Genomic DNA, 43298 nt, shown 5'->3' with positions numbered 1-43298 from the left:
CTTTTTTATTGCCTGTCAGGAGATTTTGCTGCCATGCGCCTGCTGGTCGGCATGATAGGAGGAGCGAACCAGCGGGCCGGATGCCACATTCTTGAAGCCCATCTTTTCGCCTTCCTCGGCAAACCAGGCGAAGGTATCCGGATGAACAAAGCGCTGTACCGGCAAGTGATTACGAGAAGGCTGTAAATACTGGCCCAGGGTCAGCATGTCGATGTCATGCTCGCGCATGCGCTTCATGACTTCAATGACCTCATCGTCTGTCTCGCCAAGCCCCAGCATCAGGCCTGATTTGGTGGGGACGTGTGGTACACGCTGCTTGAACTTCTGCAGCAGGTCCAGCGACCACTCGAAATCGGAGCCCGGACGAGATGACTTGTACAGGCGCGGCACCGTTTCCAGGTTGTGGTTGAAGACATCCGGCGGCTCGGTAGCGGTGATATCCAGCGCGATATCCATACGGCCACGGTAGTCAGGTACCAATGTTTCCAGCTGGATGCCGGGAGACAGCTGGCGGATCTCCCGCAGACAGTCGGCAAAATGCTGAGCGCCGCCGTCTCGCAGGTCATCACGATCTACCGATGTAATGACGACATACTTCAGACGAAGGTCGGCAATCGCGACAGCCAGATTTCGTGGCTCATCGACATCCAGAGGCTTCGGACGGCCATGTCCCACGTCACAGAAGGGGCAACGACGTGTACAGATGTCGCCCATGATCATGAATGTAGCTGTACCGCCAGAGAAGCATTCACCCAGGTTGGGGCAAGAGGCCTCTTCACAGACGCTATGCAGCTTATGCTTGCGAAGCAGCTGCTTGATGCGCTCCACTTCTGGCGTCACTGGAATTCGTACGCGAATCCAGTCAGGTTTACGTGGCAGCTCTTCGGTCGGGATGATTTTGACCGGGATGCGGGCAACCTTTTCTGCACCACGCAGTTTGACGCCCATTTCAACTTTCTTGCGCGCAGGCGCTTCAGCGATGGGCGTCTCGACGTTCACACTGTCTTGCACTGTTGTCATGTCAGCTCTTTTCCAGGGTGATCTGGTCAGCATAGCCAAGCTGTGACACGAGCTGCTCACGCAGCCGCTGGGTCACCTCGGCAAATTCGATCGGCCCGGCATGATCGCGTAGCTGGGTCATGGCCAGGCCGGCATAACCGCAGGGGTTGATTCGACGGAACGGCGCCAAGTCCATGTCGACATTCAAGGCCAGACCATGGAAGGAGCGTCCGTTACGGATACGCAAGCCAAGGGATGCGATCTTTGCACCCTTGACATAAACACCAGGGGCATCAGGCTTTGCATACGACTCGACCCCGTAGCTGGCCAGCACGCCAACCAGGCTTTGCTCGATTCGGGATACAAGCTCACGAACCCCCAACCCCAATCGCCTGACATCCAGAAGCAGATAGGCAATCAGTTGTCCCGGACCATGGTACGTTACTTGGCCGCCTCTATCGACCTGTATGACAGGAATTTCATCGGCATTGAGCAGATGCTCGGCCTTGCCTGCCTGCCCTTGGGTGAATACGGCGGGATGCTGTAGCAACCAGACCTCGTCCAGCGCCGAAGGATTGCGCTCGTCAGTAAAACGCCGCATGGCCTGCCAGGTCGGCTCATAGGAGACCAGGCCCAGCTCTCGGAAGCCGAGCGTCTTATCCATTACAGCACCATATGGACGCGGCCGGTGGTACGCAGGTCCGAATGGATCGACTGCAGCTGCTCGACACCGGTAGCACGGATCAGGACCTGTACTGACAGAAAGCGGCCGTTACGGCTATCACGCGTTACCAGCGTCGTAACGTCCAGATCCGGTGCGTGGCGCTGAATGATTTCAACTACCAGATCAGTAAAACCGTCTCCGGCATCACCGATCACCTTGATCGGATAGTTATCGCAAGGAAATTCAATTTTTGGAGCTTGAGTGTCGGTATCAGTCATGGCATTCGCGGGTCTGGGGCCCGAAGGTAGAGACGCCCGCTAAAGCGGGCGTCTTGAGATCAGTTGAACAGTCCGTAGAAGAATAGACGAATGCTATCCCACAACTTACGGAAGAAACCACCCTCCTCGACCGGCTGCAAGGCTACCAGGTCAGCAGTGTGCATGACCTTGTCATCCAGCTTCACTTCCACCTTGCCGATAGGCTGACCCTTGGCGATCGGTGCAGTGATCTGTGGGTTCATAACAATTTCAGCTTTCAGCTTTTTCAGCTGACCGCGGGGCAGCGTCATGGTCAGGTCGTCTGCCAGACCAGCAGAAACCTCATGCTCGGTGCCTTTCCAGACCGGCGCACGCGCAAGCTCTACACCCTTCTTGTAGAAGGACTGGGTTTCGAAGAAGCGGAAACCATAGGTTAGAAGCTTCTGGGTTTCGGCTGCACGGGCCTGCTCACTGTTCGTACCGAATACCACCGCGATCAAGCGCATACCGTCACGAACAGCAGAGGCGGCCAGGCAATAGCCTGCTTCATCAGTGTGGCCGGTCTTCAGACCGTCAACGGTCTTGTCACGCCATAGCAGCAGATTGCGGTTAGGCTGCTTGATGTTATTCCAGAAGAATTCCTTCTGGGAGTAAATGGCATAGTGAGTCGGCTCTTCATAGATGATTGCACGAGACAGTTTGGCAATGTCATGGGCAGAAGAGTAATGGTCCGGGTTAGGCAGACCCGTAGCATTCATGTAATGGGTATTGCTCATACCCAGACGCTGCGCCGTGGTATTCATCATGTCGGCGAACGCGTCTTCACTGCCAGCAATATGCTCAGACATGGCCACGCTCGCGTCGTTGCCTGACTGGATAATGATGCCGTGGAGCAAATCGCTAACCGAAACCTGATTGCCCACCTGAATGAACATCCGGGAACCACCGGTACGCCAGGCATGCTCGCTCACATTGACCATATCGCTTTCCTTGATACGGCCACGCTGGATCTCCAAAGTCGCGATGTAGGCAGTCATCAACTTGGTCAGACTGGCTGGAGGCAGGCGCTGGTCGGAATTATATTCCGTGATGATCTGGCCACTGCTCGCATCCATGAGAACCCAGGACTTGGCAGCAAGCTGCGGGGGCGAAGGAATCATCGGCTCGGCCGCCCAGGCGGCTGGCGCAGCGATGAGCAGAACGAGCAAAAAGACGCGTTGAGCTAAGGTGGTGATGTTCATCCGACTCTCTAATGGTTAAGCAGACTAATTAAACAAGCCCAGAGGGCATATACACAGAGCGTCCTTGCTCCTAATCCGGACGTACCAGCGAGGCTTGCCCCAGATTGGCAAGACGCACGGTATTTTGCAGCTGACTGGCCTCACCCTGCGTGCCGATCGGCCCGAGTCTCACGCGGTGCAGAGTCTGCTGGTTGCGCACGACCGAGCTGATAAAGACCGGGGCAGCTGTCAGCTCGCTGAGTTTGTCCTTCAGGAGCTCCGCAGCGTCCGGGTTGGCGAAGGCGCCCACCTGGAGATACAGCCCACCGGCTTGTGCAGAAGCGTTTTTTTTTGAGTCGATCTCAAGCGGCACAACCGGCGCGGCATGCTGTTGCGGAGGCGGATTATAGGTTTCAACCGTAGCCACTGTCTGTGGTTTTACAGGTGTCGGAGCGGTAGGCGCACGTTGCGGCTGCGCCAGCACCATTGGCATCGGGCGGCCTTGCTGAGCCCACCATTGTGCCGGATCGATACCCTCGACACGCACATGGGCCGTTCCTGTCTCGGCGTAACCAAGCTTCTTGGCAGCCGCAAAAGACAGGTCAATCACACGATCTGAATAGAACGGACCACGATCATTGACCCGAACGATAACGCTTTTGCCATTATCCAGGTTGGTTACACGAACGTAGCTGGGTAGCGGCAGGGTCTTGTGAGCGGCAGTCATGCCATAGAGGTCATAGGTCTCGCCGTTCGCCGTGGCTTGACCATGAAACTTGGTGCCATACCAGGAGGCAGTCCCGGTGACACGATAGCTCGTAGCATCGTTCAGCGGGAAATAGGTCTTGCCCAGCACCGTGTAGGGGTTGTTCTTGATAGGCCCGTAGTTGGGCATCGGAACGGCATCAGGAATACGTGAAACATCCACATCCCACCAAGGAGCACCGTCCTTATGCGGGCGTGAGTAACTACCAGCACTTGCATTGGACCCATAGGTGGTCGGACTTTTTGGGGATGGGCTTGAGCAACTTGCCACTAGCCCTGCCAGGGCAAGACAGGTTGCGGCGGTCAAACCGCGATTAAAATAACTCATTGCGACGCCCCATGCGTATGACGCTCAGCAATAGCCTCCGCCAGCTGATTTACAGCCATGGCATACATGACGCTACGGTTGTAGCGTGTGATTGCATAGAAATTGGGCAGTCCCATCCAGTATTCAGGACCTGCCTCACCGTCCAGCCGGAATGAGGTGACACGCAGGTCATCCCTTAACGGCTCGGATGGATTCCAGCCCAGCGCACGCAAATCTGCCACGCTTTTAACCGGTTCGATACCCTGAACGACACCCTGTTCCACTTTATCGCCACGTACCTGAGCGCGCACCGCCACGTTGCCACCCGCAGTCCAGCCGTGGCGTTTGAAATAGCTGGCGACGCTGCCAATGGCGTCGGCCTTGTCGTTCCAGATATCGATATGGCCACTGTTATCGAAATCTACAGCGTAGGCACGGAAACTGCCTGGCATGAACTGCGGAAGGCCCATGGCACCGGCATAGGAGCCGGTCAAGCTGAGCGGATCGAACTGTTGCTCACGACTCAAAAGCAGGAATTCACGCAGCTGATCTCTGAAGAATGGCGCTCGCTGAGGGTAATCAAAGGCCAGCGTCGACAGCGCATCCAGCACCCGGTAGTTGCCCTTGTTTCGACCATAGAAGGTTTCGACGCCAATGATGGCAACGATGAATTGAGGCGGAACGCCATATTCCCGCTCAGCCTTCGCCAGCGACTCGGCATTTTCGTTCCAGAACGTGACGCCCTGATCGATGCGCTTGTCGGTTACGAAGATAGGGCGGTACTCGCTCCAGGGCTTTACTCGCTCCGCAGGACGAGAAATGGCATCGAGAATACTCTGCTTGCGCTCGACTTCACCGAACAGCTCCTTTAACTGCTGTCCGGCAAAGCCATAGTTGCGCGTCATCTCGTTGATGAAGCTGGCAACCTGAGGCGAATCATCATAGTCGCCGGCCGTTGCGGCGCCCGTAATCCCTATCGCTCCCAGCAGACCGAAGCACTGAAGGCAGCGGCCCATCCATCCAAACGGTGTCAGCATTGCGTCCTTCACTTAAATCACGATTGGGCGATCCACTTCCGATGTGTGTGGATCGCCATCAAAACTCCAAAACCGCACAGCAACGTCACAACGGACGTACCGCCATAGCTGATAAACGGTAACGGCACCCCAACCACGGGCAGCAAACCGCTGACCATGCCAATATTAACGAAGACATAAACGAAAAACGTCATCGTCACGCTACCAGCCAATAGCTTGCCAAACAATGTTTGCGCCTGGATGGTAATCGTCAGCCCTCGCCCTATCAGCAGCAGATACAAGCACAGCAGCAGACATACGCCGACCATGCCGAACTCTTCTCCGAGGACGGCAATGATAAAGTCCGTATGGCTTTCGGGCAAAAAATCCAGATGAGATTGCGTTCCCAGAAGCCAACCTTTGCCAAATACGCCACCTGATCCAATGGCCGCTTTCGACTGAATGATGTTCCATCCAGACCCTAGGGGGTCCATTTCAGGATCCAGAAACGTTAGTACTCGCCGCTTCTGATAATCGTGCATGACGAAAAACCACATGGCTACCGCAACCGGTGCCGCCGCCGCCACTGCACCGATAAGCCAGCGCCACTGCATACCTCCGACGAACAGGACGAAGCCACCCGAAGCGAGAATGAGCATGGCGGTCCCAAGGTCCGGTTGATCAAGGATCAACACAAAGGGGATGCCGATTGTGATCAGGCTGACAACAATATGCTTGAAGCTGGGGGGAAGGCTGCGCTTGGACAGATACCAGGCCACCATCATGGGCATGAGCAGCTTCATGAATTCGGATGGCTGAAAACGTATGACTCCCGGAATATTGATCCAGCGGGTAGCCCCCATGGCGTTATGGCCCATGACATCCACGACCACCAGTAGTGCCACCCCAATGAGATAACCCAACGGCACCCAGCGAGCCATGAAGCGGGGCTCGAATTGTGCAATCACGATCATGGCCACCAGACCCAGCCCGAACGATGTGCCCTGTTTGATAACCAAGTCCCAGCTTTTACCGCTTGCTGAGTAGAGTACAAACAGGCCGACAGCCCCGAGCATGAGCAATATCAACAGCAATGGGCCATCAATGTGCATCCGCTGCAGCAGGGTGGAGCGGCGGCGCATGACGTCGCCTTCGGGTATCGTCCGGTCGAAGTTAGTATTCATGGCTTGGTTGACTCCGCAACAACCGGTTTGGCGTATTCAGCCTTGAGCTTACCGTTTTCATCCAGCAGCCAGGCATCAGCCACTTCCTTAAGTACGGGAGCAGCAATCCCGCTGCCCGATTCTCCGTTTTCAACCATAACGGAGATGGCTATCTGTGGGTTGTCAGCTGGCGCAAACCCTACGAACAGCGCATGGTCACGGTGGCGTTCCTTGAGCGCGGCGGAGTTGTAACGCTCGTTCTGGCGAATCGCGACCACCTGTGCAGTACCGCTCTTGCCTGCGATTCTATAAGCGGCAGTAGCGCCCATCTTGTGCGCTGTACCACGTGCGGCATGAACTACCGCCTCCATGCCCTGAGTGACGCGCTCCCAGTTCGCAGGGTCCTTGAGCAGGATATCCGGCATCGGGTTTGGATCAACGGGCTTTTGATTCTCAATGGTTTTGGCCAAATGCGGGCGAATCCACTTACCGTGGGTGGCAATGAGGCTGGTGACCTGAGCCAATTGCAAAGGCGTTGTCTGCATATAGCCCTGGCCAATTCCCAGGATCAGTGTCTCACCGGGGAACCACACCTGACGGCGCGTGACACGTTTCCACTCCCGAGAGGGCATCAGGCCCGAAGCCTCTTCGAACATATCCAGCGAGACCCGCTGCCCAACGCCAAAACGGCTCAGGTAATCATGCAGCCGATCTATGCCGATCTTGTGGGCAAGATCATAGAAATAAGTGTCATTGGAACGCATGATGGCGGTTTCCAAATCCACCCATCCATCACCACTGTGGTTCCAGTTGCGATATTTGTGATCGTAATTGGGCAGCTGGTAATAGCCCGGGTCAAATACCCGGGTACTGGGTGTCACCACACCGGCATCCAACCCAGACAGTGCTACAGCAGGCTTGATGGTGGAGCCTGGCGGGTATAAACCGCGCAAGACGCGGTTATACAGTGGACGGTCAATGGAGTCGCGAAGCTCTGCATAATCCTTGAAACTGATGCCGGCCACGAACAGATTGGGGTCATAGCTGGGCTGACTGACCATGGCCAGCACTTCCCCAGTACGTGGCTGGATAGCGACTATAGCTCCACGTCGTCCTCCCAGAGCCTTCTCCGCAGCGGCCTGCAGGTTGGCATCCAGCGTCAAAACGATATCCTTTCCAGGCTTTGGATCGGTACGATTCAGAACACGCAGCACGCGCCCCCGCGCATTGGTTTCGACTTCTTCATACCCTACTTGTCCATGAAGCTCGCTTTCATAGAACCGTTCGATGCCGGTCTTGCCGATATGGTGGGTACCGCTGTAGTTGACCGGGTCCAGCTTTTTCAGCTCTTGCTCGTTGATACGGCCGACGTATCCAACCGAATGCGCAAAGTGCTCACCCAGAGGATAATGCCGTACCAATTGGGCAGCGACATCGACGCCCGGCAATCTGAACTGGTTGACTGCAATACGGGCAATCTGGTCTTCAGTCAGCTCAAACAGGATGGGAACCGGCTCGAAAGGCCGCCGCCCCTGCTTCATTCGCTTTTCGAAAAGCTCCTTGTCCTCGGGTTGCAGCCCCAGCACCTCAACAACCGTGTCGAGGGTCTTCTTCCAGTCACCTGCCCGCTCACGTGTCACGGTCAGGCTAAAGCTGGGTCTGTTATCCGCCAGAATGACCCCGTTTCGGTCATAGATCAGCCCCCGCGTCGGCGGAATCGGCTGAACATGCACGCGGTTGTTTTCAGAAAGCGTAGAGTGATAGTCGTACTGCATAACCTGCAGGTAGTACATACGCGCTACCAGCAGGCACGACAAAAACGCAATCACGGCCATGCCGATGAACACGCGCGAACGGACCTGGCGAGCGTCTTTTTCGTGGTCCTTGAGACGAATCGGTTGCGGCATCGACGAGTGGAAACGAGATTACTTGTGGTAAGGGTGCCCAGCCAAAAGCGTCCAGGCTCGATAAATCTGCTCGCCGACCAGAATACGTACAAGCGGGTGAGGCAAGGTCAAGGGTGACAATGACCAACGCTGCTCACTGCGCGCCATGACCTCCGGCGCGAGCCCTTCCGGGCCACCGACCATGAGATTGACGTTACGGGCATCAAGTCGCCAGCGGGAAAGTGTTTCGGCCAGTTGCTCCGTGCTCCACGGTCGACCGCCCACCTCCAGCGTTACTATACGCTCTCCAGGCTGAACCTTTGCCAACATGGCTTCACCTTCCTGACGGATAAGTCTGGCCACATCAGCATTCTTGCCTCGGGTATTAAGTGGAATTTCCGCCAGTTCCAGAGGCAGTTCAGGCGGGAGACGTTTGACGTACTCTTGCCAGCCTTCTTCGACCCAACGCGGCATGCGCGAGCCGACAGCAATCAATCGCACACGCACGGTATCACTTACTCGCCATGGGCTGCGCGACTTTGCTCTGCACCGCGCCAGAGGCGTTCCAGATCATAGAATTCACGGGTAGCCGGCAACATGACGTGCACCACAACGTCACCCAGATCCAGCAGTGCCCATTCACCTGCTTCCAACCCTTCACTACCCAAGGGCTGGACGCCGTTCTTCTTGACCTTTTCCACAACGTTATCCGCCAGTGATTTCACATGACGGCTCGAGGTGCCGCTGGCGATAACCATGACATCCGTCACGCTGGTCTTGTCGCGCACATCCAGCACGGTAATGTCTTGGGCTTTCATGTCTTCCAGCGCGTCAACCGCGAGCTGAACGAGTTGTTCACTTTGCATAACTACGTATAAACCTCATATTCAAGTCGTAGCACGGTACAGGCCGTGCGTTTCGATATAGTTCATTACCGCGTCCGGCACGAGGAAACGTACCGACTTTCCTGCAGCAAGCAGGCCCCGTATTTGAGTGGCAGATACCGCCAGGGGCGTCTGCCAGATGTAGGTGATCTGCCCCGCTGGGCCAGACAGCGCCTGCGGGTCGGACTGCGTACGCGCAGCGATCAGATCACAGAGTGCCTGGGGTGGCTCGCTGTCCGCATCGGGACGCTGCAGGACCAGAATGTGGCAATGATCCAGGAGTTCAGTCCATCGATGCCATCCTGGCAATCCACAGAAGGCGTCCCAGCCCAACATCAGTAAAAGCTGCACATGTGGCCCCATATCCCGGCGCAGCGCTTCAAGCGTTTCGATCGTATAGGAGGGGCGTTCACGTCGAAACTCAATATCATCCACACGCAAATACTCGACACCTTCAACGGCCAATCTGACCATTTCCAACCGCTGCTGAGCCGAAACCTGCGGAGCGTTACGATGAGGTGGACGCGCCCCGGGAATCAGCCGCAACTCATCGAGCCCTAGCTGTTCGGCCACTTCCAGCGCACTGCGCAAATGGCCGATGTGAATCGGATCGAAAGTGCCGCCGAACAATCCGATACGTGTGACCATCAAGAACGAACTTGCCCGTCACCAAGGACGATATACTTTTCGCTGGTAAGACCTTCCAGCCCTACCGGTCCGCGGGCATGCAGCTTGTCGGTCGAAATTCCGATTTCTGCGCCGAGTCCATATTCAAACCCGTCGGCAAAGCATGTGGGCGCATTGACCATCACGGAACTTGAATCCACTTCCGCCAGGAACTGCCGCGAACGACCCAAGTGCTCCGTTACAATGGAATCGGTGTGATGCGAGCCATAATGGTTGATATGTGTAATAGCCTCTTCGATGTCGGCCACTACCTTGATTGACAGAACAGGAGCCAGATATTCAGTACTCCAGTCCGCATCATGAGCAGGGACGGCATTGATGATATCACGCGTGCGCTCACATCCCCTGAGTTCCACGCCCTTTTCCCGCAACGAGGCAGCCATGTTCGGCAAAAAGGCATTGGCAACTGCGGCTTGCACCAGAAGGGTTTCCATCGCCCCGCAGATACCATAGCGATAGCACTTGGCATTGAGCGCAATGCGATGCGCCTTTTCCAGATCGGCATGCTCGTCCACATAAACGTGGCAGATACCATCCAGGTGCTTGATCACAGGCACCCGAGCATCCTGACTGATTCGCTCAATCAGCCCTTTACCGCCCCGGGGAACGATCACATCTACATATTCGGGCATGGAGATCAGGGCACCAACCGCAGCACGATCCGTTGTTTCGACAACTTGAACCGCTGCTGCTGGCAATCCTGCCGAAGCAAGCCCTTCCTGGATGCACAGCGCAATGGCCCGATTGGAGTGAATGGCTTCGGAGCCACCTCGCAGAATTGTGGCGTTACCGGACTTCAGACACAGGCTGGCCGCATCGATGGTCACATTGGGACGTGACTCGTAAATGATGCCAATGACACCCAACGGGACACGCATCTTACCGATCTGGATACCTGAAGGGCGATAGCTCATATCACGGATAGCACCCACAGGATCCGGCAGAGCTGCGACCTGACGTAATCCAGCGATCATGCCATCGATACGCGCTGGGGTCAGCGCCAGACGATCCAGCAGTGCTGAGTCGAGTCCTGCTACGCGACCTGCAGCCAGATCTCTCTCATTGGCCTCAACCAGTAACGGTCGCGCACGATCCAGCGCATCTGCAACAGATAGAAGCGCCTTGTTCTTCTGTGCAGTCGAAGCTCTGGCCAAAAGGCGCGAAGCTTCACGGGCCGCACGGCCCAAGCGGGTCATATAATCGTGCACGGACTCGGTCATGGCAAAAATGAGTTTGGCTGAAAATTAAACAATTATACCGGGGTAAACCCAAGACGGACAGTCATGACATGCAGCCGTCATAGATTGAAAAGCTTTAACGCTTCAGCCCTGGACCCGAAACGGAAGCGCCTGGGTATTATCGAGACGGCGAACCGGTTCCTATTCCACATAACGCCTACTGAACCGCTCATCGCCAGATTAGTCGAAAACGCGTTATAGCAAAGGACCTACCCTCTCTCTCATGACAGCCTTTCTTGCCGACCTGAATGCCTGGTTAAGTGCGCATCCCCATTGGTTGGGAGCTGCCGTATTCATCACGGCCTTTCTCGAGTGCCTCGCACTGGCAGGCCTACTGGTGCCTGGCACCTTTGCCCTGTTTGGCATCAGCGTACTGGCAGGCAGCGGTGTGCTGGGTCTTAGCGAGACCCTTATCCTGGGCTACCTGGGTGGTCTGCTGGGGGATGCCGCCTCGTATTATCTGGGCAGACGATTCCATCAGAATATCCGGAGCCTTCCCGGGCTGCGCACCCATCCAGAATGGATTTCGTCAGCAGAGACCTTTTTCCAGCGCAACGGCATTACCAGCTTGTTGATAGGCCGCTTCATTGGGCCGCTGAGGCCCATGCTGCCCATGATTGCCGGAATGCTGGACATGCCTGTCATCCGCTTTACGGTCGTCAGCCTCATCGCCGCGGCAGGCTGGTCGATAGTATACCTGCTCCCGGGCTGGATGACCGGTGCGGCCTTTCGCCTTCCTCTGCCGCCTGACTTCTGGCCCCAAGCCGGAGTCATAGCCGGCAGTGCAGCCGTTTTGCTTGTATTCATCATGCATGCCACCTTGCGCGAGCGCAGCGGCTCGACCTTCATGATTGCTGTGCTGACCTTTGTGCTTCTGCTTGCCTTGTTACTGGGCTGGCAGCATTTGCGTTCGCTGGATGAAGGCATCATGACCCTCGTTCAGGAGCACCGGCAGCCCTACCTGAACAGTGTTGCGGTCATCATTACCCGCCTGGGCGACTTCCGAACCCAACTGGTCGTGGCAATCATTCTGATCGTGCTGCTGGGAGCGATGCGCCAGTGGCGCGGTATGTTCTTTTCCCTAGGCTCATTGCTGGGAACGGCGGTAGCTAACGGCACACTGAAAAACCTGCTGGCGCGAGCGCGTCCAGACATCCTGGCCGAACCACTGACAACCTATAGCCTGCCTAGCGGACATAGCTCGGCATCGTTTGCCTTCTTCCTAACCCTGGGTATTCTTGTCTCGCGCGGCCAATCCCCGCGAGTGAGACTGACATGGCTGGCCGTAGCCGCCCTGCCCGCTCTCACGATTGCCACAACGCGTGTCTACCTGGGCGTGCATTGGCCCACCGATGTCCTGGCAGGAGCACTGTTGGCGGGCAGTTTCTGCGCCCTGAGTCTGGCTGTCATGCAACGGCAGGCAAGGCTTCAGCCGCTGACGCTTCGCTTCTGGTGGATATTCATTCCAATCATACTCGCGGTCTTCACCTTTGCAGCCGCCTGGGCCTTACCGGTTGCCATAGAACGCTATATGCCTGCTACGTAATAGCCCACCTCACTCCTGCAGGCTGGACAGCAGTTCATGAAGGCGATCCAGGCGCTCACCTGGATCGTCGAGCGAAAGCAGCTCGTTTTTCTGATCAGGCGTAAAAGGCAGCAGGTATCCTAGCTGGTAACCCAATTCGCGCTGCCCACTGGCCGTCCCATCCAGGTCCAGCGCAGCCACCATAGGATGCTCGGCCAATGCCTGCAACAGGGCAGCCAAGTCATCATGCTGATCGCTCAAAGGGCGCTCGGCCGGCTCGTCCAGCCATTCAACCGTACCCATAGTCAGCTGATCATCCTGAACTTCGGTATCCAACAGTCGAAACCGCCGTACACCCTCGACCCTGACGCCCAGCAACCCATTGGACTGCTGCTGCCAGTCCCTGACCACCGCTTCACAACCGAAGCCTCCAAGACGGGTTGGTGCAGCACCCACTTCCTCTCCTTCAAGGATAGTCACCACACCAAAACCGATGTTCTGCTTGAGACAGCGACTGATCATGTCGAGGTAGCGAGGCTCGAACAGCTGCAGATCCAAGGGGCAGCCTGGAAAAAGCGTGGTCGACAGGGGAAACAAGGGAAGCTTCATAAGGCATCTCGATCTATCGTCAGGATTGCCTATTGACGCCTTTAAGTCCGCCACGTGCAATGGCGGACCCGAAAAACGTCACATTTAGAAGCGATAAACTTCCGCACCCGTACGAATGGGAATGATCTTGGGAAGCTTCGCGGGTGCCTCAACGTCTTGAGCCACTTGTGTCCTGGACTGCCTGGAAGATGACTTGGCGGCCTTCCTGGAAGCCTGCTCAGCCGCAGTGACCGCACCGGCTAGCTGCTTGGCCAGCTGCTGCAACAGAAGGCTCTGGGCTCTGACCTGATCTGCTTCGGTTCCGTTGTGGTTCTCCTCAAGGTGAACCATCCGACTGCCCCTGAGCTTTTCATTACTATCCAGCAGGTGCCAGCGTGCATCAAGGACAGCAGACTGCTTCGGGCCGGAGTCCAGGCGAGAAATCTCCAGTTCAACCATGATCTCAGGTTTGTACCCTTCGGGGGCATCCCCTATCACGACCCTGTTACTGTTGAGACGCCATGCCATCTGACGGAGCAGTACATGCTGCATATCATCAGTGAGAGAGCCTGCCCAGCGCGCCTTGCTGTCCGATAAGGAACCATCGGGGTGCCGCTGCAGCAAGGTGCCGTGCTGCAGATAATTGGCAATGTTCAGGCTGCGAATTTGCACGGCGGTGCCGGCCTTGGTCTTGGGAACCGAAGCCGTCCCGCTGTCCAGCTGATAATAATGAGCCGGATATAGGCTAGCGCAGCCGCCCAGACCCAAGGTCATGGTAGCTGCAAGCAATGCCATCAAACACGTTCGCTTCATTGAGTACCTACTGTCGAGCCACGTCCTGGCTGAAACCGATTACGTCGGACGAAAACAGACGGCGAATCATCCTAGAATTTTACGCCGTCTTCCAGCCAATCCGATCAAATCTCGACATCCAAGGCATCAACACGCTGGAAACCGCGTGGCAGTTTGTTGCCGCGACGCCCGCGCTCACCTCTGTAATGCTCAAGGTCATCGCCCTTGAGGGACAGGGTCCGCTTGCCTGCCTGCAACACCAGCTGACCACCTGGCGGTACGATGGCAAAGCCCACCATGTACTCTTCACGACTGGCAACCTTATCACCGGGAATCCCAATGATCTTGTTGCCTTTACCCTTGGCCAGCTGAGGCAGATCAGACACATTGAAGACCAGCAGGCGCCCTTCAGTCGTAACTGCTGCAAGCAGATCCTGCTCAGCATTGCGAACCACCTTAGGCACCATGACCTGCGCCCCCGCCGGCAAGTTAATCAAGGCCTTGCCCGCCTTGTTCTTGGCCTGCAGATCTTCACCTTTGACAACGAACCCATATCCCGCATCGGATGCCATGACATACAGCTGCCCGTCATCCGGCAGAAGTACCGTTTCGAACGTAGCGCCCGGCGGCGGCGTAAGACGCCCCGTCAAGGGCTCACCTTGTCCCCGCGCAGAAGGCAACGAATGTGCAGCCAGTGAATAGCTTCGCCCCGTGGAGTCGATAAAGACGGCAAACTGATTGGATCGCCCTGGCGCCGCGGCCTTGAATCCATCTCCCGCCTTGTAGGAAAGGCCGGTGGCATCGATGTCGTGCCCTTTGGCGCTGCGAACCCATCCCTTTTCAGACAGGACAACCGTTACCGGCTCAGTAGGCATAAGTTCGGTTTCAGACAACGCGCGCGCTTCCGCACGCTCGACAATCGGCGAACGCCGCTCATCGCCATACGCCTCGGCATCCTGGATCAGCTCATCGCGCACCAGCTTGCGTAGCTTCTTGTCGCTGCCCAATAGCCCTTGAAGTCGCTTTTGCTCTTTGAGGAGTTCGTCCTGCTCGCTCTTGATCTTCATTTCCTCCAGGCGCGCCAGCTGACGCAGCCGGGTATCGAGGATGTAGTCAGCCTGGGTCTCGCTCAACCCGAAACGAGCCATCAGCACAGCCTTGGGCTGCTCCTCGGTACGGATGATATGAATCACTTCGTCCAGATTGAGGAAGGCGATCATCAAACCTTCGAGCAGATGCAAGCGGCGCTCGACCTTGTCCAGACGGAATTGCAGGCGACGGCGTACAGTGCCGATACGGTACGTCAGCCACTCACCCAATACCTGCCGAAGGTTCTTGACCTGCGGCTTGCCATCCAACCCGATCACGTTGAGGTTTACGCGATAGCTGGACTCCAGATCGGTTGTGGCAAACAGATGCTGCATCAGCTCGTCGAGGTCGACCCGATTGGAGCGTGGCACCACAACAATACGGGTCGGATTTTCATGGTCGGATTCGTCACGCAGGTCAGCGACCATCGGCAACTTTTTGGCTTGCATCTGGGCAGCGATCTGCTCCAGCACCTTGGCGCCCGACACCTGATGCGGCAGCGCTGTGATGACAACCTCGCCATCTTCCTTGCGGTATACGGCACGCATGCGTACGGAGCCGCGACCTGTCTCGTAAAGCTTCAGAAGATCCGCACGTGGGGTAACGATCTCTGCCTCGGTCGGAAAATCCGGACCTGGTACATGCTCGGTCAACTGAGTAACCGTTGACTGCGGCTCATCCAGCAGACGGATACACGCGGCGGCGACTTCCCGAAGGTTATGGGGAGGAATATCGGTAGCCATCCCTACGGCGATACCGGTCGTGCCGTTGAGCAACAGATTGGGCAGCCGAGCAGGCAATACCGCGGGCTCATCCATGGTGCCGTCGAAATTGGGCACCCAATCCACAGTACCCTGCCCCAGCTCAGTTAACAGGACTTCGGAATAGCGGGACAGCCGCGCCTCGGTATAACGCATGGCGGCAAACGATTTGGGATCGTCAGGGGCGCCCCAGTTGCCCTGGCCATCAACCAGTGGATACCGGTAGGAGAATGGCTGCGCCATGAGCACCATGGCCTCGTAGCAGGCACTGTCGCCATGCGGATGGTACTTACCCAGCACATCGCCTACGGTACGGGCTGATTTTTTGTGCTTGGCATCGGCGCTCAGGCCAAGCTCGCTCATCGCATAAATGATGCGCCGCTGCACAGGCTTCAAACCGTCGCCGATATGAGGAAGGGCTCGGTCCATGATGACGTACATGGAATAATTCAGGTACGCCTGCTCGGTAAAATCGGCCAGCGAACGGCGTTCTACACCGTCCATACTCAGATCGAGAGAGTCGCTCATGCGGTTTACTCTTGTTTCGTATACTGGCGCAGCAGCAAGGTGCCGCCGCGCTGGGTGAATTCAAGTTGGCGCAGGGCGCTCATACCAAGCAGCACCTGATCACCATCGATATTGGGCGCAACCAGCGCACGTACGTCGTGCAGCACGATATCGCCCAATCGAAGCTCATTGATACGGGTACGCCAGCCTTCGGCCCGACCATTGGCTGTGCTCAACAGAACAGGGCCGCCATGGGGCAGTTTCAGCGTGGCCGCCAGCTCAGCTGACAGGGCAACATCAGTTGCGCCCGTATCGACTACAAAGGTGACGTCCTTGCCATTCAGCGATCCGTTGGCCAGAAAGTGTCCTGCACCATTACCGGCCAGACTAACCTCGATATAGCCATCGCCGTGCTGGGAGACAGGCACCTGATTAGGGTTCTGCCGCTGCAGCTCAAGGCCGCCAAACCAGTGCGCCAAGAGCCATAGCCCTGCCCCCCACGCAAGAAAGAGCATGACGCGTCCGGCACGCTGGCCTGCCGTCTGATGACTCACGGTGCGTCCCAGCCCGCGGCGGGTGCAGCGTAATGCAGAACGTAAGGCCGCTTGTCACCATCCTCGCGCGCCAGATCACCGGTATCCAGGCCAATCCAGGCGCCTCGCTCGTCTATCCATAGCGCCTCGGCCAATCCCCAGTTCTGCCGGTAATGCCGAACAGGGGCCAGCAGTGTTTTAGCGAATGACCAACAGCGTTCGGCAATACCCGACTCAGCGCTACGACGACAGAGTTGATGAGCCGCACGTTCCAGGGTAAAGAGCTTTCCGTGGTAATAGACCATGTCGGAAAAGTCGACAGGTAGCGGGCCGCGTTTACCCAGCGCAGGCGGAATCGGTGTGGTCCCGCCCTCGGCAAACATGACGCAGCTACCATGGCAGACCCACTTATCGCCCTGCTTGAACAGCGTCAGGATTCCGCGGCGCTGCCGCTCTGCTGCCAGCCAGATCTGCTGGCCATCCGGGCTTACAGAGATACCTTCATAAATGGAATTGAAGTGTGTAAGAAGACCATGACGGTTTGCCTGTGACATCAGGTTCCAAGGCAGCTTCAGCCAGGACTGACCACCCTGCACAGGATCGAGCAATACTGCCGCGTATCCTTCGCTGACCAGATAACGGTTACCCGCCTCATCACAGGTGATGCCCTCAAGATCGACCGTCCCGCCTCGCTTGTACTCTGCAAGGCGGACAAACAGGCGAAGGTTCCAAGGCAGCCCTGCTGAAGGCGGAGGGCCTGCCGAAATCGGATGAGCTTCGGCCTTCCAGATCTCGCCGCTCGAGTCCAGACGATAATATTGGTCATCGTCGCGATCCGATACCGTCCAGAATTCACCCTTGCACAGTGCCAGGCCGGACAGATTGCCGCCTCGCATCCCTTCCACAGGATATTCTGCTTCCAGGCGCAGCTCTTCCGCTGCACTGGCCTGCTGCAAACCGAGACCTAGCAGTATTAATAGAGCCCACAGGCGCCAATGCTTACTCAAACAAGCACCTCAGCCAGGTTCCCCTTGCTCTCCAGCCAGCTTTTGCGATCCCCAGAGCGTTTTTTTGCCAACAGCATATCCATGATTTCGAGCGTCCCAGGAGTGTCCTCCAGGGTAAGCTGCACCAGCCGTCGCGTATTGGGATCCATCGTGGTCTCACGCAACTGAAGCGGGTTCATCTCACCCAGCCCCTTGAATCGGGTCACCTGTGGCTTGCCACGCTTCTTCTCGGCCGCAAGGCGATCAAGGATACCGTCTCGCTCGGCCTCATCCAGCGCATAGTAGACCTCCTTACCCAGGTCAATCCGATACAGGGGAGGCATGGCGACATAGACATGCCCGGCCTCCACCAACGGTCGGAAGTGGCGCACAAACAGTGCACACAGCAGCGTGGCGATATGCAGACCGTCAGAGTCGGCATCCGCCAGGATGCAGATTTTGCCGTACCGTAGCTGGGAAAGGTCCGCTGCACCGGGATCCACGCCAATCGCAACCGCGATGTCATGAACCTCCTGGCTACCCAGAACCTCACCACCGTCGACTTCCCAGGTGTTCAGGATCTTACCGCGCAACGGCATGATCGCCTGAAACTCCTTATTGCGAGCCTGCTTGGCGCTACCGCCTGCTGAGTCCCCTTCAACCAGGAACAGCTCACAGCGCAGCGGCTCCTGCCCTACGCAGTCCGCGAGCTTACCGGGCAGTGCGGGGCCTTGAGTGATCTTCTTACGCTCAACCTTCTTGCCAGCCTTCAGGCGACGCCCGGCATTGTTGATGGCCAGCTCAGCGACTTGCAGACCCAGCTCTGGGTTGGCATTAAGCCAAAGGCTGAAGGCATCCTTAACGACGCCCGAGACGAACGCCGAAGCCTCACGCGAGGAGAGACGCTCCTTGGTCTGGCCAGAGAACTGAGGCTCCTGCATCTTCATCGACAGGACGAAGGCGATGCGCTCCCAGATATCCTCGGGCGCAAGCTTGAGACCACGGGGCAAGAGATTGCGAAACTCGCAGAACTCACGAATGGCATCGAGCAACCCCTGACGCAAACCATTGACGTGCGTTCCACCCTGGGCAGTAGGGATTAGGTTGACGTAGCTTTCCTGAACCGACTCACCGCCTTCAGGCAACCACAAGAGCGCCCAGTCGACGGCCTCCTTGTCTGACGCCAGGCTGCCGAAGAACGGAGCCTCCGGCAGGCGTAAGGCGTCACCTACCGCATCAACCAGATAGGAGCGCAGGCCATCTTCATAATGCCACTCGATACGCTCACCGCTGGCCTTGTCCTCGAAACTGACCGCAAGGCCAGGGCAGAGAACGGCCTTTGCCTTGAGAATATGCTTCAACCGGCTGACAGAAAACTTTGGCGAGTCGAAGTATTTGGGGTCAGGCCAGAAATGAACGCTGGTGCCGGTGTTGCGCTTGCCGACACTGCCCACTACGGCCAGCTCACTCGCCTTGAAGCCATCGGCAAATGCCATAGCATACTCGCTGCCATCACGCTTGACCTTGATCTCGACACGGGTGGACAGCGCATTCACTACAGAAATACCCACCCCGTGCAAGCCACCGGAGAACTGGTAGTTCTTGTTGGAAAACTTACCGCCGGCGTGCAGTTTGGTCAGGATCAATTCGACGCCTGAAACGCCTTCTTCCGGATGGATGTCGACCGGCATACCACGGCCGTCATCGAGCACTTCCAGGGAGTTATCCTCATGAAGGATGACCTGCACACTACGGGCATGACCGGCCAGCGCCTCGTCGACACTGTTGTCGATCACTTCCTGCGCCAGGTGATTGGGACGAGTCGTGTCGGTGTACATGCCCGGGCGCTTGCGCACCGGATCCAGTCCGGACAGGACCTCGATAGCTTCTGCGGTATAGGCGTTTTGCTGGGCCATAATCTCTATTTGAAAGTCGAAAAATCGATGCCATGCCACAAGACAGGCGAGAAACCGGCAAAGGACAATAGCGAAGGCAGCTTTTCAGCGAAGTTCTGGAAACCATGGTCTCCACCCGCTTCGATGCGCAATGCACATCCTTGATAAAGCGCCTGGGCGTCGCGATAGTCGAGCGTCTCGTCAGCCGTCTGCAGCCACACCTGGTAGCGGGAAGGATCCTGAGGCGCGCCCACATCGAGCGCCGCCAGCGCGTCAACGTGAGCGTCCGTCAATACCCACTCCTCACCGCTGTAATAGTTTTTCTGCGGCCCCCGATAAGCATCGATCAAACGCCAGGGGCGCACTGCCGGATTAACCAGTAGGGCCTTCAGGCCATAACGCTCGGCAAGAACGGTGGCATAGTAGCCGCCTAATGAACTGCCGACCAGTAAAGGCTGGCCCAAAGCAGCCAGAGATGTCTCAAGCTGAGACATGGCAATGACAGGGTCATAATGAAGATCAGGCACGCGAACGCACCCCTGCAGGCCGAGCCGCTGCATGCAGGCATGGAGCTGGCGGGCTTTGAGGGAAGCCGACGAGCTATTGAAGCCGTGGATATACAGTACAGAAGGCACTGGTTAATCCTGTATAAATAACCAGTGCTATATTAACCTTTTTTTGCCTCCTCTTGAAGGCCTATCGGCTAATAACCACTGCCCTGGAAATCCACATTGAAATCCACACCTTCTACCCGCGAGATGCCGGTTTCAATCGTACCGTCCGGTAATAGCCTGAGCCAGCGGTAGCCCGGGGCTTGCATGCCCACTTTGAAATCAATGCTGTTCGGCTCAAACTGCAGCCCTGTTGACGGTGATGCCAACAGGCGTACGCCGTTACGTATCTGATCGAATTCCTGATGGATATGGCCCCAGAGAATGACGCGCACCTGCGAATACCGATCCAGCACTTCAAAAAGCGCCTCAGGATTGAGAACCCCTAACGGCTCCATCCACTGGCAGCCCACCTGAACAGGGTGGTGATGGAAAGACACCAGCACGTGTCGATCCGGTGCTTCGCTCAGTGCCTTTTCGAGCAGCTCGAGCTGCTCCTGGTCGAACCGCCCGGGCACGGCACCATTAATAGTCGAATCCAGCATGATCAGCCGCCACTGCCCCATATCGAGCACGGGGTCCATGAGGTCTGTTCCGGCACAGAAGGTTTGCATTACCTTGACCTTGTCATGGTTGCCCGGCAACCAGCGGGCAGGCGCATCAAGGCAAGCCGTAAGCTCCTTGAAGGACTGGTAGGCCTCGGGCGTACTTTCCTGTGCCAGGTCTCCGCTGGCCAGTATCAGGTCTATCGTCGGCTGCTCGGCTCGTACGCGCTCTACAACCTGTTCCAGGCTATAGCGGGTATCCAACCCCAACAGGCGCCCCTCGGGAGAGGAAAACAGGTGACTATCGGTAAGCTGGACCACAAGCGGTGCAGCGAGGAAATCTGGCGACGTAGCCAAAGCCATCTCCTTGAATCGCGGCGTCTACAACAAATCAAAGTGTAGAGAGTGCATGTAAGCGCACCTAACAGATGGTGCACAGTTCACACTTGTAACCGATGAACTGTATGCCGACCCCTGTTTGACAAGGTATTACATCACGCAGCGACAAAAGGTCGTTTTACGGCAGCAGGCGACGGTAGCAGCATCAAATTAAATGCTAGCACAAAGCCATTATTTGCGTATCGATCCGTGGCTGGGAGTTTCTATGGCGGCGAGACACGCGCGCCGGAGGACAAAGCGGTAATCAGCGTTGCAGGACAGGTTCGGACTCGTGTCCGCATGCCATGCAGTGGCTCAACCATTCGCCTAGAAACAAATTCAGCTGCGTCTTTTCGTCAGGATGGTTCATCAGCTCGTTCGGATACGGATAGATTGCCTGTAACCGGCGGGTCGGCCCCGCGCTGATGACCTCTGCCATGCGTGCATCATGGTAAACACGCACTTCAAGCCTGGGCACAGGCAACCAGGGAAGCCCAAGCTCCTGGCTGACCTGCAGTGTTGTTGTATATGGACACGCCTCGGTCACTTCCAAGGCCAGTATGCCCAACAGCTTTTCTCCCTGCGAAAGCGCCACACGACGGGAAATCAGTGCCTCGCGCATCTTGGGAAGAAGCTGCATCAGTCGCAGATAGTTGGACTCGCACGTGGCCTGCAGCCCCGGCAAGTCAACTCGGTAGCGATCCCGCCCTTTCAAACCCATAAACCACGTACCTCGGCGCGATTGAGCGCCAGCCATTGCAAGGCAATCATTGCCGCTGCGTTATTGATTTTTCCATTCTTGACGGCGTCCAGCGCATCCTCAAAAGGCATGACGTGAACACGAATATCTTCCCCTTCTTCAGGCAAGCCGTGCACACCGCCAGCCTCGTCGCTGTCCACACGGGCCAGGAAGAGATGCACCAGCTCGTCACTGCCACCTGGAGAGGGGAAGTAAGTGGAGATGGGCCATAGCGATTGCAAGGCCAGACCAGCCTCTTCTTGCGCTTCGCGATGAGCGACCTCTTCGGGCACCTCATGGCTCTTGTCGATCAGCCCGGCTATCGGCTCAAGCAGCCACGGATTATCACTTTTATCGATGGCCCCAACCCTGAACTGCTCTACCAGCACTACCTTATCCCGCTTGGGATCGTAGGGCAGTACGCAGACCGCATCGTGCCGAACAAAAAGCTCCCGATCCAACCGGCGACCCATTTCGCCGGAAAACAACCGATGCCGTAAATATAGACGGTCTACGCGATAAAACCCTTTGAAACACTCTTCGCGGCGCTCAATTTCGAAGTCGCCTGGGGCTGACTTTACGTTTTCGCTCATCTAAGCCTCTCCAGACTTCAGTCGTGACAATCGCGCCATCCTAGCGTGACCGCTTGAAGGATGCAGCCCCTTGGCAGTACCGTCCGGAAGACAGGAAGATATGCGGATGACTGAACGGTTTGATGCCGAACTCATTGCACCGGATGCACTCGAAGCACATCCTGAGCACAGCCCCTCTACCTACCAAGGAGCCCCATGCGACTGTCCAAACTACTCGTTATCGCCAGCGCGGCCGTTTTATTGAGTGCCTGCCAAAGCTTTTTCAAGCCTGACCTGAACGAACCGCTCAAGCCCAAGCGTGTGGCGTGGGAGCACCGTCCGGCGGGCTGCGCCAATGCTGACTGCCCCTTCGTCAATGTCGATACGCTGAAGTTCGACGATGAACACCTTAATGCGATCATCGAGCAAGCCTTGCTTGAGGAAACCCGACCGGAACCGGGAGCCCCGGTAGCACAGTCGCTGGACGCTTACGAGCAGGACTTCCTGCGCAATGCGCAGCCGCGCTGGAGCAGTTACCTGCAGGCCAACATACGCGAGCAGCATGATGGGCTGGTGATTGTCGAGCTGTCATCCTATCTGGACACAGGCGGTGCCCACGGCCAGCCGGGCCGCAGCATCATCAATTATGATCGTCAGCAAAAGAAAGTCCTGACGCTTCAGGACATCCTGGTGCCAGGACAGGAACAGGCTTTCTGGGATGTAGCCAAAACCGCCCACCAGGCATGGCTGATAGCCAACGGACTCAAGGACGACGGTGCCTTCGAGAAAGAATGGCCCTTCGTCAAGACATCCAACATTGCACTGGATTTCGGTGCCGTCACGCTGAAGTATGATGTCACCAGCATTGCGCCCTACTCCATGGGCCATCCGCTTATCAAGATCCCCTATCCCAAGCTGAACGGCATCGTGCGCCCTGAATACTTTCCAGGCCGCCGCGCGCTGTAAGCCTGCTAGCCTGGCGATGCGAATCGCCAGGCTAGCGTTTCCTACCGTGCAATCAGTCTCCCCAGCGCCAACTGAAGTAGACCCGCCAGGATCAGCGCCGGCAGGGTTGCCCCCAGTACGGGCCAGAAAGCAGCAAGCAGATGATAGATCGCTACACCGCAGCCCCAGGCGATGAGGGTGTCCCAGCGCAGCGTCGTCATGGCTACATGATCGGCGTGCTGGGTACGAAGGATAAAATGGTCGACCAGTACCACGCCAAAGAGTGGGGCGAATACCGACCCGATGAGCAGTAGAAAGTGCTCGTATTCAGCCAGGGCAACCTGCCACGCGATGAGTGTACACAGCACGCCGAAAGCCAGTGACAGATGCTCGACCTTGAGCCGAACCAAAATGCCGGAAGACACAGCAGCTGAATGAATAGCCGCAAATGTATTTTCCGACTCATCCAGCAGGATCAGCAGCAGGGGTATGCCTACGCCTGCGCCCGCCAGGGCCAGTAATAGAGCATTGGTCTGGCTTGCATCAGCGAAAGCCAGGGTATAGGCCACGCCCAGTCCCATCAGCCAGAAGTTGCCCAGGCAGTAACCAATGGCCGTGCCGCCAAACACGCCAGCCTGCCCGCGCCCAAACCGAGCATAGTCGGCAATCAGTGGTAACCAGGACAGCGGCATGGCGATAGCAATATCGAATCCGGCTGCAAAATTCAGTGATCCATCACCAGGACGCGCCCACAGCGCAGCCAGATCTGCCTTGGAGAAGAAATTCCAGGTCAGCCAAATGCAGGCGGCCAGGAGCAGCCAAATACCCCAGCGACGCAGAATGCGGCGAACGAAGGTAAGCGGACCGGCGACCGCCAGAGTCGTGACCAGTAAGCCGAATATCAACGTCCAGAAGACCGGATTGGCTAGCCAGCCACCCGCCCCCAGGTAACGATCCGTTAGGAGAAGGGCTGCATCTCTCATAACCACCAGCTCGAAGCTGCCCCATCCTACCAGCTGCAGGATGTTCAGTACGGCAGGAACTACCGCACCGTAGCGCCCAAGGTTCAGCTTGAGCGCCGACATGGCTGAAAGGCCGGTGCGGCTCCCGATGGTCCCAACAACGGCCAGGAGCAGTGAGCCGGCAACCGAACCACATAGAATCGTAAGCCAGCCTTGGGCAAGGCCAAGTCCGGGAGCCAGAAGCGCCCCGGTCTGAACCACCATGAGCCCGACGCTGAGCGAAAACCACAGGGAAAAGAAATCACGTCCGCCTAATACACGGCGTGCGTCAGGCACCACGATGTCGGGTGAATAGGTGCTGGTCGTACTCACGATAAACGATATCTCGGGTAGTCAACGGGACAGGCGCACTTTTTAAGTCGCCCTGAACATAACAAGAAGCCGCGCCCAGGGACGCGGCTTAGCACTACACAACAACCCTCGCGTTAAACCTGCTTGTAAATCACACTGCCCTCTTCCTTGAACCGTGCTGCCTGCTCCTGAAACCCGGCTTCGATGGCTCTTTTCTCATCGGTCAATCCATTCTCCTTGGCGTAATCACGCACTTCCTGAGTGATCTTCATGGAGCAGAACTTGGGCCCGCACATCGAGCAGAAGTGCGCCACCTTGGCAGAGTCCTTGGGCAGGGTCTCGTCGTGGAAAGCACGCGCTGTGTCCGGGTCCAGGCCCAGGTTGAACTGATCTTCCCAGCGAAACTCGAAGCGTGCCTTACTTAGCGCGTTATCGCGGATCTGGGCGCCAGGATGACCCTTGGCGAGGTCAGCGGCGTGGGCAGCGATCTTATAAGTGATGATGCCGGTTTTGACGTCGTCTTTGTTGGGCAAGCCCAGGTGTTCCTTGGGCGTGACATAGCACAGCATGGCACAGCCGAACCAACCGATCATGGCGGCGCCGATACCAGAGGTAATGTGGTCATAGCCGGGGGCGATGTCCGTGGTCAGGGGGCCAAGCGTGTAGAACGGCGCCTCGTCGCAGCATTCGAGCTGCTTGTCCATGTTTTCCTTGATCAGCTGCATCGGCACATGGCCCGGACCTTCGATCATGCACTGGACATCATGCTTCCAGGCCAGCTTGGTCAGCTCTCCCAACGTTTCCAGTTCACCAAACTGGGCGGCATCATTGGCATCCGCAATAGAGCCAGGCCGCAGGCCATCCCCCAGGGAGAAGCTGACGTCATAGGCCTTCATGATTTCGCAGATTTCTTCGAAATGCGTATACAGGAAGTTCTCCTGGTGATGCGCCAGACACCACTTGGCCATGATTGAACCGCCGCGCGAAACGATACCGGTCACGCGCTTGGCCGTCAGCGGCACGTAGCGCAACAGTACCCCCGCGTGAATGGTGAAGTAGTCCACTCCCTGCTCGGCCTGCTCGATAAGCGTGTCGCGGAAGATCTCCCAAGTCAGGTCCTCAGCTACACCACCGACCTTTTCCAGCGCTTGATAGATTGGAACCGTCCCGATCGGAACCGGACTGTTACGCAGGATCCACTCACGCGTCTCGTGAATATGCTTCCCGGTAGACAGGTCCATCACCGTATCAGCGCCCCAGCGGATGCCCCAGGTCAGTTTTTCCACCTCTTCCTCGATTGAGGACCCCAGCGCACTGTTACCGATATTGCCGTTGATCTTCACCAGGAAGTTGCGGCCGATGATCATCGGCTCCAGCTCAATATGGTTGATGTTTGCAGGGATAATGGCGCGGCCACGGGCCACTTCGTCCCGGACGAACTCTGCGGTAATTTCTTTCGGGATGGCAGCACCAAAGCTTTGCCCGCCATGTTGCTGCGTCAAAAGACCCGCCTCCCGAGCCTCCTGAAGCTTCATGTTCTCGCGAATGGCAATGTATTCCATTTCCGGCGTGATGATGCCTTTCCTGGCGTAATGCATCTGACTGACGTTGTGCCCTGCCTTGGCCCGGCGCGGGGTCCGGACATGGGCGAACCGCAGGGCGTCAAGCGCAGGGTCATCCAGGCGAGCACGCCCGAACTCGGAGGAAAGCCCCGGTAGAATCTCGGTATCACCACGCTCATCGATCCAGCGCGAGCGAACATCCGGCAGCCCCTTGCGTAGATCGATGCGTACATCCGGGTCTGTATATGGGCCTGATGTGTCGTAAACAAATACCGGCGCATTCTTCTCGCCGCCGAACGCGGTTGGCGTGTCAGCCAGACGGATCTCACGAACCGGCACGCGGATATCCGGCCGGGAGCCGGTCAGGTAGACCTTTCGGGAGTTGGGAAACGGCTGGGTGGACTGGCGATCGACCTGAGTGAAATCGGTGACATTGTTCTGCTTGTTCATCGAGGCTCTCCTGGTAGGCACGGTGCCGGGGAAGAACCTGATACACAGGAACAGGCGGATGCCTGCAAGGTGGTTTGTTCGAGCGAACAGACCTCTTGTTCCCTACGCGGGTTGGCACGTCGCACGCGACGAGTCTAGCCCGATCAGGTTCAACGGGATCCGGGACTACCCGATCTCAGCGCTTCGTATGACGCACCCCGACAAGAACGTCTGCAGTGTAAACACAGAATGCGTTACCCGCCAGGAAACTTCACAGCATATTTTCTCTCGTATGGCCGATACGGCTACACTCGCCCTACAACATGGAAAGCTATGCCAGGACCTCACATGCTGCGTATCGTTCTCTTTTCAACCCTGAGCTGTGCCTGCAGCCTGGTTATGGCTCAGCCAGCAGAGTCGGCTACTACACAGAACGGACTGGTCGCGGTTTACCAGGAAGCCCTCAACAACAACTCCGATCTGGCAGCCGAGCGTGCCGGCCTTGCCGCGCAGCGGGAAGCCATTCCGCAAGCCCGCGCAGGCCTGCTACCGCAGCTCAGCTTGGGCGCGCAAGTCAATGACACCCATATGAGTCTGGGACTGAAGCAGAACGACACCTTAGGGATTGCGGAGGGGCGATATAAGAGTGATCGCAGCAGTCAGATGATCCAGGCCAACCTCAGCCAGCCGCTGTTCCGGGCAGATCGTTGGTTTCAACTCCAGGCAGCCAAGGCCGGTACGGAACAGGCCGAGTACCAGTTTTCAGCCGCCCAGCAGAACCTGATCCTGCAAACGGCGGAGGGCTATTTTAGCGCCTTGCGTGCCCAGGATGCCTTGGCGACAGCCAGGGCTGAGGAAGCAGCCCTGTTCCGTCAGCTCGACCAGACCCGGGAGCGGTTCAAGGTGGGGCTAACGGACGAGACCGATGTACTCCAGGCCCAGGCCAGTTATGACACAGCCAAGGCCAACAGCTCTCTGGCTTCGCGTAATGTCCAGGATGCCTTTCAGGGGCTGGTCCGTCTGACCAACCGGGAGTACAACGCGCTCGAAGGTATTCGCCACGATCTGCCGATCCTGCCACCCATGCCCAACGATGCCAAGGCCTGGGTCGATCGCGCCGTGGCGCAGAACCTCCAGCTGCTGGCCTCCAACTCAGCCGTAGACACGGCGCAGGAAACCTTGCGCCAGCGCAAGGCCGGACACTTACCCACCGTAGATGCGGTGGCGCGCTACCAGCGCGGCGACAATGACGCTTTCAACCTGCCCAACCCGGGTGTCGATATTTTCGACAGCCCCGTCAGCCAGCGCAGCATAGGCGTGCAGATAAACGTACCTATTTATACCGGCGGACTGACCAGCTCCCAGGTACGCGAAGCCTATCAGCGGCTGGACCAGAGCGAGCAGCAGCGCGAGAGCATGCGCCGTGAAGTGGTGCAAAATACGCGCAATTATCATCGTGCAATCAACACCGATGTCGAACAGATCGCGGCACGCAAGCAGAACATTGCGTCCAGCCAGCGCGCTCTCGAAGCGACCCAGATCGCTTATCAAGTAGGCACACGCAGTATCGTTGATGTACTCGACATACAGCGCCAGCTCTATAACGCCGTTCGTGAATACAACAATGCTCGCTATGACTATATCCTGGATAACCTGCGCCTGAAGCAGTCAGCCGGCCTTCTGAGCCCGAACGACCTGCTTGAGCTGTCGCGCTATTTGAAACCTGACTACGATCCGGACCGTGACTTCCTGCCTCCGGATCTGGCCAAACCCATCAGTATGACGCAGCGGCCCTCGTTAAGACCCTGACGAATGCCTGATCAACCGATCCAGCCCATCCAGCAGGCGCTGCAAGGCGCCCTGGTTGGCTTTGAGTACAGCCAGTCCGCCCTGCCGCATCTGGTCGGCTACATGCTCATCCATCAGCAGCAGCTGGAGCGCCTCAGCAATATCCTCGGCGCTCCTTACATCACGTAAGGCCTGCGCATCGCGCAGTTGCGCCGCGATGTCCAGAAAGTTAAATACATGCGGTCCGGAAAGAACCGGCTTACCCAGGGCTGCCGGCTCCAGAAGATTATGCCCGCCCCGCTCGATCAGGCTACCTCCTACAAAAGCGACATCCGCTGCGGCATATAAGAAGAGCAACTCGCCCATCGTATCGCCTAGGTAAACGGCCGTGTCGTGAGCAACCGGCTCGTCCTTCGAGCGGCGCGCAGTGCTCAACTGGCTTTGCTGACAATGCTTGTAAACATCATCGAAACGCTCAGGATGACGCGGCACCAGTATCATCAGCGCGTCAGGCAAGTGCTGGCGTAACCGCGTATGGGCCGCCAGAAGAATCTCGTCCTCGCCGGCATGGGTACTGGCTGCAATCCAGACAGGGCGATCTCCCCAGGCTTCTCGCAACACCTCTGCACGACTAATCAGCGCCGGATCGATACTCAGGTCGAATTTGATGGATCCTGTCACAGTGACACACTCAGGCCGGGCCCCAAGCGAGATAAACCGCTCGGCCTCCGCCGGTGTCTGGACCGCGATCCAGTCCATGGATGACAGCATGGGGCGCGTGACACCCTCCAGACGACCATATCCTTTTGCCGATCGTGCAGACAGGCGGGCATTGGCCAGTGCTACCGGAATCCCTCGACAGGAGCACTGATGGATATAGTTGGGCCAGAGCTCGGTCTCCATGATGACAGCTAGCGTCGGTCGTACATGATCCAGAAATCGTGCGACTGCACAGGGCACATCATAAGGTAGATAACAATGCTGGACCTGGTCACCAAACAGCGCCCGAATTCGCTCTGAACCGGTAGGCGTCATACAAGTTACCGTGACGGGCAAATCGGGATGCCGTTCGATCAGAGCCCGTACCATTGGCGCAGCGGCAATACTTTCTCCCACTGAAACCGCATGTATCCAAAGACCACCAGGCCGCATGGGCGGAAGGCCAAGGGAAAACCGCTCCCCCATGCGCTGACGATAGAGCGGCGCCTTACGCGAGCGGAGCACTAAGCGCACGGCAATGAAAGGAAGGGCAATATAGAAAAGCAGGCTATAGAGAATTCTGTTCATAGCGGCGGAGCTTAGCCCGCTTTGCATGGAAAGGCGATGGCAAAGCCCTCTGTTGATCCTAGGACGGCCTTAACCAATGGCTTGCAGCTGCTCGGCAAAGTGCTCACCCAACCAGCGCGCCGCAGGCCCCTGGGGCTCGTCACGCCGCCAGACCAGCTCAACTACCAGCGGAGGTGGCGTCCAGTCACTGGCCAGCTCCACCAAGTGATTCAAGTAAGTAGGATAGCGGGCCACATGACGAGGCAGCCAGGCCCAACCAATGTCACGCATGACCAGTTCTGCTGTCACATAGAAACTGTCGGCTCGCCAGACGTGTGGACTGATCGGCTCGCCGCCCGGGTAACCGCTCTGATAAGGCGCAATGAGAATCTGCCGGTGCTGAGCCAGTTGCTGACGCGTGATGCGAGCATAGTGAGCTAAGGGATGACCTGCCCCACACACCGTAACCATCTCCACCAGACTAAGCCGCCTGCGCTCCAGGGCATCGGGCATGTGCTCGTGATGGAACATGAGTCCAAGGTCAGCTCGGCGATCAAGCAGCTTTCGCGCAACCTCTCCCTGGGCGCCACTGGCAAGCTGTACATCCAGAAAAGGATAGGTCGCTGCCAGGGTCTCAAGGCTGTTGACGATAGGCTGATACGGCATCGCTTCATCATGAGCCAAGCGCAAGCGAGTTTCCTCGCCCTGTGTCAGCCCCAGCGCCCGACTTTCGAGGCGTTCACAATGCCTTAGAATTTCCCGCGCCTCATCAAGCAGCGCCCGTCCCGACTCGGTCAGGCGAGGCTGTCGTCCGCTACTGCGCTCGAACAGCAGGACGCCAAGGTCTGCTTCCAGCAAGGCAATTGCGCTACTGATAGCTGACTGGGCGCGCCCCAACCGGCGAGCCGCTGCAGAGAACGAACACGTCTCGGCCACACTCACAAACAGACAGACCTGATCAAGGCTCCACTGCATAACCTATCTCCATTACAGATAGGTAATCACTTTATCCCATCACAAGAAAAACTAGACTGGGCGTTTTCAATCAGGATGCTTCTTATGATCGGCTACATTTATCTGGCTATTGCCATCGCGGCTGAAATCGTTGCGACGACCGCAATGAAGGCTTTGGATGGCTTCAACAAACCGCTCCCGCTGGTGCTGGTTATCGTTGGCTACGCTGTTGCCATTGGGCTTCTTTCTCAGGTAGTCAAGATTATTCCGGTCGGTATTGCCTATGCCATCTGGTCAGGCATGGGAATCGTGTTGGTCAGCATAGCGGCTGCCGTCATCTACAAGCAGACACTTGATCTGGCCGCCATACTGGGCATGGGTCTTATCATCCTGGGAGTTATTGTCATTCAACTGTTTTCAAAGAGTACAGGACATTGACCTAAGACCTACGTCTGCAATCGCCTCACGTTATACTGCACGCCTGTTTTTGAAAGAGTCCTGCACATGAGCCCAGCACTGAGCACCGATATTCTGATCGTCGGCGGAGGCATTGCCGGCCTGTGGCTGAACGCCCGTCTACGCCGAGCGGGTTTTGCCACAATCCTGATCGAGTCGGGCACCCTGGGGGGCGGGCAAAGCATGAAGTCCCAGGGCATTATCCATGGCGGTGCCAAATATGCCTTGCACGGCGCGCTGACAGGTGCCTCGGAGGCCATTGCCGAAATGCCTCGCCGCTGGCGCGACAGCCTGGCCGGGACGGGCGAGCTGGATCTGCAGGGTGTCCGCATCCTTTCGGAAGCACATTATCTCTGGTCTCCCGGCACGCTCGCTGGCAACCTCACCAGCTTTTTTGCAAGCAAGGCCGTTCGCGGTCGAGTCGAGCCCGTCAAGGGATCGGACCTGCCTCCTGCCCTGCAGGATCGTGCCTTCAAGGGCAAGGCCTATCGCTTGGCAGAGGTGGTATTGGATGTGCCGAGCCTCATTGCGCGTCTGGCAGAGCTGGCAGGTGACAGCGTGATGAAAGGACAACGCCTTGACCCCATCCTTGAGGATGGGCAACTGGTGGGGCTGATCGTGGACGGCCAGCCTATCCGCGCTCAGCGAGTAGTACTGAGCTCAGGCGGAGGCACCGAAGCCCTGCTACGTGACCTGGGCCTTGAGCAACCGGCCATGCAGCGCCGCCCATTGCATATGGTGCTGGTCAAGGCGCCTACACTCAAACCACTCTATGCCCACTGCCTGGGCGGCGGTTCGAAGCCCCGTATTACAGTGACCACACACCCCTCAGCTGACGGGCAATGGGTCTGGTACTTGGGAGGTGAACTGGCTGAAGCCGAAGGTGTAGCACGTTCAGAAGACGAGCAGATTGCAGTGGCTCGTCATGAGCTGGAAAAGCTGCTGCCCTGGATAGACCTCTCCCAGGCGCGGTGGGCCACCTTGCGGGTAGACCGTGCAGAGCCGGCGCAATCCAGCATGGCCCGTCCAGATAATGCCTTTGTGGCGGAACACGGCCATCTGCTGGTCGGCTGGCCAACCAAACTGGCCCTGGCGCCCGATTTTTCTGATCGAGTCTTTGCGGCCCTTGAGCGAGAAGGTATTCGCCCCGGTACGCACCCCGCCCTTCCTCCGCACCCTATGCCACCGATGGGTATCCCAGTTTGGGAGACGCTGCTGCCATGAAAACTTTGCATGATTACTACCGTCCCCTGGGCGCCACTGGGCTTATGGTTTCGCCTCTAGGGCTTGGTACCGTAAAGCTGGGCCGTGATCAGGGCGTGAAATATCCCAATGGATTCACGATTCCTGATGACCGTGAAGCCGCTGACCTGCTGGCCCTTGCCCATGAGCTTGGTATCAACCTCATCGATACTGCTCCCGCCTATGGTCATAGCGAAGAGCGCCTAGGCAAGCTGCTCAAGGGGCAGCGCGACAATTGGGTTATCGTCAGCAAAGTGGGAGAAGAGTTCGAGTCCGGCCAATCACGACACGACTTCAGTGCTCAGCACACTCGGTTTTCTGTCGAGCGCAGCCTGAGGCGATTGGGGACCGACTGCATTGACTTGGTACTCGTACACTCCAACGGACACGATCTCGATATTCTGGAGCACTCAGATGTCTACACGACCCTGGAGACGCTCAAGCGCGAGGGCTCCATTCGCGCTTTCGGCCTTTCCGGCAAGACAGTAGAGGGTGGCCTGCTGGCGCTCGACAAAGGCGATTGCGCCATGGTGACGTACAACCTCAACGAGCGGAGCGAGCGGCCGGTCATCGACCATGCGACCGCTATTGGCAAGGCGATTCTCATCAAAAAGGCGCTGGCCAGCGGACATGTCTGTCTTGGGAGTGGCGTGGACCCCGTCCAGGCCAGTTTTAAACTGGTACTTGGTCATCCAGGAGTGGCCAGCGCTATCATCGGAACCATCAATCCGTTGCACCTGTCGCATAATGTCCGTGTCGCTGCTAGCGTGATCGAGTCCAGACGTTAACGCGCACGGGGCATCCATGATAACAATTTCAGGAGTCTGCCATGCCTCAACTCATTGCGCGTCAGAACCCCAAGGCATTCAAGACCCTGCCGCTGCTGGTTGAAGGCAGCCCGGAAAAGCTGGTTTACCAGGCCTTGGGCCAACCCCTGAATTTCAACGAGGTGCTGGAGCGCCGCCGTCCGATTGTCGTCGAAGATGAACAACGCTTTTCACTTGAGCTGGCAAACCTGGGCGTTTCGGTCAGGATCACGCTGAACTGGCAAGGGCATGATCATTGGCTGTTGGTCCGTCAGAAGCGGGTCGATCGTGGCGATACCGTACTGAAACTGATATCTGGTTACGTACCTGCCCATGAGCTTAACCTTCCACTGCTTACGGCCGTTCAAGAAGTGGCTGAAGAGTGCCTGTTTGAAACCTCGGACGGTTGGCTACAGGGCCGTTTTACCGATACCTGGTTGCCTACGCCTTACGAGGGTGCACTGAAGTACCGGGAAAACGGCCATTTCACCCTCACCCCTCGTACTGGGGCCGCACGTCCTGTCCAGTGCGGCAGTTTGGCGCTGATCGAGCGGCCACGCGCTTACGTGCATACGCCTACCGCATCGCTGCAGCTGGTCTATGACATGCAGATGGAGCTACCCAAGGATATCCGCACGCCCAGTCTTTTCCATGTGGATGACAAGGTGGAGGATGGACAGCTCATCGCACGCCTGGACAGGCGCCGCCCGGATATTTATCTGCTGGCAGTGGATCAGGGTCGCCCTACCGGCGAGCTGTTTACCTTGCATGAGGGGCAACGCCAGCCTGTAAGCACCCGAGGCCTATGGCTCTCGGAAAGCTTTGCCGAACAGCGCGGCTGGCTCGTGCATGAAGAACGGGTACGCTGGCAGGATTGGCTGAGCCGCCTGGGCACAGTCAAGGAGAAGGCGTCCTGACGGACGTCGTTTCTATCAGGAGCTTCCGCGAATTCGCTCGACAATTGCGGTAGTTGAACTGTTTTCGACGACGCCCAGTACCTTTACTTCACCACCATAGGCTTGAACCAGGGGTGCTCCTACTACCTCATCGACGCTCTTGTAATCTCCGCCCTTTACCAGTACATCGGGCTTTACCTGCTTGAGCAGCTCCTCGGGAGTGCTTTCGCTGAAAGGAATGACCCAATCCACCGCGCCCAAGCCGGCCAACACCGCCATTCGACGATCGACAGTATTGATAGGCCGGCCCGGCCCCTTCAGGCGGGTTACGGATGCGTCATCGTTCACCGCTACAATCAGGCGATCGCCCAATGCACGTGCCTGCTCAAGATAAGCTACATGACCAGCATGGAGGATATCGAAGCAGCCGTTGGTGAAAACGATCTTCTCGCCATGGGCACGTGCATCCTCAATAGCAACCTGCAACTGCTCCAGAGCCAATACCCCTCGCTCCGAGCCTTCCTCTCGCTGCACCGCACGGCGAAGCTCCGGAGCGCTGATTGCAGCAGTGCCCAGCTTGCCCACTACAATACCTGCAGCAAGGTTCGCCAGAGCAACCGCATTGTGCAGCTCCTCGCCTGCAGCCAGCGCGGCCGCCAGAGTCGAAATAACGGTATCGCCCGCGCCGGTTACATCGAAGACCTCCCGTGCACGAGCGGGCAGATGGAACGGCTGCTGATCAGGCCGCAGCAGCGTCATCCCGTTTTCACCACGAGTTACCAGCAGTGCCCCCAGCTCCAGGTCAGCGATCAGTTTGCAGCCTTTGGCGACCAGATCAGCTTCGTCGGCGCAAGGTCCTACAATCGCCTCGAACTCGCTTAAGTTGGGCGTAATCAGGCTGGCGCCCCGGTAGATCGAAAAATCCTTGCCTTTGGGATCTGCCAGTACCGGAATATTGCGAGCACGGGCCAGCTGGATCAGGTCCTGATGATTTCTGAGCGCGCCTTTGCCGTAGTCGGAAAGGACCAGCACCTTTACACCTGCCAGCATGGAGCGCGTATCTGCTGCTAACGCTTGGGTATCGGTCTTGAATGATTCTTCAAAATCGACACGCAGTAGTTGCTGGTGACGGCTCATGATCCGCAGCTTGACGATGGTCGGCTGTCCGGCAATACGCTGAAAACGTGCCTCGACCTTGGCGGCCTTCAGGCTGTCAGCCAAGGCGTCGGCGGCCTCGTCCTGGCCTGTTACACCGACCAGATAAGCCGGTGCCCCCAAGGCAGCAATATTGAGCGCCACGTTGGCAGCACCACCGGGGCGATCTTCATTCTGATCAACCCGTACGACAGGCACAGGCGCCTCGGGCGAGATTCGCGACGTTGCACCATGCCAATAACGATCGAGCATGACATCGCCGACCACGAGCACGGGGGCTTGATCAAAACGGGGCATGGTCAGCTTCATGGAAAGACTCCAAACGTCAAAACGGCGGCGATGATACCACAGGGTTAAATCAGTCCCCGAGCGGCCCATGCCTCAGATCTTTTACGAAAAACAGCTCATGACGGCGAACGGCTTTGCGGAAGAATTCGTCCTCTCCCGTCACTGGCCATTGACGCCCTGTCAAAACAGACTGAAGCAGTCGGCGCAAACGTTTCTTGAGTGGTGGCGGAACAAGCAGATCATGCTGCATGCCCAGCGCCATGGCCTTATCGAGCTGAGTTTGCGCACTTAACAGTGGGCTCCATACAGGCAGTGCCGGCAAAGGCTCGATAGCCGGCGGCAAGGCGATACCGTTACCTGATGGCCCCATCGGCCAGCGGTCGTTGTCGTGCAGGTGGTTAGCATAAAGCAACGCCGTATCTGGCTTCCAGCTACTGAACTGGATGGCCTCCTCTACCGCCTGGGCTGCCTGAACATGGTCCGCATGAGGGTCCAGCTGGGGATGGGGAAACACCATCACTTCCGGCTGAAAATGTTCGATGAGCGCAACCAGGTCGGCAACCAGGTTATTCCAGGAGGGCTGTCCGTCCGTGTCACCCGGAAGACGCAACGGATTAAAGCGCCGCACCGGACGGATATCCACATCACCAGAATCGCGTGAGCCAAACCCCTGCTCTGGCGCAGCATACATGGCCGGTAGCTGAAGGCAAAAATAGCCCAGCTGAACGCAACGCGTCATGGGTACACCGCCCCATAGCGGTACAGCCAAGCTATCCCATGCCCGCAAGCGTCCTTTGAGCCTGGCTGCTTCAGCAGTACTGAGGCCAAGTCGCTCATAGTACTCGGCCTCGATCTCTCCTTGCGTCAAGGTAACAATCGAAGCTTCGGCGCAACCACTATAGAGGCCGAACGCGGCCAACTCCGCATCGTCCGCATGGGGCGCAATTACCATTACACGTTTGGAGGCATAATCTGGATTGGAAAACCCATGCAGTGTCACAGGACCAACGACCCGGCAAAAACGGCCCCGGACAGATACTCGCCCTTCACGCAAGGCCTCGGAAAAGCCTGACAGGTTAAGGTAGCGGCGACCTTGCACGCCCCGCTCGAAATCCTGACGATCCTCCTGGCTACCAGCGCGAATCACAACATAAGGGTCGAACAAGCGGCCTAAAAAGCCTGCCTTGATTTCGCATTCCAATACCAGGGATTGCAACTCATCTGAAAGCTCATACCCTTTCAACGTCAAGACGTTGTCCGTGATCTCAACCGGCAGGCGTACACTGCTCTCAGGAAAGTCATACCGGTAATCATCATGTGGCGCATAGAACAGATGATCCGCGAACCAGGCCTCATGAACAATCCAGACAGCCACTATCGCAAGAGGTACCAGCCACCAAGGCAGCACCTGTACAAACGCAGCACCGAGCAGAGCAAGCAGAAACAACGCAATGATACCTAGTGCGATCCGCTTATGGCGCCGGTGCCGCTTGAGTAACCTTTGTTTACGCGCACTCATCACGTCACCTCGTGGACCGGCACTCGGTTGCACCAGCGATCCTTGTACTCACGATCCGCACGGCCAAACGAAAAGCGCAGGTCCTTACCTAGTGCACGCGCCTCCTCCCAGGCCGCCTGGGTATTGAGGAAGCTCAGTACACTGCCCGGACTGAAATCCCGGCTCTCCGGCGCCACACCACCATTAACGTATTCAACACTGATCCACCGAGGGGATTCGACACGGTAAAGCACCTGAATGGCAGCTGGAGCATCGTCCAGAAAGATAACGGAACCCATCATGAATTCGCGTAATAAGGAGAAGACGTCAGCCAGATGAGCTTTGGCAGGTACCTCGAAGGCCCAACGGCGCTCGAACAGATCGGCATAGAACGCTGCCAGTTCTGCTGGTGTGAAGTCACTGACAGGCCGAACCTGCCCACCCGCCTCTTCCAGCAGACGCAACTCGCGGCGCTGGTTGTAACGAAACTTCTTTGAAAGCTCCTCCGGCGCACGTGCAATTGCCAGACATTCTTTTTGCTGACGTGCAGTCGAGATATGCGCGGCACTTAGCGAAGATAAATACCGGGCCTTCTGGCGCAGCGGAGCCTGAGCATTCTCCTGAGCTGGCAGAATGATTTCTGCGTTCCCCAGGTCGAAGTAATCACGTCTACCCTTGCGCTTGAGCACATCGCGAGACAGCGCAATGTGCCCATCCCAGCACGCTACCGCCATCTGCAGCTCGCCGCTGGCTGGCCATCCCAGATAGCGGACCGGAAGCCCAACCAGATCAGACAGGCGTGCAACGATCTCTGGATGGGTGGCAACACTGCCTCCCCATGTTTGCCACGCCCGGGCATAGGCTGGCGCATCAATCTCAACCCAGCCCCGCTCACGCCACGCCCTAAACAACCCCATCATGAAACGTGTGTGCCTTCTTCATCGAGTGTCGTTGCGCCTTTTTCAACCTGACTGTTATGCAGGCGGGCATAATAGCCATTCTGCGCCAATAGCTCGGCATGCGTACCACGTTCCACGATACGCCCCTGATCCATGACTAGAATCAGATCGGCCTTTTCAATGGTGCTCAGCCGGTGCGCAATCACCAAGGTGGTTCGGCCAGTCATAACCCTGTCCAGCGCCGCCTGGATATGCCGCTCGGATTCGGTATCCAATGCAGAGGTGGCTTCATCCAGGATCAGCAGGGGCGCATTCTTCAAAAGCGCCCGTGCAATGGCCAGACGCTGACGCTGACCGCCCGAAAGCAGTACACCGTTCTCACCGACCAGTGTTTCATAACCCTCAGGCAAACGCTGGATGAATTCGTCGGCATAGGCGGCCTTGGCAGCTTCGAGCACCTGCTCGAATGGCGCACCAGCCAGATCACCATAAGCAATATTATTGGTGACCGTGTCGTTGAACAGCGTGACCTGCTGTGTCACTAGAGCAATGTGCCGACGCAGATTGGGCAACCGATAACGCTGGATGTCCAGATCATCCAGCAGAATCTGGCCCTGCGTGTGCTGATAGAAACGGGGAATCAAGTTGGCCAGTGTCGACTTTCCGCTGCCCGAGCGTCCTACCAGCGCCACCATCTGTCCAGGTTCCGCCACGAACGAGATATCGTCCAGAACCGGCTTTTCGGTACCGGGATAGGTGAAGTTCAGATTCCTGACTTCCAGACGCCCTTGCGCTCGAGCTCGCTCTTCAGTTCCTTCGTCCACTTCCGAGACTTCATCCAACTGCTCGAAAATGCTTTCAGCACCTGCGACGCCACGCTGGATCGTCGAGCTCACCTCGGATAACTGGCGAATGGGTTTAGGCAACAATCCCGCCATGGTGATGTAGGCGACCAGATCACCGGCCGATGAATCACCACGAAGATAAAGCACCAGGAACATCAAGGCAGCCATAGCGGTATAGATCAGCAGCTGCAACATCGGCGTATAAACCGCACCGGTTCTGTTCATGGTCAGCTGCTTTTGAGTATTGCTTTCGCTGGCCTCGAAGAACCGCTTACGCTCGTACGCCTCACCACCAAAGCTGCGAACCACGCGGTAGCCCTGAATGGCCTCGGAAGTTACATGGGTGACATCTCCCATGGCCGACTGGATTTTCTTGCTCTGCTTGCGAAACTTGCGACTGGCGGATGTCACCATCATGGCAATAATAGGCAGGATAGCCAGCATCACGAGGGTTAATTTCCAGTTCATCCATAGCAGGGATGCGAACAGGAACACTACCGTCATCCCCTCTCGGATCACCACCTTAATCGCATCAGTCGCTGCGCCAGTTACCATGGTGACGTTGAAGGTGATACGAGAGATCAGGTGACCAGAGTTGTTCGCGTCGAAATACCGGTTGGGCAGTATCAACAGATGATTGAACAGTGCTACGCGAAGATCGTGAACCAACCCCAGCGAAACCTTTGCAATAAAATAGTTGCCCAGAAACGAGCCGATGCCCTGCCAGGCAGCAATCAGGATAATGAGAAGCGGAACAGCCTGCAGCAGATGCAGCTCGCCGATAACAGGCCAGCCAGGAAACATCGACGCGTTCGGGTTGTTCAGGCCATCGACGAAATATTTGAGAATTCCGGCCAGCATGGGCTGAGTCGAGGCAAAGATCAGAAAGCCTACGATACTGAGGGCAAACTGTCCGATGTAGGGACGCACATAGCCCAAGAGGCGTAGATAGATTTTGAGACTTGAATGCTCTGCACGCGGGGACGTAGGAGTCGTCTGCATGATTGAAATAACTGTCTTGAGTAAACGGCCGATATTATCACGTCCAACTCTGCATACCAGAAACGAACATGGTAGTACTCCAAATAGGAGCACCGGTACGTAATAAGATCGATAGTATTGGCATGAGATACCAATACCTTACATGACACAGCCTCTTGGACTTCTTGCGATTTCCTTACCTTCATTGCGGCTAGGCATCACTAGAAGATGAGTTAAGATGCACGTCCCAGATTTGACGGAAGCAACATGCAACAGCTTGAAAAAATAGACTACCTGAAACTCCGCGAGGCGGCGCACGTCATAGAAGCGGACCAGTACGGTGACAAGGTGTTGCAATTGACCGATGGCAGCTTCCTTAAGCTATTCAGGCGCAAGCGGTTACTGACTTCAGCTGCGTTTTATCCCTACGCACAACGGTTTGCAGACAATGCCAGCCAGTTGCAGCGACGTCATATTCAAACGCCTACCATTATCGAGGTATATCGCGTCGCCGCGATCGAGCGGGATATCGTTCACTATTCACCATTACCTGGACAAACGATCCGACAGCTATTCAATAATGATGAGCCAGAAAAGCTCAAAACCGAACTGGGTCGCTTTGTAGCCTTGTTACATGAGCAAGGTGTTTATTTCCGCTCGCTCCACCTAGGCAACATTGTTCAGACGCCAGCATATGAATTGGGCCTGATTGATATAGCAGACCTGCGCTGCCAGTCACGCCCATTGTCACAGCGTCTGCGACTACGCAATTTCAATCATCTGTTGCGTTATGAAAACGACAGAATTTGGTTGATGACTGATGATGGCCGAGCCTTTTTCAATGCCTATCTAACTCATTCATCTATCGCCTTTACACGCAAGACCCTCAGACATCAGTTAAACCTGCCCAGAGGGTTCTTTCAGTGACTTCTCATGTATCAGGAACCGTAGCGCCACCACCTCGTACTGAGAAACTTTCTCTCTGGATTGTCCGCTTCGTACTACCCGTGGGCTGGCTAGCACTTTTGACAGGCATGTTCTGGATTGGCGATCGCTCGCTTTATCACAAGTTGTTCTATGTTTTTCTGGCTTTCCCGACATTGGTAGCCGTTTCGTTGACTCCCTCTCAGTTGCGTCAACTATTCCAAAGTCCATTGCTACGGGCGTATGTGCTTTTTGCACTCTATGTGTCGCTCAGTCTGGCTTGGTCTCCCGACAGCGGTGAGCTGTCGTTGATCAAATACCCGCTCTATGTGCTCATGATGCTTCTCGCCACAGCCCTGATGGCAAGGCATTACCCAGACCTTATGATAAAAACCACGTTCCTGGGCGCCGTACTGGCTTCGCTTAGCGCCCTACTGACATTACTTTGGTATGTTAAAGAGGGCGCGCATGGCCGTCTTGAAGGTTATGGAGCGCTTTATAATCCGCTACTGACAACTCACATTTATGGCTTCTACGCAGCCTTCTGGCTGGCCACTTGGTGCTCCAAGATACGCATAAGCTCCTGGATCACGCTGCCCGCCCTTGCAGTGGTACTTTTGTTGATTCTTTGTACGGGCTCGCGGACTCCCTTGTTTGCGCTTGCGATGAGTATGCTCTGGCTCACTTTCGCACATCCCAACCGGCGAACGCTTTTTATCGTCGGCAGCGTCATTATAGGATTTGTTGGACTGATATTGATTGACCCAAGCCTAGTCACCCAGCGCGGAGCCTCTTTCCGGCCCGCCATATGGGCTGATGCCTGGCGGCAAATTCAGCAGGACTTCTGGCTCGGGCACGGCTTCGACGCAACCATGCGTATTGACTTGCCAGAAGTAGGTCATATGTTGGCGGATCCACATAACCTGAGCCTTGGCGTCATGTATCAAACTGGCCTGACCGGCCTTGCGTTGTGGGTGGTGCTTTATCTAACTGCGCTGGTACAAGGCTGGCGTTTACGCCGTGAGCCTGCCGTACTCATCACCGGCACGCTTGTAGTATTTGGCTTGGCGGCAGGTATGACAGAGGGAAGCTCTTTTCTTTCTCGCCCCAAGGAGCACTGGTTTCTAGTATGGATCCCTCTGGCTTTACTTAACGTAGCCGTCATTTATCACCTTACTGCCCGAAAGCCTCAGGCAGTGAATGAAGTCTAGTGAGTGGGAACCATCAGCCGCAAAAGGCCACGCACCGTCTTGCGTGTCCAGGCCTGAATGGGAATGTCTCGTAACAGCGCCCTGGCCAATGGCTTGTTTCGGTTGGATGCCTTGAGAAACATGGAATTCAGGAATCGCGTTTTAACCTGCCCATAAGCAGGATGATCACTGAATCGCTCATAAGTTTTCAGTACATTCTCGACCATGAATGGCAAATTCTTGTATGTATTGCTTTCATGCTTTCGATAAAGCGCAAGCACCTCATCCAGAATATCAATGTAATATCCCGCCTGCGTAATTTTGAGCGTGATATAGAGATCTTCAAGACGGATGCTAGGGTCGAAACAGCCCACTTTCAATAATGCTTCCCGGCGAAACATGAGCGTAGCAGCCATTGGGCCTGGCTTGAGATCCAAAAAAAGGTCTTCGAAATTAAGCCTTCTGAACGGTAAATATCGATGCTTCTGCTGCTTTTCTGGATAGCGTTGCCCCTGCGCGTCAATCAGGTCGATATTAGCGGCACAGATTCCCACCTCGGGCTTATCTTTGATGTACGCAACCTGTCGCTCGATGCGCTGAGGCAGCATGATATCATCTGATCCAAAAGGAACAATCAAGCTACCAGAAGCCCGTTCAATCGCATCGTTTAGCGTACGGCTAAGTCCGATGTTCTGCTGCTGCCTGAAATCGAATCCGTACTCTTTTTGCAGACTCAAGATTCTTTGAACACTATCGTCCGTAGAGCCGTCATCAATCACCAAGAGCTCAATATGAGGATAGCTCTGCTTGAGGACGCTAAGAATACTTGCCTCTATATATGGGGCATGGTTGTAAGATGCGATAATGACTGTCACTAACGGACAGTTTTCCTCTGATAGCCCTTCCTGACTGCTCATAGCTGATAGCTCCGTATTCAAAGCGCCTTGTTTCTTGAGCCTCCCTCAAAGCCAAGAAAGCGCATTGTTTATTTATTCACCCTACTCAGATGCTTTTTGATCTTCGATAGGTTTTTTTCGCCAACAGCCTTGCATAAGGCCGGCTCATCAAGCCACTTCCAAAGCATGTCCTGCGGTACTTCTATTCGAGAGCGCTCACATGCGTTTTCAAATGCCTTTTCCCACCAAGCAGGTCCGCAAGCACGGTCAAATTCATTGGGGTAAGGATAGCAGCCGTAAAGCAATTCACGTGCAAACTGCCGTTGCTCAGGCTTCAGATATGAGGTTCGGATTTTAT

41 protein-coding genes and 1 riboswitch (1 of these 42 cut by a window edge) are annotated in these 43298 nt (G+C 56.6%); of the genes, 9 read left to right on the top strand and 32 right to left on the bottom strand.

Translation table 11 applies throughout. The features are described 5' to 3' along the window. Positions 1-15: 15 nt before the first annotated feature. From lipA to B3729_RS15735, 12 genes are all read right to left on the bottom strand, one after another. Positions 16-948, bottom strand: a complete 933-nt coding sequence (gene lipA / locus B3729_RS15790) for a lipoyl synthase (RefSeq protein ID WP_085985617.1) — start codon at positions 946-948, stop codon at positions 16-18. Positions 949-1021: 73 nt separating this feature from the next. Next, a complete protein-coding gene (gene lipB / locus B3729_RS15785) occupies positions 1022-1663 on the bottom strand; it encodes a lipoyl(octanoyl) transferase LipB (protein WP_286788342.1) in 642 nt (213 codons plus the stop codon). Next, positions 1663-1941 carry a DUF493 domain-containing protein gene (locus B3729_RS15780; protein WP_010797100.1) on the bottom strand — a complete coding sequence of 93 codons (279 nt, stop codon included), beginning with the start codon at positions 1939-1941 and terminating at the stop codon, positions 1663-1665. Before B3729_RS15780 ends, lipB begins: the two co-directional genes overlap by 1 nt. A 59-nt stretch (positions 1942-2000) precedes the next feature. After that, a complete protein-coding gene (locus tag B3729_RS15775; protein WP_010797099.1) occupies positions 2001-3161 on the bottom strand; it encodes a D-alanyl-D-alanine carboxypeptidase family protein in 1161 nt (386 codons plus the stop codon). 70 nt (positions 3162-3231) lie between these two features. Continuing rightward, positions 3232-4233: a septal ring lytic transglycosylase RlpA family protein gene (locus tag B3729_RS15770; RefSeq protein WP_286788341.1), complete on the bottom strand. Its 1002-nt coding sequence runs from the start codon at positions 4231-4233 to the stop codon at positions 3232-3234. Continuing rightward, positions 4230-5249: a lytic murein transglycosylase B gene (gene mltB, locus B3729_RS15765; protein ID WP_409438605.1), complete on the bottom strand. Its 1020-nt coding sequence runs from the start codon at positions 5247-5249 to the stop codon at positions 4230-4232. Before mltB ends, B3729_RS15770 begins: the two co-directional genes overlap by 4 nt. Before the next feature lie 17 nt (positions 5250-5266). Next, complete coding sequence (rodA, locus tag B3729_RS15760; RefSeq protein ID WP_019364043.1) at positions 5267-6370, bottom strand: rod shape-determining protein RodA; 1104 nt, start codon at positions 6368-6370, stop codon at positions 5267-5269. Between the two features lie 38 nt (positions 6371-6408). Next, complete coding sequence (gene mrdA, locus B3729_RS15755; protein ID WP_286788340.1) at positions 6409-8298, bottom strand: penicillin-binding protein 2; 1890 nt, start codon at positions 8296-8298, stop codon at positions 6409-6411. A gap of 18 nt (positions 8299-8316) precedes the next feature. Continuing rightward, entirely contained in the window at positions 8317-8784 is a 468-nt protein-coding gene (gene rlmH / locus B3729_RS15750) for a 23S rRNA (pseudouridine(1915)-N(3))-methyltransferase RlmH (RefSeq protein ID WP_286788339.1), read from the bottom strand. A gap of 8 nt (positions 8785-8792) precedes the next feature. Continuing rightward, on the bottom strand, positions 8793-9143 hold the full coding sequence (gene rsfS / locus B3729_RS15745) for a ribosome silencing factor (RefSeq protein WP_010797093.1): 351 nt from the start codon (positions 9141-9143) through the stop codon (positions 8793-8795). A gap of 21 nt (positions 9144-9164) precedes the next feature. Continuing rightward, the gene (gene nadD, locus B3729_RS15740; protein WP_010797092.1) at positions 9165-9809 is read right to left on the bottom strand and encodes a nicotinate-nucleotide adenylyltransferase; all 645 of its coding nucleotides are present in this window, start codon (positions 9807-9809) and stop codon (positions 9165-9167) included. Beyond that, entirely contained in the window at positions 9809-11068 is a 1260-nt protein-coding gene (locus B3729_RS15735) for a glutamate-5-semialdehyde dehydrogenase (RefSeq protein WP_286788338.1), read from the bottom strand. Before B3729_RS15735 ends, nadD begins: the two co-directional genes overlap by 1 nt. Before the next feature lie 241 nt (positions 11069-11309). Between B3729_RS15735 and B3729_RS15730 the strand changes: the two genes are divergently transcribed. Then, a complete protein-coding gene (locus tag B3729_RS15730) occupies positions 11310-12632 on the top strand; it encodes a bifunctional DedA family/phosphatase PAP2 family protein (protein ID WP_286788337.1) in 1323 nt (440 codons plus the stop codon). A 9-nt stretch (positions 12633-12641) separates the two neighbouring features. On the opposite strand, the gene B3729_RS15725 is transcribed toward B3729_RS15730, so the two are convergent. The 10 genes from B3729_RS15725 to B3729_RS15680 all read right to left on the bottom strand — a co-directional run bounded on the left by B3729_RS15725 (position 12642) and on the right by B3729_RS15680 (position 22628). Continuing rightward, positions 12642-13220 carry an LON peptidase substrate-binding domain-containing protein gene (locus B3729_RS15725; RefSeq protein WP_286788336.1) on the bottom strand — a complete coding sequence of 193 codons (579 nt, stop codon included), beginning with the start codon at positions 13218-13220 and terminating at the stop codon, positions 12642-12644. Between the two features lie 84 nt (positions 13221-13304). After that, a complete protein-coding gene (locus B3729_RS15720) occupies positions 13305-14012 on the bottom strand; it encodes a PqiC family protein (RefSeq protein WP_286788335.1) in 708 nt (235 codons plus the stop codon). 104 nt (positions 14013-14116) lie between these two features. Next, complete coding sequence (gene parC / locus B3729_RS15715) at positions 14117-16369, bottom strand: DNA topoisomerase IV subunit A (protein WP_010797087.1); 2253 nt, start codon at positions 16367-16369, stop codon at positions 14117-14119. 5 nt (positions 16370-16374) lie between these two features. Continuing rightward, the gene (locus B3729_RS15710) at positions 16375-16902 is read right to left on the bottom strand and encodes a retropepsin-like aspartic protease family protein (RefSeq protein ID WP_037030000.1); all 528 of its coding nucleotides are present in this window, start codon (positions 16900-16902) and stop codon (positions 16375-16377) included. After that, positions 16899-17888, bottom strand: coding sequence for an esterase-like activity of phytase family protein (locus B3729_RS15705; protein ID WP_286788334.1), 990 nt, complete (start codon positions 17886-17888; stop codon positions 16899-16901). Before B3729_RS15705 ends, B3729_RS15710 begins: the two co-directional genes overlap by 4 nt. After that, on the bottom strand, positions 17885-19783 hold the full coding sequence (gene parE, locus B3729_RS15700) for a DNA topoisomerase IV subunit B (RefSeq protein ID WP_010797084.1): 1899 nt from the start codon (positions 19781-19783) through the stop codon (positions 17885-17887). The genes B3729_RS15705 and parE overlap by 4 nt, the downstream gene beginning before the upstream one ends. A gap of 5 nt (positions 19784-19788) precedes the next feature. After that, positions 19789-20397, bottom strand: coding sequence for a YqiA/YcfP family alpha/beta fold hydrolase (locus tag B3729_RS15695; protein ID WP_019364033.1), 609 nt, complete (start codon positions 20395-20397; stop codon positions 19789-19791). A 68-nt stretch (positions 20398-20465) separates the two neighbouring features. Continuing rightward, positions 20466-21281: a 3',5'-cyclic-AMP phosphodiesterase gene (cpdA, locus tag B3729_RS15690; protein WP_125887227.1), complete on the bottom strand. Its 816-nt coding sequence runs from the start codon at positions 21279-21281 to the stop codon at positions 20466-20468. 280 nt (positions 21282-21561) lie between these two features. Beyond that, positions 21562-22017, bottom strand: coding sequence for a DUF1249 domain-containing protein (locus B3729_RS15685; RefSeq protein ID WP_010797081.1), 456 nt, complete (start codon positions 22015-22017; stop codon positions 21562-21564). Next, on the bottom strand, positions 22008-22628 hold the full coding sequence (locus B3729_RS15680; RefSeq protein ID WP_010797080.1) for an NUDIX domain-containing protein: 621 nt from the start codon (positions 22626-22628) through the stop codon (positions 22008-22010). The genes B3729_RS15685 and B3729_RS15680 overlap by 10 nt, the downstream gene beginning before the upstream one ends. Before the next feature lie 195 nt (positions 22629-22823). On the opposite strand from B3729_RS15680, the gene B3729_RS15675 reads away from it, so the two are divergent. After that, positions 22824-23573 carry an RsiV family protein gene (locus tag B3729_RS15675; protein WP_026003706.1) on the top strand — a complete coding sequence of 250 codons (750 nt, stop codon included), beginning with the start codon at positions 22824-22826 and terminating at the stop codon, positions 23571-23573. Positions 23574-23614: 41 nt separating this feature from the next. On the opposite strand, the gene cytX is transcribed toward B3729_RS15675, so the two are convergent. Together cytX and thiC are read right to left on the bottom strand one after the other, a co-directional pair. Beyond that, positions 23615-24886, bottom strand: coding sequence for a putative hydroxymethylpyrimidine transporter CytX (gene cytX / locus B3729_RS15670; RefSeq protein ID WP_286788333.1), 1272 nt, complete (start codon positions 24884-24886; stop codon positions 23615-23617). A 113-nt stretch (positions 24887-24999) separates the two neighbouring features. Beyond that, a complete protein-coding gene (gene thiC / locus B3729_RS15665) occupies positions 25000-26877 on the bottom strand; it encodes a phosphomethylpyrimidine synthase ThiC (RefSeq protein ID WP_286788332.1) in 1878 nt (625 codons plus the stop codon). An 82-nt stretch (positions 26878-26959) separates the two neighbouring features. Beyond that, positions 26960-27087: riboswitch (TPP riboswitch) on the bottom strand. Positions 27088-27204: 117 nt separating this feature from the next. On the opposite strand from thiC, the gene B3729_RS15660 reads away from it, so the two are divergent. Further along, complete coding sequence (locus B3729_RS15660; protein ID WP_219650757.1) at positions 27205-28665, top strand: TolC family outer membrane protein; 1461 nt, start codon at positions 27205-27207, stop codon at positions 28663-28665. On the opposite strand, the gene waaA is transcribed toward B3729_RS15660, so the two are convergent. Continuing rightward, the gene (gene waaA / locus B3729_RS15655) at positions 28654-29931 is read right to left on the bottom strand and encodes a lipid IV(A) 3-deoxy-D-manno-octulosonic acid transferase (protein ID WP_286788331.1); all 1278 of its coding nucleotides are present in this window, start codon (positions 29929-29931) and stop codon (positions 28654-28656) included. The genes B3729_RS15660 and waaA overlap by 12 nt on opposite strands. Before the next feature lie 69 nt (positions 29932-30000). Further along, on the bottom strand, positions 30001-30885 hold the full coding sequence (locus B3729_RS15650; protein ID WP_286788330.1) for a LysR family transcriptional regulator: 885 nt from the start codon (positions 30883-30885) through the stop codon (positions 30001-30003). A gap of 84 nt (positions 30886-30969) precedes the next feature. On the opposite strand from B3729_RS15650, the gene B3729_RS15645 reads away from it, so the two are divergent. The 4 genes from B3729_RS15645 to B3729_RS15630 all read left to right on the top strand — a co-directional run bounded on the left by B3729_RS15645 (position 30970) and on the right by B3729_RS15630 (position 34285). Further along, entirely contained in the window at positions 30970-31302 is a 333-nt protein-coding gene (locus B3729_RS15645) for a DMT family transporter (protein ID WP_239381906.1), read from the top strand. A 66-nt stretch (positions 31303-31368) separates the two neighbouring features. After that, positions 31369-32544, top strand: a complete 1176-nt coding sequence (locus tag B3729_RS15640) for an NAD(P)/FAD-dependent oxidoreductase (RefSeq protein ID WP_286788329.1) — start codon at positions 31369-31371, stop codon at positions 32542-32544. Next, positions 32541-33350, top strand: a complete 810-nt coding sequence (locus B3729_RS15635; RefSeq protein ID WP_286788328.1) for an aldo/keto reductase — start codon at positions 32541-32543, stop codon at positions 33348-33350. The genes B3729_RS15640 and B3729_RS15635 overlap by 4 nt, the downstream gene beginning before the upstream one ends. Positions 33351-33391: 41 nt before the next feature. Continuing rightward, entirely contained in the window at positions 33392-34285 is an 894-nt protein-coding gene (locus B3729_RS15630; RefSeq protein ID WP_010797070.1) for a hypothetical protein, read from the top strand. Positions 34286-34300: 15 nt separating this feature from the next. Here the strand turns inward: B3729_RS15630 and hldE are convergent, their stop codons facing one another. From hldE to msbA, 4 genes are read right to left on the bottom strand one after another with little or no spacing between them, the layout of a single operon-like run. Further along, positions 34301-35728 carry a bifunctional D-glycero-beta-D-manno-heptose-7-phosphate kinase/D-glycero-beta-D-manno-heptose 1-phosphate adenylyltransferase HldE gene (hldE, locus tag B3729_RS15625; protein WP_219650766.1) on the bottom strand — a complete coding sequence of 476 codons (1428 nt, stop codon included), beginning with the start codon at positions 35726-35728 and terminating at the stop codon, positions 34301-34303. A gap of 49 nt (positions 35729-35777) precedes the next feature. Then, entirely contained in the window at positions 35778-37226 is a 1449-nt protein-coding gene (locus B3729_RS15620) for a PIG-L deacetylase family protein (RefSeq protein WP_286788327.1), read from the bottom strand. Further along, positions 37226-38125: a GNAT family N-acetyltransferase gene (locus B3729_RS15615; protein WP_286788326.1), complete on the bottom strand. Its 900-nt coding sequence runs from the start codon at positions 38123-38125 to the stop codon at positions 37226-37228. The genes B3729_RS15620 and B3729_RS15615 overlap by 1 nt, the downstream gene beginning before the upstream one ends. After that, positions 38122-39951, bottom strand: a complete 1830-nt coding sequence (msbA, locus tag B3729_RS15610) for a lipid A export permease/ATP-binding protein MsbA (protein WP_286788325.1) — start codon at positions 39949-39951, stop codon at positions 38122-38124. Before msbA ends, B3729_RS15615 begins: the two co-directional genes overlap by 4 nt. Positions 39952-40197: 246 nt before the next feature. Here msbA and B3729_RS15605 point away from each other — a divergent pair, with 246 nt between their 5' ends. Continuing rightward, positions 40198-40857 carry a lipopolysaccharide kinase InaA family protein gene (locus tag B3729_RS15605; protein ID WP_286788324.1) on the top strand — a complete coding sequence of 220 codons (660 nt, stop codon included), beginning with the start codon at positions 40198-40200 and terminating at the stop codon, positions 40855-40857. Then, positions 40854-42065 (top strand): O-antigen ligase family protein, encoded by a 1212-nt coding sequence (locus tag B3729_RS15600; protein ID WP_181123596.1) that lies wholly within the window; start codon positions 40854-40856, stop codon positions 42063-42065. Before B3729_RS15605 ends, B3729_RS15600 begins: the two co-directional genes overlap by 4 nt. Here B3729_RS15600 and B3729_RS15595 read toward each other — a convergent pair. Beyond that, positions 42062-42961: a glycosyltransferase family 2 protein gene (locus B3729_RS15595; RefSeq protein WP_019364017.1), complete on the bottom strand. Its 900-nt coding sequence runs from the start codon at positions 42959-42961 to the stop codon at positions 42062-42064. The genes B3729_RS15600 and B3729_RS15595 overlap by 4 nt on opposite strands. Before the next feature lie 68 nt (positions 42962-43029). Then, positions 43030-43298, bottom strand: partial view of a hypothetical protein gene (locus tag B3729_RS15590; RefSeq protein ID WP_019364016.1) — the final stretch only. The gene runs 811 nt beyond the window's last position; only the last 269 of its 1080 coding nucleotides appear in the window; its start codon lies off the right edge, out of view — the gene reads right to left on this strand; its stop codon occupies positions 43030-43032.

The sequence above is a fragment of the Pseudomonas sp. UBA3149 genome (genome assembly GCF_002364655.1).
Classification (GTDB): domain Bacteria; phylum Pseudomonadota; class Gammaproteobacteria; order Pseudomonadales; family Pseudomonadaceae; genus Chryseomonas; species Chryseomonas luteola.
This window is presented reverse-complemented; position numbering and strand designations above follow the sequence as displayed.

Coding starts and splice junctions, on each gene's coding strand:
- B3729_RS15650 (WP_286788330.1), bottom strand. CDS start 30,885: ATGCAGTGGAGCCTTGATCAGGTCTGTCTGTTTGTGAGTGTGGCCGAG.
- cpdA (WP_125887227.1), bottom strand. CDS start 21,281: ATGGCTTTGGCTACGTCGCCAGATTTCCTCGCTGCACCGCTTGTGGTC.
- waaA (WP_286788331.1), bottom strand. CDS start 29,931: ATGAACAGAATTCTCTATAGCCTGCTTTTCTATATTGCCCTTCCTTTC.
- parE (WP_010797084.1), bottom strand. CDS start 19,783: ATGGCCCAGCAAAACGCCTATACCGCAGAAGCTATCGAGGTCCTGTCC.
- B3729_RS15645 (WP_239381906.1), top strand. CDS start 30,970: ATGATCGGCTACATTTATCTGGCTATTGCCATCGCGGCTGAAATCGTT.
- B3729_RS15730 (WP_286788337.1), top strand. CDS start 11,310: ATGACAGCCTTTCTTGCCGACCTGAATGCCTGGTTAAGTGCGCATCCC.
- B3729_RS15620 (WP_286788327.1), bottom strand. CDS start 37,226: ATGAGTGCGCGTAAACAAAGGTTACTCAAGCGGCACCGGCGCCATAAG.
- thiC (WP_286788332.1), bottom strand. CDS start 26,877: ATGAACAAGCAGAACAATGTCACCGATTTCACTCAGGTCGATCGCCAG.
- B3729_RS15770 (WP_286788341.1), bottom strand. CDS start 4,233: ATGAGTTATTTTAATCGCGGTTTGACCGCCGCAACCTGTCTTGCCCTG.
- B3729_RS15675 (WP_026003706.1), top strand. CDS start 22,824: ATGCGACTGTCCAAACTACTCGTTATCGCCAGCGCGGCCGTTTTATTG.
- hldE (WP_219650766.1), bottom strand. CDS start 35,728: ATGAAGCTGACCATGCCCCGTTTTGATCAAGCCCCCGTGCTCGTGGTC.
- B3729_RS15720 (WP_286788335.1), bottom strand. CDS start 14,012: ATGAAGCGAACGTGTTTGATGGCATTGCTTGCAGCTACCATGACCTTG.
- B3729_RS15685 (WP_010797081.1), bottom strand. CDS start 22,017: ATGGGTTTGAAAGGGCGGGATCGCTACCGAGTTGACTTGCCGGGGCTG.
- B3729_RS15725 (WP_286788336.1), bottom strand. CDS start 13,220: ATGAAGCTTCCCTTGTTTCCCCTGTCGACCACGCTTTTTCCAGGCTGC.
- B3729_RS15630 (WP_010797070.1), top strand. CDS start 33,392: ATGCCTCAACTCATTGCGCGTCAGAACCCCAAGGCATTCAAGACCCTG.
- B3729_RS15680 (WP_010797080.1), bottom strand. CDS start 22,628: ATGAGCGAAAACGTAAAGTCAGCCCCAGGCGACTTCGAAATTGAGCGC.
- parC (WP_010797087.1), bottom strand. CDS start 16,369: ATGAGCGACTCTCTCGATCTGAGTATGGACGGTGTAGAACGCCGTTCG.
- B3729_RS15660 (WP_219650757.1), top strand. CDS start 27,205: ATGCTGCGTATCGTTCTCTTTTCAACCCTGAGCTGTGCCTGCAGCCTG.
- mrdA (WP_286788340.1), bottom strand. CDS start 8,298: ATGCCGCAACCGATTCGTCTCAAGGACCACGAAAAAGACGCTCGCCAG.
- lipA (WP_085985617.1), bottom strand. CDS start 948: ATGGGCGTCAAACTGCGTGGTGCAGAAAAGGTTGCCCGCATCCCGGTC.
- lipB (WP_286788342.1), bottom strand. CDS start 1,663: ATGGATAAGACGCTCGGCTTCCGAGAGCTGGGCCTGGTCTCCTATGAG.
- B3729_RS15780 (WP_010797100.1), bottom strand. CDS start 1,941: ATGACTGATACCGACACTCAAGCTCCAAAAATTGAATTTCCTTGCGAT.
- B3729_RS15595 (WP_019364017.1), bottom strand. CDS start 42,961: ATGAGCAGTCAGGAAGGGCTATCAGAGGAAAACTGTCCGTTAGTGACA.
- B3729_RS15775 (WP_010797099.1), bottom strand. CDS start 3,161: ATGAACATCACCACCTTAGCTCAACGCGTCTTTTTGCTCGTTCTGCTC.
- B3729_RS15615 (WP_286788326.1), bottom strand. CDS start 38,125: ATGATGGGGTTGTTTAGGGCGTGGCGTGAGCGGGGCTGGGTTGAGATT.
- B3729_RS15640 (WP_286788329.1), top strand. CDS start 31,369: ATGAGCCCAGCACTGAGCACCGATATTCTGATCGTCGGCGGAGGCATT.
- nadD (WP_010797092.1), bottom strand. CDS start 9,809: ATGGTCACACGTATCGGATTGTTCGGCGGCACTTTCGATCCGATTCAC.
- rodA (WP_019364043.1), bottom strand. CDS start 6,370: ATGCGCCGCCGCTCCACCCTGCTGCAGCGGATGCACATTGATGGCCCA.
- msbA (WP_286788325.1), bottom strand. CDS start 39,951: ATGCAGACGACTCCTACGTCCCCGCGTGCAGAGCATTCAAGTCTCAAA.
- B3729_RS15635 (WP_286788328.1), top strand. CDS start 32,541: ATGAAAACTTTGCATGATTACTACCGTCCCCTGGGCGCCACTGGGCTT.
- B3729_RS15735 (WP_286788338.1), bottom strand. CDS start 11,068: ATGACCGAGTCCGTGCACGATTATATGACCCGCTTGGGCCGTGCGGCC.
- rsfS (WP_010797093.1), bottom strand. CDS start 9,143: ATGCAAAGTGAACAACTCGTTCAGCTCGCGGTTGACGCGCTGGAAGAC.
- B3729_RS15605 (WP_286788324.1), top strand. CDS start 40,198: ATGCAACAGCTTGAAAAAATAGACTACCTGAAACTCCGCGAGGCGGCG.
- mltB (WP_409438605.1), bottom strand. CDS start 5,249: ATGCTGACACCGTTTGGATGGATGGGCCGCTGCCTTCAGTGCTTCGGT.